Origin of the sequence: Arthrobacter psychrochitiniphilus, assembly GCF_003185915.1 — a bacterium.
Classification (GTDB): Bacteria; Actinomycetota; Actinomycetes; order Actinomycetales; family Micrococcaceae; genus Specibacter; species Specibacter psychrochitiniphilus.
The window spans coordinates 268002-323772 of sequence record NZ_QHLZ01000005.1 but is presented as its reverse complement, the minus strand read 5'-3'; the positions used below and the strand labels follow the sequence as shown (position 1 = coordinate 323772).

Sequence of the window (55771 nt, the reverse complement as noted above, 5' to 3'; positions counted from 1 at the left end):
CTTCACTCATGCGCATCAAGAGCGTGTCCTTCGTGATGCCAGCATTGGCCACGAGCACCTCAACGGGACCATGGGCGGCTTCTACTTCCGTGAATGCAGCGTCGATCGACGCCGCGTCAGTAACATCCGCCTGGACACCCAGGATGCCCTCGGGTAGTTCCGAAGCGCTACGGAAGGTCACAGCCACCTTGTCGCCATTGGCCAGAAATGCCTTCGCGATGGCCAGACCAATTCCCCTGTTGCCACCCGTGACCAAAACACTGCGAGCCTGCTTTTGCGCGCCTACCGATGCACTCATATATTCCTCCTGAAAGTAAATGATGTGGAAGTTTCACCCTAGTTAAGGAATCCTACGTGAAAGCCGCGGCGGTACCCACTCGAGCTTTTGGTTGTGCACGGCGGCAGTGAGAGAATAAAGAGGTCCCTTGGAGTGTGATGAAAGAACAATCAGCTACACCGAAATTCGGTGCACGCCGGCGCAGCAAGTCCCGCCGCGGCGAACCCAGCACCCCTGTTCAAGCCATTACGAATGCAGCCATCGCCCATAGCGAAGACATGCGTCACAGAATGATTCAGTACTCATTGACCATGGGCATCCGTATGGTCTGCCTGGTTCTTATTTTCGTTTTTGACGGCTGGTTCAAGATCGTCCCCATTGTTGGCGCCGTGGTGCTGCCCTGGGTTGCGGTTATGCTCGCCAATGGTGGAGCGGACACCGTCCACCAGGAAACTGTGGAACTGCTCGATGAGGCTCCCCTCTATGCCGTGACGGACGCAGAGTTCACCACGGACGGCACCGACTCCTCCTCTGAAGGCATCCTCCAGGGTGAGATCGTCCCCGACGACGCGGACACTGACGTAACTGAGCCGGACGCAACAGGGCCTGATGAAACAGGGTCCGATGAAATGGGAGGCCAGGGACCTTGAATATCTTTGACATGCTGGGCGGGGAAGAACAGCCTGAATCGCCTGTGGTGCAAACACCGATTTGTTCCCGCAAGGGCTGCCGAGCCTCTGCTACCACGCAGTTGCTCTGGAACAATCCCAAGATACACACAGAGGAGCGCCGTAAGATCTGGTTGGCCTGCGCCGATCACACGGCTTGGCTAGAGGATTATCTCCAGAGCCGCTTGCTGTGGAAAGAAACACTGCCCCTCTCCCCCACTGCCCTTGAGCCCTAAGGATTCCACCTAGTTCATGAAGACGTACAAGTTTCTGTTGACCAGTAGGTGGTTGGGCTACTTCGCCATGGCGGTGGTCTTTGCCATCGCCTGTGTGGCTCTTGGTAACTGGCAGATGAACCGGCGCAACGCTGTGGTTGAGAACATTCACAAGATTCAGCAAAATTATGCGGGTGCAGTGGTGGACTATGCCAATATTGCCGCTAATTTTGATCAGCTGGATCCTGCCAAGGAGTGGACTCAGGTCCGGTTGAAGGGGACTTACCAGAACTCGGACCAGCGGATAGTGCGCAACCGCCCCCTGAATGGCGCTCCGGGTTATGAAGTGTTGGTGCCGTTGACACTCGAGAATGGCGATACAGTCATCGTGGACCGTGGCTGGTTGCCCATTGGTAATAACGAGGCCGGCCATCCGGACACTGTTCCGCAACCGGAACCGGGAGTTGTTGAGGTCATTGCCCGGCTCAAACCGGCAGAGCCCAAACTGGACCGTGGCGCCCCGGAAGGGCAGTTGGCATCGATTGACCTCAAGGAGTATGCCGGGCAGGTGGGGTATCCCATCAAGACTGGTTCCTACGGCCAGCTTGCGAGTGAATCCCCCGCAGCCGCGATTAACCCCGTCGCCTTCCCTGCCCCGTCCATCGACGAAGGCTCACACTTAAGCTACGCCTTGCAGTGGATAGCTTTCGGCATCCTGGCCTTTATCGGCTTCGGCTACGCGGCGCGCATGCAACGCCGTAACGATGACTTCGATGCGTTGGAAGCCGCAGAATCCGGTGTGCCCGTTGAGGAGCTTTACGGCCGCGGTTCAGCGTTCCACCCGCGCCGCCACGTTAAGGTGCGCAAACCCGGTGCCAAGCCCAGCGCTGAGGAAGCCGAAGACGCACTCCTGGATGCCCAGGGCTTCTAGCACCTTGACGAACCCCGGTTCCGGCCTAGGCTAAGAAGCGTGAATGTGTTTCTGCAAAGCGATGCCGCTGCCGAACTGTCCGATCCTGTGGTGGAAAATGTCCGCCGCGCTCTGACAGAGGCTGGGCTCCCCGACACTGTCTTGCTCGTGCCGGATTCCGTCGCCACTGCAGCCACCGCTGCCGCAGTCCTAGGTTGCGAGGTGGGCGCCATCGCCAATAGCCTCATCTTTGAATGTGGCGGGGCACCCCTGCTGATCATGGCCAGCGGTGCTGCCAAGGTTGACACGAAAAAGTTGGCCCGTGAAAACGGGCTCTCCAAGATCAACCGTGCGGGCCCGGACTTTGTGCTCGAGCACGCAGGCCAGCCGGTGGGCGGTGTTGCGCCTCTCGGGCACCCGCAGCAACTGCGCTGCCTCCTCGACACCGAACTACGGCAGTACCCCGTGCTTTGGGCTGGGGCCGGCAGCCATCAGGCCATGCTCTCGCTCAGCTATGACCAGCTTCTGAGAATCACAGGGGCAAAAGAAACTGCCGTGCGCTAAACCAAGCACACGGCAGTTTCTGCACAGCCGGAACGCTGCGCGGTGGGAACTAGTACGGCGGAAGTTATGCCAGCGTGATGAGGTCCAGGTAGTCCTGGTTCCAGAGGTCTTCATCACCATCGGGCAGGAGCACCACACGCTCGGGATCAAGAGCTGCGACAGCGCCTTCATCGTGACTGACAAGTACCACTGCACCCGTGTAGTTCTTCAGTGCGCCAAGAATTTCGGCGCGGCTGGCCGGGTCCAAGTTGTTCGTGGGCTCATCGAGCAGCAGCACGTTGGCGCTGGATGCCACGATGGTAGCCAACGCTAGGCGGGTCTTCTCGCCACCGGAGAGCACACCTGCAGGCTTGTTGACGTCATCACCGGAGAACAGGAATGAGCCAAGGATGCCACGCACCTCGGCATCGTTCATGTCACCGGCGGCAGAGCGCATGTTTTCCAGAACAGTCCGTGTCACGTCCAGGGTGTCGTGCTCCTGCGCGTAGTAGCCAACTTTCAAGCCATGACCGGCAATAATTTCACCCGTATCCGGCTTGGCCACACCTGCCAGCATGCGCAGCAGTGTTGTCTTTCCGGCACCGTTGAGACCCAGAATGACCACTTTGGATCCTCTGTCGATGGCGAGGCTGACATCCGTGAAAATTTCCAGTGAGCCGTATGACTTGCTCAGACCCTCAGCCATCAGCGGGGTCTTGCCACAGGGTGAAGGATCGGGGAAGCGCAGCGCCGCCACCTTGTCCTGAGCTCGCACGTCTTCTAGCCCCGCTAGCAGCCGCTCGGCCCGCTTAGCCATATTCTGTGCGGCCACAGCCTTGGTAGCCTTGGCGCGCATCTTGTTGGCCTGCTCCATGAGGACGCCAGCCTTCTTTTCAGCGTTAGCGCGCTCCCGGCGTCGGGCCCGCTCATCCGTTTCACGCTGGGCAAGGTACTTCTTCCAGCCAAGGTTGTACTGGTCGATCGTGGCACGGTTGGCGTCAAGATGATAGACCTTGTTGACGGTGGCTTCTAGCAGTTCGGTGTCGTGACTGATCACAATCAGCCCGCCCTGGTGGCTCTTGAGGAAGTCACGCAACCAGGCGATCGAGTCGGCATCCAAGTGGTTGGTGGGCTCATCCAGGAGCATGGTCTGGGCGCCGGAGAACAGGATCCTAGCCAATTCCACACGACGGCGCTGACCACCGGAGAGTGTCTTCAACGGCTGGTTCAAGATACGTTCGGGCAGGGCCAGGTTTGAGGAGATCGCAGCAGCCTCGGCTTCGGCAGCGTAACCGCCACCGGCGAGGAACTCCACCTCCAGACGGTCATAGCGGCGCATGGCCTTGTCACGAATGCTGGTGTCATCGCTGGCCATGTCAGCTTCAGCTTTACGCAGCTTCGTAATGACCTTGTCCAAGTCACGGGCGGAGAGAATTCTATCCCGTGCCAGCTGCTCCATGTCTGGGGTACGCGGATCCTGCGGCAGGTAACCAATTTCACCGGAACGGGTGACCTTGCCACCGGCCGGAAGACCTTCCCCGGCCAGGACACGGGTCAACGTGGTTTTGCCGGCGCCATTGCGCCCCACCAGCCCAACCTTGTCACCTTTGTCGATGCGGAATGACACTTCGTCCATGAGCAACCGCGCTCCTGCGCGTAACTCAAGGTCTTGGACCGTAATCAACGTAGTAACCTTTCAAAGAATGGGTAGGTGCCGAACACGCCACCCGCGAGCATAATTTGCTTGCCATGGCGTTGGACAACCTCCTTAGTCTAACGACGTTCAGGCACTACGAGAATCCCTCCACGAAGAAAGCACGCAGAATGCATCAAACATCACGCAAAGTCACACCAGCAAAAGCACCAGCAAAGGACGAAGATATCCTCCCCATTGCTCTCCCACGGCGGCGCTGGGGTGCCATGGATCTCTCGCTCATCGCAGTCTTTGCCGCCCTGATGGCAGCCTCCATCGCCGTCCCCGGCATCAATGTGGGCCCTTTGGGCGTGGCCATTACCTTGCAAACCCTGGTGGTGGCCCTGTGCGGATTGGTGCTTGGCTTAGGCCGCGGCACAGCAGCCGTAGGCCTGTACGTGCTGCTGGGCTTGATAGGTCTGCCCATCTTCAGCGGTTTCCGTGCCGGCCCGGCCGTCTTGGCCAGCCCCTCAGCCGGCTACATTGTGGGATTCATCTTCGGGGCTGCCGTGATTGGCCTGCTCGCCACCTGGGCTGTGCGTAGCCGGTGGCGCCCCGCCGCACTGTTTATGGCGGCCATGGCCGGCACCGTAGTTATTCACATCAGTGGCATTGCGGGCTTTGTTTTCAAGGGCATGAGCGTCCCGGCCGCCATTGCAGCGGATCTGATTTATCTTCCCGGAGATGTCCTAAAAAATGTTCTCGCCGTGGTGATTGCGCTGAGCCTGCACAGAGCCTTCCCCGACCTCCTGGTCCGCCGCCAACGGTGAGCGCCTCCTCAAACTCTGGCAGTGTTTCAAGCAGAGGCGGCGCCCCAAGCCAAGGCATAGTCTTAGCTGACGCTGGGCTGACCCTTGCCCCGGATGATCCTCGCACCCAAGTGGCAAAACAGATACTGGCGCCGCTGACCTTGGAGCTCACCGAAAAACGCATTGCCATTATTGGCGCCAACGGCTCTGGGAAATCAACCCTGCTCCGCTTGCTCAACGGCCTTGTTCTGCCATCCTCGGGAACAGTTCATGTCCAGGGGCGCAATACACGCAGCGAAGCGTCTGCTGTTCGGCGCAGTGTTGGCTTCGTCTTCACTGACCCCTTGTCACAGCTGGTCATGCCTACACCACAGGAGGACCTTGAGCTCTCCTTGCGCCGGCAAAAACTGAGCAAAAAACAGCGGCAGGAGAAGGCCCTGGGCATCCTGGCCAGCTACGGTCTTGACCATCTTGCACAGAGCAGTATTTACGAACTCTCTGGTGGCGAACGCCAACTGACGGCGCTGGCCACGGTGCTGGCCGTTGACCCCAGCATCCTAGTCCTGGACGAGCCCTCCACTCTGCTGGATCTGCGTAATACCCAGCTCCTTATGCAACGCCTGAGCACCCTGGACCAACAGATCATCATGTCAACGCATGATCTTGTCCTGGCCGCCACCTTTGAACGAGTCCTGGTCATCGAGGCAGGCCAGGTGGCGTTCGACGGCGCACCCCAGGAAGCCATTGCGGCGTACCGCAAGATGGCAAGCTAGTGCGCGGGCACGCCTTCATGGTGGCCGGGTACGTCCGTGGCTCCTCCGTGATCCACCGCATGCCCCTCGCCGCCAAAGCTGTTCTGCTCTTGGCGGTGGCGGTACTGTGCTTGGCCTCGCCGATGATCTCAACCCTGGTGGGTGCGTGGATTACCACGGCAACGCTGGTGGCTGTGACAGCCGCGCACTTTGTGGCGGGTTTGTCCTGGCAACGACTGTGGCGTGCCATCCGGATGATGCTGGTGTTCTTGGTACTCATTGGCGGATATCAGTGGTGGCAACACGGGCCTGTGGTGGCGTGGCAGGTTGTTGCGGCCATTGTGGCCACCGTCCTGGCCTCCAACATTCTCACCGCCACCACGCCCGTGGACGAACTTCTTGACGGGCTCTCGGCACTGGTCCAGCCCTTGCAGCGTTTTGGCGCCGATCCCGAACGCTTTTCCCTCACGGTGGCCCTGATGCTGCGCAGCATACCGTTTGTCATTGGTGCCTTTGCCGACGTGCGCGACGCCGCCCGGGCCCGTGGCCTGGAGCGCAATTTACTGGCCCGTTCACTGCCCGTGGTGATTGCCACCGTGGCCTACGCACGGGCCACCGGAGAAGCCCTGGCGGCCCGCGGCCTCGGCGATCCCGAACCCTTTGACGTTGCACCCCACTCCCCTGGGCTCCCCGCCAGCGAGCACAACTCCCTCAAGCCCAACACACTCAAGCACGACGGCGAATCCCTCCCCTAGCGCTACTGGCGCAAGCGGGCGTGATGAGCGCAAACCCAGTGTTGCAGCCGTAGCCCTAGCGTTGTGGACGCAAATCCACAGTTTGGAAGTGGGCAGCCAGCCCCATCCCCCCTGCCATGCTGAGCATCGCGAAGGCGTCCTGACCGGCGGCCGCCCTAGCCTGGGACCCGGTCTCCAGCGCAGGCTGGGACTTGGCCTCCGGGGTTTGTTGGGACGTTGCCTGCACTTGAGCGAGCAGCCGCGTTACAAGGACAGCCCCGGAGGCGCCGTACGGATGCCCCAAAGCCAACGCACCGCCGTCGTGGTTGAACAGCACCGGGTCCAGATCCAGCAGGTCCGCCACGGCAAGTACTTGGGCGGCAAAGGCCTCGTTGAACTCCACGCGGGAATGGCGCACCTGTTCGATCCCCAGACCAGTACTGGCAAGAAGAAGCTCCATGGCGCGGGCCGCACCCACTCCCAATAGATTCGGATCATTGCCGGCAACGGCACTTGCCCGAAACGCCAACCCCACACTGGCACCAGTATCTGTATCTCCCGCTGCCACGAGTGTCCTGGCATGCTCCAGCGAGGTGACAACAGCCACTGCAGCCCCATCACTGAACGGGCACGAGTTACCGGCTGTGACGCTTCCGCCCGCAACAAAAGCCGGTGGGAAGCGTGCCATGAGCCTCGCGTTGAGGTTGCCACGGATGCCTTGATCCGCAGCAAGGTCCGCGAAGGGCACAAGTTCGCTGGCGAAGGCGGCGTTGCGCTGGGCAGCGAGTGCTCGTGTGTGACTTTCCATGGCGTAGGCGTCTTGCCGTGCACGGGTGATGCCATAGTGGCGGGCCACATTTTCCGCAGCCACACCGGCATCCGGATCCCCTGTTGCCAGCGGGGCGAATTGGGCGCGGTCATAGAACTCCAAGGCGCCCTCTGCGTTCCTATGCGCCCTGGCGGGAGCGGTACTGATACTTTCCACGCCGCCGGCAAGATACAGCTCACCCGCTCCGGCTTGGATCAGACGGCAGGCCAAAATGATCGCTTCCAAACCGGATCCGCACTGCCGGTCAACGCTCAACCCCGGCACACTCTCGGCCAGCCCGGCAGTCAGGGCTGCCAGCCGCGCAACGTTTCCTCCACCACCGGTGGCATTGCCCAAGATGACATCGTTGATGGCCAGCGGGTTGATCCCGGATTCCATCACGAGGTGGCTGATCACCGCTGCGGCGAGATCATGTGCCCTGTGATTCTTATAGGCTCCCCCGGCCTTGGCGTTAGGCAACCGCCTAGCCAGCAGCACCACAGGAGTTCTCCGTGGATCATTGTGTATTCCATCATGTCCGGCGTCTGGCACGGGGGTCTCCTTCTACAATCCATTGGGCCAAGCGCACCCTACTGATCTTGGCGCTGCCTGTCAGCGGTAACTCACCCAGCTCATAGAAATGCAAGGGGCGGTGGCTTGCCGGTAATGAAGCGGCAGCCGCACGCAGAGACGGGAGAATCCCAGCGCTGGCATGGCCCTGTGCTTGCCTCGCTGGATAAAAAGCGGCCACCACCCTTTGCCCCCGGACGGTGTCCGGAATGCCCACCACGAGAATTTGCGCCCCTGAATCAACCCCGCTGCGCAAGGCCTGTTCCACCGCATGCGGATAAACGTTGTTGCCGGCGGTGATGATCATATCGCTGGCCCGCCCGGCTAGGTGGAGGAAACCCTCCGGGTCGATGCTGCCACGGTCGTGCACCGTGTGCCAGCCGTTGTCTCCCAATGCACGGAAGGCGAGCCCGTCATCACCCCAGGCGTAGCCTTGGGCGATATAGGGGCTCTTGACACTGACCAGTCCCTCCTCCCCGGCCGGAACTTCCCCACCGTCCTCGCCGCGGATGCTCAGCTGAACCCCAGGAAAGGGCAGGCCCACCCCACCGCTAGTTACGGCACCGCCGTCAGTGCTTGAAGTGCCGGGAGGCTGTGTGGCTTCGAGAGCTTGCACTGGCGAAGCGGTGACAAAACCGAGCTCGGCGGCGCCGTAGTACTGCTGGACTCTAGCGTTGGGAGCCCACGTCCGTGCCAGCTCTATGACTTCTTGAGAGAGTGCCGAACCGGCACAGAGAATGTGTTGGAGCATTCCCCCGTCCGCACCGGTTGCTAGTGCGCGCCGCACTATGATGTCCAGCACTGCTGGCACCAGCACGAGCCGGTTGACCGCGTGGTCCGTGATGGCTTCTATGGCAGCATCGGCGCTGAACTGTGGGAGGACAACAAGGGTTCCGCCGGTGAACAGAGACTCGCCCAGCGCATAGAGGTTCATGCTTGCAGACAGCGGCCCCGGAGCCAAGGTGCGCGTTGAATCTGAGAGACAAAAGTACCGGGAGCTTTCTTCAAATGATTCCCGCCAGGATGCCGCGTTGCGGAGGAAACCCTTGGGGATGTTACTCGTCCCCGAGGATAGGCCTAGCAGGAAAGGTCGCTCACCGGAGCCGATGTGCCCGGCCCAGGTCAGGGCCAGCTCACGGAGCTGGTGCTGGTGCGTTTGCGGCCATCCGGCGTCGAGCACCATAGCGGTGCGCCCCTGAAAGACAGCGGCGCAAAACTGCACCACCAGCTCTGCACCGGTGGGCTCATTGATGACGGAAATCCCCTGCCGTCCTGGCTGTGGTTGGCTCTGGAGGCTGGCCAGCAACTGGGAATAGCTCATGGATTGCGCCCCGGCAATCACTGCCGGGTGGTCTGGCCGTTGCGTGGCCCACTGCTTGAGCTGGTCTTTGAAAGGCATTTCCTATTATCCTAGGGCGAAAATTCACTCAGCTCTCCTTTATGCCGCTGGACTGTGCCTATCATGGGCACAGAGTTGATGGGCCCTGCTCTTTCGATATGTAGGCGGTGGCGTGATGGTTGTTAGTGGCGAAGTTCCTCGCTCCTCAGCCTTGGGTCATCATGCGCACAGCATCCTTTTCACTGGACGGGTGCCGCTGGGTGTGGATCAGGGTACGCAGCCCGGGTATTTCTCCGATCTGAACCTGGATCAGGTGGTGGCAGCTGTGACCGGCAAGGACCGGTACAGGCTGGGACCTTTCTTCTACCGTCCGTTGCGGGACGTTGATGCGGTGCGCTACCGGCAGGGTGTGTTTGAGGATTTGGAGCGCCGCGAGGTACGCGAGCTGGTGTCAGCGTTCGAGTCCCAGACACTGGTGGCGGACTTCACATACCGCACCCAAGAGATGGCGACGGAGCATCAGGATTACTCTCACTACCACCGGGCGCTGTGGTTCCTCAACGCCGTTGAAAAGTACTGCCAGAGTGTAATGACCTTCTCGGAGGGCCTGCAAACGGTAGGCGTGGGCTCTTTGGGCCTGCTCGGGCTGTCCGACCACCTCCAAAAGTATCTGGCCTCGGCGGCTTTTACCTTGATGCTCTCGGAATCACGGAAACTAAAGGAAGCACTGGATTCCGTGGAGTACGCAATCTTAGTGAAGGGTGACAAGGTCACAGTGGGCCGCTTCGAAGACCAGGCAAATTACAGCGATCAGGTCACTGGAACATTCGAGCGTTTCCAGCAGGGAGCACAGAGCGATTACCGCGACACACGCCCGGACTGGAAGGAAGAAGACTTCGCCAACCTGAATATCTTGGGCATGGTTGCCAAGCTGTATCCAGAATTGTTCGCCGCACTTGATACCTTCTGCCAGCAGCACCATGACTACATGGATGAGACTGTGGCCCTTGCCGACCGCGAATTCCAGTTCTACCTAAGCTACCTGAAATACATTCGCCCGCTGCGCAAGGCCGGGCTCAACTTCAGCTACCCCCGTGTTTCACTCATAAACAAGGCCGAGCAGGTTCTGGATACCTTCGATCTTGCGTTAGCCGCCCAAATGATCGGCCAGGTTAACACAGTGGTCGCCAACGACATCACGCTTAGTGGGCCTGAACGCATTCTGGTCATCTCCGGTCCCAATAACGGTGGCAAAACCACCTTGGCCCGAACCATTGGCCAGTTGCATCATTTAGCGCGGCTTGGCTGCCCTGTTCCGGGGAGGGAGGTGCGTCTGTTCTTGTGTGATCAGATCTTCACCCATTTCGAAAAGGAAGAGGATCTCGCCACCCTGGCAGGCAAGCTACAGGATGAACTGAACCGGCTGCACGCCGATCTGGCCTTGGCTACGCCGGCAAGCCTGATGGTACTGAATGAGGTGTTCAACTCCACCACGGTGGCCGATGCCGTCTATCTGAGTAGCAAAATCCTGCAGCGGGTTACTGAGCTGGACGCGCTGGGAGTGTGCGTCACTTTCCTTGACGAACTCTCCACCCTGAACCACAAGACTGTCAGCATGGTCAGCCAAGTAGATCCCCATGACCCGGCCATCCGCACACACAAAGTTATCCGCATCAAAGCAAACGGGCGAGCCTACGCCCATGCCATTGCGGATAAATACGGGTTGACCTACGAGAGAATAGCAGCCCACCGTGGCACCGAGGAGGCAGGGTCATCATGAAGGCCCTGCTGATGTTCAAGGACCAAGACTTTCAGATAGACGCTGACCTTTTGGAATCCTTGGAAAGGCCTTATGCCCGCCGCCAAGGCCGCGTGAATGAGCCACTCATCGGTCAACAAGACCTGATTTCCGATCTCGAACTGGAGACCCTCTGGCATGCGATGGCACTTGATGACCCAGTGATCTATGTTGCGGCCCGTTCGGCCATGCTCACCGGCCTGAGCAATGTGGAGGCGATCCGCTACCGCCAAGCGGTACTTACTGATGTGTTGGCGCAGCCTGAGCTAGTCCGCGAGTTTTACAAACTGGCGGTGCAGGCCATCGTGGAGGAGCGGAAAATATTCCACAACAATTTCTTCATGACGCACAACAGCTCCTCCCTGCTGCATACCTCGATCACCAGAGCCGAAACATTCCTTCCCTTGCTCAGCCGGTTGCGGACACTCACCGAAGAGAATGCCAACCTGTTTAACTCTGAAGGGTTTACCCGATTCTTCGAAACTGTCCGCCGTGAGTTGGACGAGGACTACTTCGATGAGATGCACCAGCACCTGCGCTACCTTCGATTCAACGACGGTGTTCTGATGAGTGCCAGCCTTGGCAGAGGCGGTCAAGGCATAGAGTACGTTCTGCGATCCCCGCAGCCAGACAACCGCCGCTTCCGGTTGCGGCACTCTATGCTTGGCAAGCCCACCTACAGCTACACCGTGGCACCGCGTGATGAAGCCGGAGGAGAAGCACTGGGCCGGCTTCGGGACCGCGGAGTGAATCTTGCTGCGAACGCACTAGGACAATCCACAGACCATATCCTCAACTTCTTCACCTCCCTACGCAACGAACTCGGCTTCTACCTGGGATCCCTAAACCTCCACGAGCAACTCTCGGCCAAAGGCGAACCGGAATGCCTACCCGATCCCCACCCGCTGGGACGTAACGTTTGGAGCGCGCAAGCCTTATTCGATCCGTGCCTCTCGCTGCGTGTGCGCGGGCGGGTGCAAGGCAACGAGCTCAGAGCAGAAAACAAACCGCTGCTGATCATTACAGGCGCCAACCAGGGCGGGAAATCAACGTTTCTGCGCAGCCTTGGTCTGGCACAAATCATGATGCAAGCGGGCATGGCTGCCCCCGCTGAATCATTTTCTGCCACAGTCACCACTGGTGTGTTCACGCACTACAAGCGTGAGGAGGACGCCACCATGACAAGTGGGAAATTCGACGAAGAGTTGGCACGGATGAGCTCCCTCGTCCCGGCGATGGCTCCTGGCGCCATGCTTCTGTGCAACGAGTCATTCGCCGCCACTAACGAGAGGGAAGCTTCCGAGATTGCGGACGGTTTTATTCACGCCATGAGGGACATCGATATCAAGATGGTGTTTGTCACCCACCTCTACACCCTTGCCCACCGCTACCACCAGGAGCATACGGACACCACCGTATTCCTCCGTGCCGAACGCGGCACGGACGGGCAACGACCCTTCCGGCTCATCCCCGCAGCACCGCTACCCACCAGCTACGGCAAGGACCTCTACCAGCGCACCTTTGCCGATACAGAGGGCGAAACTGCTGATGGAGATGGTGCTGGAAGGCGAACGGACCAACCCAACGACTGACTCCTTGGTGGGATGCTGAAAGTCTCGGCAGAACCGCTTTATTCCTCAGGCCGCTTCCGGATCCCTCCAGCGAAGATGAGCACGGCCCAGCCACCGAACTTGGGGTCGAAGCCGGCGCGGGCGGCGGTGCCTTCTTGCCACAACCGCTCGGCCTCGCTGAAGGCGGCCCGGCGAGCTGCCTTTTATTCGTTGACGGCATGGCTCGCCAGTCCACCGGAGTTGCCCCATTCCCTATTTGCCAGGAGCCGAGAATTTTTGAGAGGAAGTGTGTCAGCGCTCCCACTTCTGGTAGCGGTGTTCCCCTCGTTGCACGCGTTCCCAGAGCATGCCAACAACGGCAAAGACTCCATTTCCAGAATCGAAGGGTTCGAACTCTGTTTTCACTGACCAGAGATGCCCATCTGTTCCCTGAAACTCTGTTGCGAGATATTGGGCCTTGCCCTCGCCAGGCCTGACGTGTTCTGCCACCCGTCCTTGCGCAGCAGCAAGAAGGAACTCTCCCACAGAATCGGCATCAGCGGCCGTGGCCGGTAGCAGCCAGGTTCCATCGCCAACGGTAACCAGTATCCCGTCGTCGTTCGCGCTGCTGCGCGCCCAGCGAATGGCCGTGGCCTCCGTGTTGTGAGGCTCCGCGGTAACCGCTGACCTATTGGCTTCGCGAGTTATGCGGGCAACTGTGCCGTAGCTGTTCTGGGCATGATCGGCGAGAGCTTCCAGCACCACACCAACTCCGTCATGCATGCGTGCGTGGTTGAGTTCCTCAGCTATGGCCTCGAACTCAATCTGCCGCAGTGTTTCCTCCGGGGCATAGGGAGGCAGTTCGGCATCCTCAGCCACCTCAAAGACCACGCTGTACTGCTCAAAATCAGGCTCAGCAGGCTCGCCTACAGAAGAAATGGCACAGTCTTGTGGATGCTCGGTGTCCGGGGTGAAAGACCGTGGCTCCCCCGTGATGGGCAGGCTTGGATAGTTGATGCCCGTGATGGCAACAACCACACCTGTTACATCCCACTGAGGTACGTCTTCTGGGGTCTGTTCATGATGCTCCTCCTGGAACCGAGGAAGAGCATCCGCGTGCTTCTGCGCTGGATCCTCGGCCTGGAGCTTCCATGTCATGGGAGAACCTACCTGAAAAGGGGCCCCACAACAGCCTTGCTCCCACCCGGTGATGATCACTTCAATCTGCATAAACCCACCCTAGCGGGCACCAGTGCTGCGCCACAGAGCAACACCTCACCGCAGAAAAACTTCGAGCTCATGCAGACCAAAGCTTCATAGTGTTAGGGGTGCAGCATGACTTTGCCGGTGCGGCCAGGTGTGAAGTTTGCCTTGGCTGCAGTTTTGGCCTCGTCGAAGGAGTAGCTCGCTTCCACGGGAAGTGTCAGCACGCCACTGCTGATGTACCCGACCAGTTCACCTAACAGCGCACCGCGCTGTGGGGCAGGCATGGACGTGCTGACCTTGCTTCCCCAGAATCCGCGAACAGTTGCCTGTTTGAAAATGACATCTCCGGAGCCGATCTCCATGATGGGAGAGGCCATGGCGCCGAACACAACCAACGTGGCGTTCTCTGCCAGGAGCGAGAGGACTTCCCCGCTGGCACGTCCACCAACGGAATCAATACCAACTCCAAGGTGTGCATCGCCTGCGATGGCCCGCACTTGCCCGGGCCATTGGTCAGTGTCTGTGGCAACGATGTTGTTGATTCCCTGTGCGGCAAGCTCGGCAATGCCAGCACTGCGCCGGACAAGACCAATAACGTTGATCCCGCGGGCCTGGGCGAGTTGCGCTAGGAGGCGCCCCACGGTCCCATTGGCGGCGTTCTGCACAAACCAGTCGCCCGTGTTCAGCTTTAGGGAGTCTAGAAGGCTGATAGCGCTGAAGGGCATTGACACTAGTTGTGCAGCCACCTCGTCGGAAATACTGTCATCCACAGGAATGAGTGCCGCAGCCTGTGCGATGAATTGCTCGGCCCACACCCCAAAGGTGCCACCGGTGGCAACGCGTTGGCCAACCTTCAGCTCCGTGACCCCAGCCCCGATGGAGTCAATGACACCTACGGCTTCGGACCCGGCGCGCGCGGGAAGTTCAGGCTTAAAGCCGTAGGTGCCGCGAATCGTCCATAGATCGTGGTTATGGATGGGGGATAGGAGCAGCCGGACCCGGACTTCGCCGTCGCCGGGTTCTGGGACGGGGACGTTCTCAACGGTGAGGACTTCCGAGGGATCGCCGAACGTAGTGTGCATTAGGGCGCGCATGATTCTCTCAATCGTGATTCTGTGTTGCTCCCGAGGAAGCGGTGATTTTTGATGGGTTGCTCTCCACGGTGATGTGAAGTGCAGCGTTGAAGTGTTGAAGGACTAGTCGTCAACGACGGTAACGGTGACCTCGATGTTGCCCCGGGTCGCATTGGAGTAGGGGCATACTTGGTGGGCGGCATCCACCAACGCTTGGGCGCTGTCCCGGTCAATCTCGGGGATTACAACCTCCAGCTCGACGGCGAGAACAAAGCCGCCCTCGCCATTGGGAAGAAGCTTCACGCGGCTCCCTACGGAGGTGTCTGAGATAGCAACTTTCTGGGTGCGTGCCACCATCTGCAAGGCCGAGTGGAAACATGCCGCATATCCGGCAGCGAACAGCTCTTCAGGGTTTGCGCCCTTTCCAGATCCGCCCATTTCCTTAGGGAGAGCCAAGTCCAGTTCCACCGTTCCGGAAGTTGTCCTGACGCGACCATTTCGGCCTGCGCCGGTGGAGAGGGCTTCAGCTGTGTAGAGGGGGTTCATTGCGTGGACCTTTCAGTGGGGTTCTCTCCAAGGGCGAGTGCGCTGGAGAGGCGTTGAGTCAGATCATGAAGTAGTGAAAGTGCAGCTTGTCCGTCAGCCTGAGTCAGGTGAATGGACTGGGCAATACAGCCTGGAATATGGGCCAGCTCTTCCCTCAGGCCGAGTCCAGAGTCAGTCAAGGACACAATGACAGCGCGTTCATCCGCAGCTGACCGCTCGCGCCTGAGAAGGCCGCGGGCTTCGAGTCTTTTAATCAGTGGAGATGCGGTGCCGGAGTCAAGCATGAGATGCTCGGCAACTTCCTTGACGGACAATGAACGGCGCGTCCACAGCAGGACTAAGACCAAGTACTGCGGGTAGGTCAGGCCCCAAGGCGCTAAAAGGGCAATGTAGCGGCGGTTGGTGGCTCGCGCTGCTGCGTACAGTGCGAAGCACACCATGCGGTCCAGAGGTTCAGAACTTGGCTCCATTGATTCTTCACTCTCACTCATATCTACAGTCTTGCACGCTAAAAGCTTGTGCACAAGTTACTTGTGCACAAGCTAAAATCGGGGCGGGTCATTTAGCAGAAGGTCCGCCCTTGCCTAAAGTCCAGTTCAACTCGTTCCAGTCATTGCGTTCCTAGCCTTATCAATCACCGCCAGGACGAGACTGCTGCAGCGGGGCTCATCAATAGACCACGGCAATCTTCTCTGGCTCCCGGAGTGCACTGACACAGTAGAAATCGCCGCTTCGGAGTCCTGAAGCGGCCGGTGAAGCACGGGTGCGTCCTGATCCTGGATCGTCCGCAGTTTGACCTGGGGGCGCTCGACTCTCGACTTATGCGTGAAGATCGTGGTCATGCGGCTTGTTTGTCCGAGCTGCCAGCGCTTTGACCGTTTGCGGGTCCCCGGAGGGCCAGCAGTAACTAACCCGTCCGAGGACACCACCCAGCCAGCATGCTCCGGTAGGTGCTAAATGGGGTCTAGCCGGCGCTAGGTCTGGGTACCGAGCTCCCCGATAAGATACGACCTTTGATTGACGGTCTGGACAACGGTGTCGAAGTCCACTTGTATTCAGAGCAGTTGGCTCCGCTGACGGCCCGGGCTGAATAAATCGGTAACCGACTGGTTGCCGGCTTGGACGTTCCGCCGCACATCGGGCAGCCGCTTGTTCCGCTCAGGACTTTGGCCTAGAACAAAGCGCAGCCCGCATACCGATGTCCAGGGAGGACCATAAACCTTTCCACTCCACGTTTCCGCAGTGCAATTTGAGCATCGCCACCGCTGCGGGTCTTTAGACTCTAGTGCCACCGGCGCCGTCCGTTTAGGCTCGATTCCATGATGAACAAACCAGCTGCCGCCCACACGGAGGAACTACCCGTTCATGAGTGCTGGGCCCTACTTCGCGGAGTATCCGTGGGGCGTCTGGCCGTCTGGGTCACTGACCACCCAGATATTTTTCCCATCAACTTCACCGTTGACCATGGCACCATTGTCTTTCGCACCGGCGAAGGAACAAAGCTTGCCGCAGCCCAGCGTGATACGCCTGTAGCCCTTGAGGCCGACGGCGTCGACCCCGCCAGCGGCGTTGCGTGGAGTGTTGTTGTGAAAGGCAATGCCGCGCTCATCAGTTCGACCCAGGATGTGTTGGATAGCTACTCTCTTATGCTCTTTCCCTGGCACTCCGGGCACAAGAATGCCTTTGTCCGCATTGTTCCAACTTTAGTCACAGGCCGTAAATTCAAGGTGATCGATCCAGCGCAGTGGTGGACCCCCCAAGCGAATGCCACCCACGCCTCAGCCGAATGAGAACCACCACATCAAGATTCACCTACACACGCATCTCCTTCTGAAAGACAGCAAAGCCATGGAACAAATAACCATCATTGGTAGCGGCAATATGGCCAGGTCCATCGCTGTACGGATGATCAGTGCCAGGCACTCCGTGCAGATTCTGGGACGCAACGGGGAAAAGACCCGCGAGCTCGTCGAGTTTCTCGGAGCCGGGGCTCAGGGTGGCGGGGAAGGCGCCGTCGTCGAAGGCGGCATCGTTTTCCTCGCTGTACCGTTTGCTGAGGCCAAGAAATCGGTGATCTTCTACGGTGATGCCCTGGCAGGACGTGTAGTGGTGGATATTTGCAACCCCGTTGACTTGGCCACCTTCGACAGCCTAGTGACCCCCGTGGGAACCTCAGCCGCCGAAGAAATCGCTCTTCACACCACTGCCGATGCGTTCGTGGTCAAGGCATTCAACACCTGTTTCGCGAAGCCGCTGGAGTTGGGATCGGTGGCCAGAGTGCCACTGGATGTCTTCATTGCTGGTGACTCGGAACAGGCCAAGCTCAAGGTCAGCTCCGTTGTTGCCGCGTCGGGGTTGCGGCCCATCGATGTTGGGCCGCTTCGCCGGGCGCGCGACCTGGAGGCCATGATGCTGTTGGTCATGGCCCTGCAAGTCAGCCCCGCCCATGAGAACTTCAACTGGGACACGTCCTTGAACCTCCTCCCCTAAAAGTTCCTAACTGCCTAGGCATCACATATCGCAGCCCTAGCAGGGATCGCTGAGGTAAGGGCAGGTTGCTGGCCTGCCAGGAAGGTCAGCAACTGGCGGATCTGGACACACAGAACTCGGGCTGATCCCCTATGACTTTGTGCCCTTGTTGGACCTTGGTGGGTAAGAAAGACTGGCAATACTGATACAAACGAAGGAAGACTACTTCAACGCCTCAACAGAACCCTCAGTGGGAACCATCATCACGAACGGAGAATGAGGACCATGGATCGGCCAATTGATCCTGATCGACTGACCTCGCGCGAGCCTGTAGCTCCCATAACGGTCTTCATTCTCGACGACCATGAACTCGTCCGGCGGGGATTGAAGGAACTCCTGGAGGGCGAGGGTTTCAGGGTCATTGGTTCTACCGGTTCGGCTCAGGAGGCCACCCGTCACATTCCGGCATTGCATCCGGACGTTTCCGTGTTGGATGCCCGCCTGCCCGATGGTACGGGCATAGAAGTCTGCCGTGACGTACGGTCCGTTGATCCAACGCTGCGATGCCTTATTCTCACCAGTTACGACGACGAACAGGCGCTGCGTGGTGCTGTTCTTGCCGGCGCAGCTGGCTACGTGTTGAAGGAAATTGACGGCACAGACTTACTCACCTCCCTTCACCGGACCGCCAAAGGCGAATCACTCTTTAGCCCCGAGGTGATGGCGAAAGTGATCCAGGGACTGGCCGAACCAGAACGCATGGATCCACGAATCTCGGCCTTGACCCCGCAGGAAGCCCGCGTCCTGCAGTTCATTGGGCATGGCTTAACCAACCGGGATATTGGCCGCGAAATGTTTCTCGCCGAAAAGACGATCAAGAACTACGTCTCATCGCTGCTGGCCAAGCTGGGATTTGAACGACGCACCCAGGCGGCGGTATTCATTACCGACACGCGGTGGAAGAGCACTCCAGAACATCATTGAGGACCTGCCACAGGTACGCACCACCTGAGGCGGGTTCCCCTTCCGTTTGTACTACCAATCTCAAATGTCCCGTTGAGTATTTTGGCCCGTTGTTCCATGTTGGAAAGCCCGCTTCGTTGACCCGGGACTCCCAACCCCACGCCGTCGTCGTCAATAGTGATGGTCACCGTCTCCCCCACAACATCAACGGAAACTTCGATGGCGCCGGCATCGGAATGGCGCACCGCGTTGCTCAATCCTTCGGACAAGACTGCCAAAAGGTGTTTGGCCGTCTCCTCGGAAATCGCAGAGTCGATGGGGCCAGCCAGATTCAACCGCGGCGCGAAGGCCAGCGGCCTGGCAGCATTGCGAACGGCCCGCAGGATCAAATCGCTGAGCAGCTCCGTTTCACCGGCACTGACCCTCAGTGAATAAATAGTGTTGCGCAGGTCACGAATGGTCTCATCAAGCTCGGTTGTGACGGCCCTGATCCTCTTCGAGGCCGTCTTGTCCGTGATGAACCGCTGCAGACTCTGGACGCTGAGCCCAGCGGCAAAAAGCCTCTGAATGACGACGTCGTGCAAGTCTCTGGCGATTCGGTCCCGGTCGGTGAAAACCATGAGCTGTTCACGCAACCTGTGCGTCCGGGCCAGTTCCAAGGCCAACGCAACATGGGATCCAAACACGGCGCTCATTTCCATTTCGATCCGGGAATAGCTGGCTGAACCCTGGCTCCGCGCGAAGATCAAAAGACCCTGATTTGTTCCCTGCGGGCCCAACGCTATGACCATTATTGGCCCAAAGCCAGTCCCGTCCGCTTCGCCTAGCAGATCAGTGGCATCTTCAAACTCCGTCGGGATACCTGACTGCAACACTTCTGCGATTGCCGGGGAGTCCAACGCCAACGTGCGCCCGACCAGCAGCGGTGCACGTTCCCCGACGGCCGCTGCGACATAAAGCTCAGGTCCGTTCTCCGCAGATACCACAATCATGGTCAGGGCGGAGTCCGATTCCGCCATAGCGGACTCCGCGATCATGTCCAGACTACTCTCGGTGATGTTCCGTTCGTCATCCATCATTCGGCCCGTGACGTACATACACGCTTCCAGCCAACGAGAACGGCGCCTGGCATCCTCAAACAAACGGGCATTTTCAATGGCAACCCCGGCCGCGGCCGCCAAGGCTACAGCCAATTCCTCATCCTCGACCGTAAAGTCTTCGGCGCCTGCCTTCTCAGTCAAGTACAGGTTGCCAAAGACCTTCCCCCGGACACGTACGGGGACACCCAAAAAAGTCACCATGGGCGGATGGTTGTCAGGGAAGCCAACGGAGGCCGGGTGAGCATTCAAATCATGCAGGCGTAACGGGCGCGGGTCACTGGTTAACAGGCCCAGGACTCCGTGCCCAGTGGGCAAGGAACCAATCTTGCAAATCAGATCCTCATCAATACCAACGGTAATGAAGTGGCTCAATGACTGGTCTTCACCGATGACTCCCAGCGCGGCATAGCGGGCGTTCAAGAGCGTGCAGGCCGATTTCACCACCCTCTCTAAAACTGCATCAAGGCTGAGGTCTTCGGCCACTGAAACGACAGCCGCTAACAAGCCCCTCATTCGTTCCTGCGTTGAGAGCAGTTCGCCCGCTCGATCAACAAATTCCCTGAGCAGATCCTCAATCCTTGTGCCTGTTGCAGTCGGCAGCAATGGCTCAGCCGAATCCACGTTAAATTCTTCCATAGACCCACCTTCGATCGGCCATCGGTATTCGGGCACTGGCCCACCTCATTTGGGCCACTATCGACAGACTACGCTGGTTGGCCGAAGTTCGGCTCTCAAGTATGGCCACCCAGCCCACGCCGTTGGGGGCTTTGTGCCCTACAGCCCCCGGCACTAGACCCTTAGAGTCGGTTCTATGACGATGAAATCAAATCCGGCAGTGACTACCCCCGATTCCCCGGCCGTTGTCATTGAAGCTCACGCGGAAATCTTTCCGGTCAACTACGCGGTGAACAACGGCTCGGTCATTTTTCGCACCGCCGAAGGAGCCAAATTCCTTGCCGTAACTTCCAACTCCCAGGTGGCCTTTGAAATTGATGGCTACGAGGCGACAACAGAGCAAGCCTGGAGCGTGGTCCTGTGCGGCATCGGCCAAGAGCTCCACTACGACTCCGGGCTCGCCGAACCCACAGTCCCGCCCCTTCAACCGTGGCAGGGCGGCAACAAGGAACACGTGGTGCGCATCAACACAGTGACGCTCAATGGGCGGCGGTTTCCCGTCCCCAGGGCCGACATTTGGACTACACCACTGGCCGATACACGACGCTCAACCTTTGAGTAGTCACGTGTCCGAATACCACCCCCAACGCAAGGACAAACAATGAAAGCGCTCGTCTACGACGGTCCAGGACAGATCAGTTGGACCGATGTCCCTAATCCGGCAATACTTCATCCGTCCGACGCCATTGTGCGCGTCGATACAACCACCATTTGCGGCACTGACCTGCATATCCTCAAGGGGGACGTTCCTGCCGTGCACAATGGGCGCATTCTTGGCCATGAGGGGGTCGGGACGGTTATCGAACTGGGCCAGACGGTCAGCAACTTTACCGTCGGCGACCGCGTCATCATCTCGTGCATCAAGTCATGTGGGCATTGCACCAACTGCAGAATCGGCCTGTACTCCCACTGCCTTGGAGATGAAGGTGAGTCCGGCATTGGCTGGATCTTCGGCCACCTCATTGACGGGACCCAGGCAGAGTATGTCAGGGTCCCGTATGCGGACAACTCGCTGTACAAATTGCCAGAGAATGTCAGCGACGATCAAGGTGTCATGCTTTCGGACATACTCCCGACGGGCTTTGAAATTGGTGTCAAGGCCGGGCACGTCGCCCCGGGGGACGTCGTCGCCGTCATCGGGGCCGGCCCCGTAGGCCTGGCCGCGATTGCCACGGCCGGACTCTACGGAGCAGCGACGATCATAGCCATCGACCTGGATGAAAACCGCCTTGATCAGGCGCTCGTTTTCGGGGCCACTAACACAGTAGTTTCCGGCTCCCCGGGCTGGAAAGCCCAGGTACTCGCCCTAACCGACGGTGCCGGCGTCGACGTCTCCATTGAAGCCGTTGGCACCCCGCAAACCCTCACCATGGCCCTGGATCTGGTCCGGCCCGGCGGCCACGTGGCCAACGTCGGCGTCCACGGGCAGGCGGTCACCCTGAACATGGCGGAGCTGTGGATCAGAAATATCACCATCAGCATGGGCCTGGTCAACGCCAGCACCACCCCGATGCTGCTCAAACTCGTGGCCCAGGACAAGATCCCGGCCAGCAAACTGGCAACTCACCACTTCACCTTTGACCAGTTCCTTGAAGCGTACGACACGTTCTCCCGGGCGGCGGAAACCAAGGCCCTCAAAGTCATCCTCACCCGGCTGGTCGGGTCAGGATAGGGGGGCAGGGAACGTGCAAAGGCAGAACCTGTGTCACTGAGCCCATGATCGCGTGCTGCACCGCTCCCAGGCCGCGGCTTCCCACCACGAGTATCGCAGCCCCCTGCGATGCACCAGCCAGGGCCCTGGCTGGTGCATCCGCAGAGTCGAAGCGTTCGGAAACGCTCAGATGTATCTGGCGGGCTCGCAGGCAGGAGACGGTTGACTCCAGGATCATACGCCCCTCCATATCGTCCCGCGTGGCCATCCGGTCCGTTCCGACCACCACCATGGTGGCACTGGCTGACAACTCGACCAGCACAGGAACCGTCTCACCACTGACCAGCCTGGTCTGCACATGCACGGCTTGCGCAAGTTCCCGAGCCCTGCCTGCCTCACTCTCCAGGAGGCCGACAATGGCGTCGTGAACACTTCGGTACTCGGGATTCCCATGTGACACCAGATCCTCAGGGATCACATGAACCAGAAGCAGGCCAAGGTGGAGCCGCTCCGCCCGCCGCGCATAAATCAAAGAGTCCTAAAGTCCGTAGGAGTCTGCCTGGCCTGGTTCTCGAGGACGGCAGCAAGCGGGTCAACGAGGCCGCGGGGCATTCCCGTCGCGGCAACGCCAGGTGTCTTTACAGCTTTCGCCAATGCGGTCTCGCGGGCCATGAAAGCACCCAGTTCGCTGATGGCGCTCATCAGCGGGGCGGGGAATACAACAGTGGTGTTCTTGTCCACGCCCAACTCCACCAGCGTCTGGAGGTTCCTGAGCTGGAGCGCCAGCGGGTCTGCCATCATGGTGTCCGAGGCGTCAACGAGCGCGCCGCCGGCCAATGATTCGCCTTTGGCGGCAATGATTTCTGCCCGCCTTTCCGTCTCTACTTCCGTTTGGCGGGCCATGGCACGTTTCATGCTGTCAGGGAGCTGAATGTCCTTAAGCGCAGCCAGCGTCTCATCTAGGGTGTGTTGCCCAACGACTTTCCGCAAGGTGGTCTGGGCAATTTGGTCGATCACGGAGTACACGTTTTCAATGACAATCAGTAATTTCACGGCATCCTTTCGATCACGGGGATAGTCAGGGCTAGGCCGGGCTTTTTGACGTTTGTGACGCGGCCCAGGCGAAAAATAGGCCGATTTCATACTGATTGACTACATGGAGGGCAAGCGCTGCCACGAACAAGAGCAGTATGACGATGGCCAGAATGCTACCAACGAGGATGGTCATGGCGTTTCCTTAGAGAGCCGTCCACTCGTGGAATGACACGGGCGGACCGTGATCGACAAACCGGAGGGGTTGTCGCCGCGTAAGCGCTGATGCGAACTCACGGACAGCGAAACTTACGTTAGCTCAACCCTCCACTCAAGCCACTTTCCGCGGACTGTAGTTCACGAAGATCTTGCTCACCGCTCAGTCGGGCTGTGCGAGTACTTGCAATCTGTGTGAGGTCTGCCGGCTCAGCTGATACGGCCAGGCTCATCGACGTCCTCATGGATTTCGCCCACAGTCACCACCTCCGCAGCATCTTCCGCTCCATGAACCACCAACACCGGGCAACTTGCGTGTTCAGCACACGCCGAACTGACAGAGCCCAGCAACAAGCTGGCGAATCCCCCACGCCCACGGGAGCCGACAATGAGCATCTTGGCGGACTTTGCCTCATCGATGAGAACTTGTGCCGGACGGCCCCGGATTGCCTGTGCCTTCAATCCTGGAGGGAACTGATCCCCAAACGCTTGTGCCAGGGCGTCCGCCAGAACCTGCTGGGCGTCTGACTCGGGATTCCATTCAGACGGCGTATAGGGGCCAAAAGAGGTATCAAAGTGCCAGGCTGTGACGGCGGTGATGGTTGCCCCAAGTGTGCCCGCCAGCGTTTGTGCCCATCGCAGGGCCAGCCCAGACTCGGGTGAGCCATCGACACCAACCACAATGTGTGATCCCCCACGGGTTGTCTGGTCTTCCATGACTCGAACCATCTTTCGTTAGTTTTCGTGTGCGCTTCGAGCAGTTCAGCCTAGCTGCGCCTTCCCTCCATCTTTCACGGCCACTGACGTGCCCTGACAGAGTCTAAGGGCCCTAACGGTATGAATCCGTGCGTGCCAAGCTGAGAGTAACGGACATTGTTTGCCTGCGTCGGAACGACGGTCGACCCGGCACAAAATCAGCGAAATGAACACGGAGCCTGCCTTGAACAGCAACCTTGATGGAATCAACCACCAAACCCAACGAGGGTCCAGTCAAGCCGGATTGCCCGCAGAATTCTCCCTCTTGCACCGGTACTGGAATGCCGCCAGCTACCTGACTGCGGCGCAAATCTCTCTTCAGGACAATGCCGTGCTGCGCCTACCATTGGCGGCAGAGGACATCAAACATCGCTTGCTCGGGCACTGGGATACGAGCCCGGGGATTTTATTGATTTGCGTCCACCTCAACCGGCTAATTCGCAATACCGGGCCAGGATGCCCTTCGTAATGGGTCCCGGCCATGGCGGTCCCGCCGTCGTGGCCTGTGTTGTGGGGGACGGCGAAGCGGAGGCGGCTCCCTTGGAGGGCGCCTGGCAGGCCCCGGCGGTTGTCTCCGGCAACGATCCTGTCCTGGTCCACCCCGGGCTTCTTGCCACCTACGAGACGTCTGCCAGGGTGAGTGCTTCCATGACCATCCAACAAGAAAGTTGGCTGGAGCACGCCCGTGAACTTCCTTGGCGGAACCCCGTTCCCAGCCTGAACCAGGTGGTCGTGGACGAGCAAGAGCATCCGCGCGGTATCCCTGACGCCGACTTTGAATGGCTATTCACGCCAGACGGTGAGGTGATAGCGGCATTGCACGGCTACGGCCGCGCCTTCCATCAACTCCTGCACGGCCACCTGAACCTGATGAGTCCAGACCACCTTGCGTTGGAGGCCGTGGACCGGGTGGGCCTGCACTTTGACGAGGCACAGGAACAGGCGGGCCATTGCCAATCGATGTTCAAGAAGCACGGAAGTTGTATTCGGGAGCATCGGAAGGATCTACCGGAGATTCACGACTGGGTCTGGACGCCTCCAAAGAGCAAAGGGAATGAATCATGAACGGCAAACTGGTCCCGACAGCCATCGTGGTGGGGGTCGATGGATCCCAACCCTCCATTGCGGCACTGCAGGAAGCTGTCAGACTGTCCACCAGACTGGGCACACCCGTCCGCGCTCTGGTGTGCTGGACAATTCCCACTTCTTACCAACTTCCCTACTCTGTGGGCACCTTCGACTTCAAGGGGGCGGCACAGGGGATTCTGGACACTGCGATCGAGGCCGCATTTGGCATGGACTGGCCCGAAAACCTGACTACCGGACTGAAAATGGGGCCTCCCCGACAGAGCCTGATCGAGGCCAGTAAGGAGGCTTCACTGCTGGTTCTGGGCCGGCGTGGATTTGGCGGATTCACCGGCCTGCTGATGGGTTCGGTCAGTTCCGCCTGCGTTTCCCACGCCCACTGTCCCGTGCTCATTGTCCACGCCCCAAAGCCAGGACAGGACCATGCATGAACTGGGGGACATATCTGCAACACAATGATGCTGGCAAGGAAATACCGGCCTCAGCGAGGGCACTGCCCCCCATCTCCCATTCACCAGCGGAGCTACGCGGACAGCACCAGGCGGAAACAAGAATGACCCCCTGTCTCCAGGAGGTCATTCTTTGTATGAAATGTGCCCGAGGTGGGACTTGAACCCACACATCTTTCGATACTGCATTTTGAGTGCAGCGCGTCTGCCATTCCGCCACTCGGGCCTTCATTAACGTGCTGCAAGCAACACCGTTACGAACATCACGCCCCCGTTTGTGGAATCACTTCCGAACGAGTGCGCGCATCTACTCTACATGCATATAGGCTGTTTTGTGGAACTGAAGCCCCTTCGGGGGTAATTATTTGCAAAATGTGGTGTACCTCACCCTTTACAAGGAGTCTTTGTGTCTGAACAAGCGGAATCAACCCCCACCTCCCCCGCACGCCGCGTCATTGTTGCTGAGGATGAAACACTAATCCGCCTGGACATCATGGAAATTCTTCGAGGAGAGGGCTACGACGTTGTTGGCGAAGCGGACAACGGCGAGAAGGCCGTGGAGCTCGCCAAGGAACTCAAGCCGGACCTGGTCCTGATGGATGTCAAGATGCCCGTCATGGATGGCATCACGGCAGCTGAGATCATCGTCAAGGCTCGCATTGCCCCCGTGGTCTTGCTCACAGCCTTCAGCCAGAAGGAACTCGTGGAGCGTGCCCGCGACGCCGGCGCCATGGCCTACGTGGTCAAGCCCTTCACCCCCGCTGACCTCATCCCGGCACTGGAGATCGCGCTATCCCGCCACGAAGAGATCAAGGCGCTCGAGGAAGAAGTTTCCGATCTCCAGGAGCAGTTCGCCACCCGCAAGCTCGTAGAGCGCGCCAAGTCCCTACTGACCACCAAGATGGGCTTGAGCGAGCCCGAGGCTTTCCGCTGGATCCAGAAGACCTCCATGGACCGCCGCTTGAGCATGCGCGAAGTAGCCGAGACCATTATCAACCAGGTCAACTAGTCCCCACCGGCCCCCTCGCTTCGTTCCTCAGCCAGGGAACGTGCCGGCGTGGGGCCAGAATAGCTCACCGGCCCACAAAGCACTGAGGCGGCACCCACCAATCGGTGAGTGCCGCCGTCTCGTGCTTTGGTCAAGAAAGCTTAGCCAACGGGCCAGGGACCAATCTTTTCCTTGACTGCGCGAACGCCGCCGGTCTTTCCGATATCAGCTTGATCGCCAACCACGTGTGCCTTAACCAAGTTGGTGGAGCCAGCCTGTCCGGGAGGGGAACCGGCTGCAATAACAACCATGTCGCCTTCCTCAACCAAGCCCTTGGCCAACAGCGTGGTATCAACCTGCTCGGTCATGGCGTCAGTGTGAGCAACAGAGGGAACCAGCACGGGCTCAATACCCCAAGCAAGGGCCAGCTGGTTCCGAACACGCTCATCCGGAGTGAACGCGAAGACCTGCTTGGACGGGCGCAGGCGGGAGAGGCGGTGAGCGGAGTCACCCGACTGTGTGAACGTGGCAATGAACTTCGCGTCCAGCTGATCGGCGATCTGCACAGCTGCTGCGGTGATGACGCCGCCGCGGGTTCTGGGCTGAGAGCCGAGCTTGGGGATCAGCTTCATGCCGGCTTCTTCTTCAGCAGCTTCGATGATCCGGGCCATGACCTTGACGGTCTCGATCGGGAACTTACCAACGCTTGTCTCGCCGGAGAGCATGACTGCATCTGCACCGTCGAGCACAGCGTTTGCGCAGTCAGAAGCTTCTGCGCGGGTGGGGCGAGGGCTTTCGATCATGGATTCAAGCACCTGCGTGGCTACGATGACGGGCTTGGCCCAGCGGCGTGCCATTTCAACACACTTCTTCTGAACCAGCGGGACATCTTCCAAGGGAAGCTCCACACCCAAGTCCCCACGAGCAACCATGATGGCGTCAAACGCGTCAACAATTGCTTCCAAGTTCGCCACGGCCTGCGGCTTTTCGATCTTGGCAATCACCGGCACGCGGCGGCCTTCTTCGTCCATGATCTCGTGGACACGGCTGATATCAGCGGCGTCACGCACGAACGACAAAGCGACCAAGTCCACGCCGCACTCAAGTGCCCAGCGCAGATCGTCTTCATCTTTTTCGCTCAAGGCGGGGACGTTCACAGCAACACCGGGTAGGTTGATGCCCTTGTTGTTGGAGACCTTGCCCGGAACGGTAACAACGGTAACAACCTTGATGGAGTCAACCGCAGTTGCCTGAACGGAGACCTTGCCATCGTCGATCAGCATGATGTCGCCAACCTTGACGTCTTCAGTCAAAGACTTAAGCGTGGTGGAGCAGATATCTTTGGTGCCCGGAACGTCCTCGGTGGTGATGGTGAAAACATCGCCCACGGCCAGATCATAGCCCTCGCCATTGGCGAAACGGCCCAAACGGATTTTGGGGCCCTGCAAGTCAGCCATCACAGCTACGGGCTTGCCCAGTGCCTCAGCGGCCTTACGGACGTTGTTGTACGTATTTTGGTGCACGGTGTAATCGCCGTGGCTCATGTTCATGCGGGCTACGTTGACGCCCGCCTCCAGTACCGCAAGTGTGTTTTCATAGCTGGCGATTGCCGGCCCGAAAGTCGCAACAATTTTTGCGCGTCTCAATGTACCTACCTTGTGTGTGTTTTTCAGCAGAAATTTTTAGTGACTTGCCTCTAGCCTATCGTCTCGGCACTACACACTGATAGCCGAGTCACTGGGTGAGACAGGCGCAGGCAAAAAAGTCTCGCCCATCAAGTATTTATCCACTGCAGCCCCACAGGCCCGGCCCTCGGCAATGGCCCACACAATCAGTGATTGTCCGCGCCCGGCATCTCCGGCAGCAAACACGCCCTCGCACTGTGTCATGTAGTAGCCGTCCCTATCAATATTTGAGCGGGAGTCCAAACTGACCGTGATTTGCTGAACCAACTGCTCAGATTCAGGACCTGTGAATCCTAGGGAAAGGAGCACCAGATCTGCCGGGATAATCCGCTCCGTACCAGCCTTGGGCACACGGGCGCCATCACGGTACTCTGTCTCGGCAATTTTTAGCCCGCTCAGAACTCCGTTGTCGCCTAAAAATTCCACCGTGGACGCCAAGTATGTCCGCTCCCCACCTTCCTCGTGCGCACTGGCCACTTCAAAAAGGTTGGGAAACATGGGCCACGGATGGTGTGCAGAACGTTCCCGCGGAGGCTGCTGGCCAATAGCCAGCGTTGTCACTGAAGCGGCCACCTGGCGATGCGCCGTGCCCAAACAGTCGGCACCGGTGTCTCCACCGCCCAAGATGACCACATGCTTACCGCGGGCATCAATGAGCCCTGCCTCGCCGGTGCCGAACGTTTCAGCCGCAACTTTCTTGTTGGCCTGCACCAGATAGTCCATGGCGAAATGTACACCCGCCAGCTCACGGCCCGGAATAGGCAGATCACGCGGCACCGTGGCACCCGTGCAAACAATGACGGCGTCAACTCGGCGCCGCAGGTCCTGCCACCCAATGTCACGCCCAACCTCCACGCCCGTGCGGAAACGGGTTCCTTCCGCCTCCATCTGCACCACCCGGCGATCCACGCTCTCCTTCTCCAGCTTGAAATCAGGAATTCCGTAGCGCAGCAGCCCACCAATACGTTCCGCGCGCTCGTACACAACCACGGTGTGCCCGGTTCGGGTCAGCTGCTGGGCCGCAGCCAGCCCGGCAGGCCCGGAACCTACGACGGCGACTGTCTTGCCTGTGAGCCTGGTGGGCGGCAGCGGGTGGACCCAGTCCTGGTTGAAGGCCTCATCGATGATCGAGACCTCAACTTGTTTGATGGTCACGGCAGGCTGATTGATCCCCAGCACACAGGCACTTTCACAGGGAGCCGGGCACAGCCGGCCAGTGAACTCAGGAAAGTTGTTGGTGGAGTGCAGGCGCTCAATAGCATCCTGGCCTTTGTCCCGCCACGTGAGGTCATTCCATTCCGGAATCAGGTTTCCCAGGGGACAGCCCTGATGGCAGAACGGCACCCCACAGTCCATGCAACGTCCGGCCTGGGCCTTGAGTACGCCTTTTTCCTGAGCCTCATAGACTTCTTTGAAGTCCATGAGACGCACGGGGACGGGGCGCCGCTTCTGGGTGATACGTTCGCGATTGTTCAAGAATCCATGTGGATCAGCCACGGGTAACCTCCAAAATTTTCGCCCAGACGGTTGCCCCATCCGGATCCTCACCCAGATCAGCTGCTGCCAACCGGGTTTGTAAAACTGCTGCATAGTCGCGGGGCAGGACCTTTGTCAGCCGCGCCAGGGTGGCCGGGAAATCGGCGAGGAGGGCTGAGGCAACTTCTGAACCGGTCTCTTCGGCGTGCCGGCGCAACAGTGAGCCGATCACGTCTGCATCAACGCTGTCCGGGCTCAAGAGCACCAGTTCCCCCGCTTCCAGCGCCGCCTTGTTCACTAACATCCTGTCCAAGTCCAAAACGTAAGCCGTGCCGCCGGACATGCCTGCACCAAAATTGCGTCCTGTGGCTCCCAAAATTAAGGCGGTGCCACCTGTCATGTATTCACACCCATGGTCCCCTATACCCTCAACCACAGCGGTTGCCCCGGAATTGCGGACTAGGAAGCGCTCCCCCACTAGTCCGCGGAGGAACATCTCCCCGCTGGTGGCACCGTAGCCAATGACGTTCCCGGCAATCACATTTTCCTCCGCGACGAACTTGCTTTCACGCTCAGGAGTCACCGTGATCCGGCCCCCTGAAAGTCCTTTGCCCACGTAATCGTTGGCATCGCCGAGCAAACGCAGCGTGATCCCTGCGGGCAGGAACGCGCCCAGTGACTGACCAGCTTGTCCCTTCAGCGTCACGTCAATCGTGTCCGGACCCAGGAGGTCAATACCAAACGTGCGGGTGACGTGATGGCCCAGCATGGTGCCAACCGAACGGTCCGTGTTGACAATAGGCAGACTGATTTTCACCGGGACACGCGCTGTGAGTGCATCCTGTGCCATGGTGATGAGCTGCTGGTCAAAGTGCTTCTCCAGCTCATGGTTTTGTTGGACCAGATTCCGCACGGGGGCATCCGGGCGAACTCCTGCATCGGAGAGGATGGGGCTCAGATCCAGCCCCGCTGTTTTCCAATGGCCCACGGCTGCACGCAAGTCCAGCACCTCGCTGTGACCAATGGCCTCCTCCAAAGTGCGGAAGCCTAGCGCGGCCAATGTCTCACGCACCTCCTGCGCCAGGAACTCGAAGAAGTTGACCACGAATTCTGGCTTTCCCGTGAACCTGCTGCGCAACTCGGGGTTCTGGGTGGCCACACCCACGGGGCAGGTATCCAGATGGCACACACGCATCATGACGCAGCCGGAAACTACCAGCGGTGCCGTGGCGAAGCCGTACTCCTCGGCCCCTAGCAGCGCGGCAATCACCACATCGCGGCCCGTCTTCAGCTGTCCATCCACCTGTACCACAACCCGTTCACGCAAACCGTTCAGACGCAGGGTTTGCTGAGTTTCGGCCAACCCCAGCTCCCATGGCATCCCCGCGTGTTTAAGCGAGTTCAGCGGGGAGGCGCCGGTTCCGCCGTCGTGCCCGGAAACCAGGACCACGTCGGCCTTGGCCTTGGTCACGCCGGCCGCTACGGTGCCAATTCCCATCTCAGAGACGAGCTTGACGTGGACCCTGGCGCTGGGGTTGGCTCGTTTGCAGTCATAGATCAGCTGGGCCAAGTCTTCGATCGAATAAATATCGTGATGCGGCGGCGGAGAGATGAGTCCCACCCCGGGTGTTGAGTGCCTGGTCTCGGCAATCCACGGGTATACTTTTTGGGCCATGAGCTGCCCGCCCTCACCAGGCTTGGCGCCTTGAGCCATTTTGATTTGGATGTCCGTGGCATTGCTCAGGTACAGGCTTGTCACACCAAAACGGCCCGAGGCAACTTGTTTGATGGCGCTGCGGCGTTCCGGATCGAGGAGCCGGTCAACATCTTCCCCGCCCTCCCCCGTATTTGATTTTGCACCCAACCGGTTCATGGCAATGGCCAGCGTCTGGTGCGCCTCTTGGGAGATGGAACCGTAGCTCATGGCTCCGGTGGAGAACCGCTTAACAATGCTGTGTACTGCTTCGACTTCCTCCAGCGGGATGGGTTGGCGGTCCTTGAAGGTGAGCAGGCCGCGGAAGGTGTTAAGTTCGCGGGCCTGATCGTTGATGCCGTCGCTGTACTTTTTGAAGATGTCATAGCGGCGTTCCCTGGTGGCATGCTGGAGCCGGAACACGGTGTCAGGGTTGAACAGGTGGGGTTCACCATCGCGGCGCCACTGATACTCGCCACCGCCCAGAAGCGGGCGGTGCGGCACGTCTACCCCATCAACAGGGTAGGCAAGGATGTGCCGGGCGCTGACCTCTGCGGCGATCACATCAAGGCCCACACCTCCCAGCTGGGATACAGTGCCGGTGAAGTAGTCACTGACGAGTTCATGCGATAGCCCTAAAGCTTCAAAAGTTTGTGCTCCGCAATAGGAAGACACGGTAGAGATGCCCATTTTTGACATGATCTTCAGGACGCCTTTACCCAATCCCTTGATCAGGTTGTACACAGCCTGCTCCGCCGTCACTACCGTCACATCACCGGTGCGTACCAATTCCTCCACCGATTCCATGGCCAGGTATGGATTGACTGCTGCCGCCCCGTAACCCACCAGAACAGCAACGTGGTGGACCTCGCGGACATCTCCCGCCTCAACCACCAGGGAGACTTTAGTGCGGTTGGCACTGCGCAACAAGTGGTGATGAACGGCGCTGAGCAATAGCAGTGACGGGATGGGTGCCCACGCGGCGGAAGAGTCCCTATCGGAGAGCACCACATACTGCACACCACGGTTGATGGCCCCGGAAACCTGCTCACAGATCTCGGTCAGCCGGGCACGCAAGGCACGCTCGCCGCCGTCGTGCTTGTACAAGCCACGCACCTTCATGGCAATCCGCGCCCCACCGGAACCATCCGCCCCAAGAGGGGTTTCCATATTGGCAATCTTGGCAAGTTCATCATTGTTGATCACAGGGAAGGTCAGGGAAAGCTGGGGCGCCGCCACTTTGTTGCGGGAGAGCAGATTCCCTTGCGGACCAATGGTGGTGTTCAAAGATGTGACGAGTTCTTCACGAATCGCGTCCAAGGGCGGGTTGGTCACCTGAGCGAACTGTTGAACAAAGTAGTCAAAGAGGAGCCTTGGCCGTTTGGAGAGCACCGCCACCGGAGTATCGGTCCCCATGGCACCGAGAGGTTCGGCACCCGTAGCGGCCATGGGCCCCAGCAGGATCTTCAGCTCTTCAGTGGTGTAGCCAAACGTGCGCTGGCGGTGCAGCACTGAGGCGGTGGTGTGAATGACATGCTCGCGATCCGGCAAGTCAGCCAGGCGCAAGGTGTTCTCCTTTGCCCATTGCTCATAGGGCTGGGCGGCTGCGGCCTGGGCCTTGATGCTGGCGTCACTGATGATCACACCCTTGTCAGTGTCCACCAGGAACATGGTGCCCGGCGCTACCCGGCCTTTGCTGGAGATAGTTTCCGGGGCAAGCTCGAGAACGCCAACCTCGGAGGCCAGCACAACCAGCCCGTCAGTGGTGGTCCAATAGCGGGCGGGGCGCAAACCATTGCGATCCAACGTGGCACCGACCAGGGTGCCGTCAGTGAAGGACACCGCGGCCGGCCCGTCCCACGGCTCCATCATGAGTGAGTGGTATTCGTAGAACGCCCTCCGGGCAGGGTCCATGGTGGCATGGTTTTCCCACGCTTCCGGAATCATCATCATGATGGCTTCGGTGATGGGCCGCCCAGCGAGCCACAGCAGTTCTGCCACTTCATCGAAGGAGGCAGAGTCCGAGGCGCCGGGGGTACAGATGGGAAATAACTCCTCCGGGGTGTCCCCCAGCAAGGGGTGTGCCAGGGTGGACTGCCGGGCGCGCATCCAGTTCCGGTTTCCCTTGACGGTATTGATTTCGCCATTGTGGGCGATGGTACGGAAAGGCTGCGCCAACGGCCACGACGGGAAGGTGTTGGTGGAGAACCGTGAATGAACTACCGCAAGCTTGCTGGCGAAACGCTCGTCGGAGAGGTCCGGGTAGAAAGGCTCCAACTGGGCCGTGGTGACCATGCCTTTGTAGACCATGGTTTTGGATGATAGCGAAGGGAAGTACACGCCAAATTTCTGTTGCGCTCGCTTGCGCAGGCGGTAGGCCAAACCATCCAGTTCATTGGCTTCGGTGATTGCCAGCGGCTGCTGCGGTTCGGTGGCCAGTGTCAGGAAGAGTTGACTGAAATAAGGCATGCAGGCCAGGGCGCTAGCGCCCACCAAACTTGCCACCACGGGCACATCCCGCCAACCCAGAACTCTCAGGCCTTCACGAGCGGCAAGGGACTCTAAGCCCTCCCGTGCGGCGGCTAGCTCCTGGGGGTCTGTTGGGAGAAAGGCGGTTCCCACCGCGTAGTTACCCTGCGCGGGAAGCTGGAAATCCGTCACATCCCGGAAGAACGCATCCGGGATCTGGGTCAAAATGCCGGCGCCGTCGCCCGTGCCTTCATCAGCCCCGACCGCGCCACGGTGTTCTAAGTTCCGCAGTGCGATCAGTGCTTTTTGCACAATATGGTGTCCGGGAGTGCCTCGCAGGGTAGCAACAACGGCCAGCCCACACGCGTCCTTCTCATGCTCGGGGTTGTACAGCCCCGCCTTTTCCGGCATGGTGGCAAATCGAGTAAACGGCGAGAGCGCTGCAGGCTGCTGTATCTGGTCAGGCAGGGTCTGGTGATGCTGGCTCACTTGCTGCTGCGCCGCGCGCCGCTGAACCGCTTGCCGAGGGGAACTGCCTTTTTGTTGCTTGGTCACCATGTGGAGGTCCTTCCCCAGGTATGAGCGTTGATGTGGGACAACACTTGATGCGGGACGACGCTGGCCCATGCGCCGGAAGACTAATCCCTCTGGCGGTCCTGCCGTAGCGATCCCTGCGTGGCTTAAGCCCCGGCGATACACCCCCGAGGGGTACCGGAGCGCTAAGCACCGATCTGTTTACGCATGAATTCGTGATTCCTTAGTGCATTTGCACTGAGGAAGGCAGATCCATTGTTCAGGCGTTCCATGCAGCGGCTTTCACTATATAGCCGTGCAGAAGGTGAGAATATGCAATTCTCAAATAACAAGACATTCAGCACGATCAGTAATATTTCTGCGGGTGTGTACTGCTTAGTGGCATCGACTCACTGCACCCAGAGGCCTCTGGTGCGCAGTGGGCTGGCGGGTTAGTGGGTTGGTGGGTCGGCCGGTTGGTGGGTGGCAGCGGCAGATCACGGGCTCAGAGAGCGGATGCCAGAAGAAGCCACTGGGATACCCGGATCTTCACGCTTTGGGGCCACTCATTGGTTGGGGTGCACGAAAAAGGCGGCTCCGGTATTCCGGAACCGCCTTTATCTCCCCACCTGTGCAGGGAATGGGATGTTCTTAGTTTTCGCTTGCTTTCTTAGCCTCCGCAGGAGTGCCGGCATCAGTGGGAGCGCTAGGGCCAACGCCAGGGGCGTCAGTGGCAGCGTTAGCTGTGGGCGCATCAGAGCCGGACGTTCCCACTAGGGCGTCCTCCTCAGCGGGTCCGTGGCCGGGGAGGTAGACGGAATCACTGGACTTGCCTCGCCGGTACCGCCCAATCACCAGGAACAACACCAAGGCCAGAATAAACACCAGAATGCTGGTCCACACGTTCAGCCGTGCTGTCATCCCCAAGATGGTGATCTGCTCGGCGGTGTCAATACGCAGCATCTCAATCCAGACCCGGCCAGCGGTGTAGATCATGGCATAGAGAAGAAAGAGCCGGCCATTGCGCAACTTGAGCTTGCGGTCCAAGAGCAACAGGGTAGCAACACCTGCTAGGTTCCAGAGGCATTCGTAGAGGAAAGTGGGGTGGAACAGAGTGTCAGGGCTGAAGCCTACCGGCACAAATTCCGGTGAAACACTCAGTCCCCACGGCAGCGTGGTTGGCCCACCAAAGAGTTCTTGATTGAAGTAATTCCCCCAACGGCCAATGGCCTGGGCCAGCAGAATGCCGGGAGCGGCGGCGTCAATGAATGCCGAAATCTTTACATTGGCGCGGCGGCAGCCAATCCAGGCACCCACCACACCGAGAACTACGGCACCCCAAATGCCGAGCCCGCCGAGCCAAATCTGCGGGATGAGCGCCAGGTTGCCCGTGCCGTCAAAGCCCGGCCCGAAGTACGCATCCGGTGAGGAAAACACATGATAGAGCCGGCCACCAATGATGCCAAAGGGAATAGCCCAGATGGCTATATCCCAGATGGATCCTTCGGGTCCGCCGCGTTTGCGCCAGCGGCGGTCTGTCAGCCAAATGGCTGCAACAATGCCCAGCAGAATGCATAGGGCGTACGCGTGAACACGCAATGGTCCAATATCAAAACCAGACCAAGCTGGTGCCGGAATGGCCGCAACCACGTTGCCGGTCAAGGCAAGTGGGGCGAGGGAAGCAATCACTGAGGTACTCCTGTGGTGGCTTCGGGTGTGGAGGGGGTCTTAGAAGGTGTATCAAGCGGAGCATCAAAAGCGGAGCTGAGCTCCTTTGCCAAGGCGCCCACAGCAGCAACACCGCCATCACGCAGAGCAACAACCAAGGCCGTACCCACAATCACCCCATCCGCGTAGCCAGCAATTTCACGCACATGCTCTGGCCGCGAAACACCCAGCCCTACGCAGGCACGCTCGGCACCTGCATTGTGAGCTGCCGCCACTACGGCCTCAGCTGCGCTTGAGACAGTAGTCCTGGCACCGGTGACACCCATGATGGAGACGGCATAGACAAAACCGCGGGTGGCCTCAACAGTCATGGCTACGCGTTCGGCAGTGGAAGAGGGAGCTACCAGGAACACCCGGTCCAAACCGTATTTATCGGAGGCAGCCAACCATTCGCCGGCTTCATCCGGGATCAAATCTGGTGTGATCAGGCCAGCGCCACCGGCCTCAGCCAGACGGCGGGCAAACTCGTCCACACCGAGCCGCATCACGGGGTTCCAGTAGGTCATGACCAGCACTGCCGCATCGGTTTGCGCCGTGACAGCCGCCACAATATCAAACACATCTGATACGTGGAAGCCATTTTCCAGCGCCTGCGTGGTGGCAGCCTGAATGACCGGGCCATCCATGACGGGATCAGAATAAGGGATTCCAATTTCAATGATGTCGGCACCATTGCGGGCCACCGCGATGGCTGCATCAATGGATCCCTGCTTGTCCGGGAACCCGGCGGGCAGGTAAGCGATCAAGGCCTTTCTTCCGGCCGCCTTGGCTTTGTCGATGGCCGCCCCGGACTTACTGAAAATGGCAGGGGTTGCGTTACTGTTGCTGATGATTTCACTCATTGCTGGCATCCTCTGCGTTGCTATCCATGACGCCGGCTCCCGGCGCCGCACCCTTGGCGGTGCGAGTAGAGAGCATAGTGCCCTTGACATTGCCGTTCTCATCGAGGAGACCGAACCATTCAGCAGCCGTCTCCACGTCCTTGTCGCCGCGCCCGGAAAGGTTCACGATGATGACAACGTCCTCGGCTTTCTGGGCATCGGCAGTGAGGCGCTGACCAACTTTCAAAGCACCTGCCAATGCGTGTGCGGACTCGATCGCTGGGATGATGCCTTCAGTGCGGCACAGCAACTTGAAGGCGTCCATGGCCTCAGCATCGGTAATGCCTTCATAGCCAACCCGGCCTAGATCCGCCAAGTAGGCGTGCTCAGGACCAACACCCGGGTAGTCCAGACCGGCAGAAATGGAGTGCGATTCGATGGTCTGGCCGTCTTCATCCTGCATGAGGTAGGAGCGGGCGCCGTGAAGCACACCAGGACGGCCCAGCGTGATGGTGGCTGCGTGGCGGCCCGTCTCAACGCCGTCGCCAGCAGCTTCAAAGCCGTACATCTTTACAGCGGAGTCATCCAAGAACCCATGGAACAAGCCAATGGCGTTGGAGCCACCACCAATGCAAGCGCATACGGCGTCGGGCAGGCGGCCAATCTGATCAATGATCTGGCCACGGGCCTCTTCACCAATCACTTCATGGAAGAAACGGACCATGGCCGGGAAAGGATGTGCGCCGGAAACGGTGCCCAGCACGTAGTGGGTGTTTTCAACGTTCGCTACCCAGTCACGCAAGGCATCATTGATGGCATCTTTGAGGGTCTGGGAACCGTTAGTTACCGGCACCACTGTGGCCCCCAGTAACTGCATCCGGGCCACATTCAGCGCCTGACGGCGGCAATCTTCGGCACCCATGTAGACAACGCAGTCAAGACCCAACAGGGCAGCGGCGGTTGCGCTGGCAACACCGTGCTGGCCGGCACCGGTCTCGGCAATGATGCGCGTCTTGCCCATACGCTTAGCCAGCAAAGCCTGACCCAAAACGTTGTTGATTTTGTGTGAACCGGTGTGGTTGAGGTCTTCGCGTTTGAGGAAGATACGGGCCCCACCAGCATGCTCGCTGAATCGCTTGGCCTCGGTGAGCAAGGACGGCCGGCCGGAATAGTTCTTGTTCAGATCCGCAATCTCGGCCAGAAACTCCGGATCAATTTTAGCTTTTTCGAACGTCGTTTCAATTTCATCCAGGGCGGCGATGAGCGATTCCGGCATCCAACGGCCGCCGTAGCTGCCGAAGTAGGGCCCGGGCGCGTGCCGCAGCGAATGCTCGGGGGCTACATGCTGAGCATCGGCGCCCTGTAAGAATGCTGTTGCCGGATCCACCATGTCTGCGGGATCCTGTGACGAAGCTGCTGGCAGTTGAGCCATCAGTTCCACCGTCCTGTTCCTAAATAATTGTGCACTGATAGTCGAAGGTGCTGGTGGCCCCTGCGGCAGATGCGAAGGCCCCCAGACAGGCTAGCAACCGGGCCCTCCCTGTGCGGACGGGCCCGGCTGCTAGCGGGTGCTAATGGCTTGCGCCCCAGTTGCCTTGAATTCGGTGATCCGCTCCCTGGGGGTGGCATCTTTGACAAGTGCCTCACCCACAAGAATGGCGTGGGCCCCGTGCGCCGTGTAATGCTCGACGTCGGCCACGTCACGTACGCCCGACTCGGCCACCACGATGGGTCCGTTCTCGATGTTGCCGGAAGGAATGCCACCAGCCAAGGCCGCAAAGACTCCCCTGTCCACGTCGAGGGTTTTCAGGTTGCGTACGTTGATGCCAATAATTTTTGCATCAACGGCAACAGCCCGCGCAATTTCCTCGGCCGTATGCGTCTCCACCACAGCGTTCATACCCAATTCGTGGGTCAGAGCCAGGTAGCTGCGCAGTTCCTCATCACTCAAGGCAGCCACGATGAGCAGAACAAGGTCCGCTCCATGGGCCCGGGCTTCCCAGATCATGTACGGATCGCAGGTGAAATCCTTGCGTAGAACAGGGATGCTCACTGCTGCACGTACGGCGTCCAGATCGGCCAAGGAACCGCTGAAGCGGCGTTCCTCAGTCAACACGCTGATGATGCTGGCGCCGCCTTCTTGGTACAAAGTAGCCAAGGCCGCCGGGTCTGCAATACCCGCCAGCTGACCCTTGGACGGGCTGCGGCGCTTAACTTCTGCAATGACCTTGAGGTCATCACGCGCAGCATGGTCACCACCCAGAGCCGCCCAAGCATCTAGCGCCGGGGCTACCGTCTTGACCCGCTCCTGCAACTCTTCCAGGCTGAGAAGTTGCTGGCGGGCATGGAGGTCTTCCCGGACACCGTCAATGATGTCCAGCAGAACGCTCACTGCTAGTGGCCGTTGTTCTTCAGCTTGCTTCCGCCAACGCCGTAGCCAGCAGCCTTCAGGACTGGGCCCAGGATGACGCCCACGGCAATGACGCCCACGCCGATCCAGAACATTATGGTGGCACTTTCGCCGATGACGAACGCGATGCAGCCAATCAACGAACCAACCAGCATGACAGCGACACTGGTCCAAGCTGCCGGGCTGTTTCCGTGGCCCAGCTCAATGCTGTGGTCAATGGGCTCTTGCACGGTTACTGATGCAGCCGACTTGTTGCTCATGGTAAATCTCCCTATTTAACGCGGATACTAATATTACATTCTGCCATTACTTGGCCGCGGAAGCCCAAAGCTGGACACCCTGCGGACTCGTGCCGTGGCTAGGCGGTGGGGTCTTCCCCGCGACTAAGCCTGTCCCAGCTATCAATCTCATCCACCGGAGCCTCCGAGACGCCTGCACCAGTGTCCTTCGCAGCGTCATATTTGGTACGCACAGTCCAGGAACGCCCGAACCACAGCACCAACAGTGCCCCTATAGCTAACACAAGAGCGGCGGCGGCAGCTAGAGCCGGAAAAATTGTTGCCGTGGCCTGTGAGCCCTGGCCTTCAATACCTGTTGCAACTCCAACTTCAGCTGCGGCTGCAGCCACGGGATCGGCTAGGATGCCCAGTGCCAGGCCCACAACACCAATAGCTCCCAAGAAGACCACCGCTGCCGTGATGAAACGGGCAACCCGTCCGGCAATGGTGATAGCCAGGGCGCCTGCCAGTGCCACCAGCGCCAAGGCAGAAACCGCTACTGCAGCCTTATTGCCGGGGATGTTCAGATCGCTCTGAACCACCTCACCAGGTGCTATGTTCACATGGATCCAGGTTTGGGTAGTGGTGCCGAAGATAGCCAATGACGCCACCACCATCAACAGCACCAAGCTTGATTTGCGTTTGAAGAAGGGCGTGCGCGTGGCGGTGGTGTGACCGGCGCCCGGAAGGGGAAGCTCGGGGTTGTTCTGATCTTGGCTCATTACTTACGCACCTGATCCGTCCGCTGTGCCGGAGCTGGCATCGCTCAGGCTTTCAGCCATATTTTCTTCAAGGGTTTCACCCAGGGTGCGCAGCGATGCTGCGGCATAGACTGCCCGGAGCGGGGCTGCGGCCTTATTGACAGTTTCCAGGGCCTCGGTTTCGTTAACTGAGTCCGCCACAATGCCACCGCCTGCCTGGACATAAGCCTTGCCCCCACGCAGAAGTGCCGAGCGGATGGCAATGGCCATGTCCATGTCCCCGGCAAAGTCCATATAGCCAACCACGCCACCGTAGATACCGCGACGGTGGGGTTCCAACTCATCCAGCAGGCTCAGAGCCCGTGGTTTCGGTGCTCCTGAGAGGGTTCCGGCAGGAAAGGTTGCCGCCAGGACGTCATAAGCGTTCTTGTCGGGACTCAGCGTGCCCACCACAGTGGAGACCAGATGCATGATGTGGCTGAAACGCTCAACTTCCATGAACTGGGTGACATCCACGGTGCCCGGGACACAAACCTTGGAAAGATCGTTGCGTGAAAGGTCTACCAGCATGAGGTGCTCGGAGCGTTCCTTTTCATCCGCCAACAGATCCTTGGCCAACCACTTGTCATCTTCCGTGGAGGTTCCGCGCGGGCGGGAACCTGCGATGGGGTGCGTGATGACTTCATTGCCCAGCACACTCACCAAAGCTTCCGGGGACGAGCCAACAATGGAATAGGGCTGACCCTCCGCATCTACAAAGCTGTAGAGGTACATGTAGGGGCTGGGGTTGGTATTGCGCAATACCCGGTACACATCCAGTGCCGTGCTCTGGCACACCATTTCAAAGCGCCGGGACACAACTACCTGGAACACTTCGCCGTCCACAATGGCTTCTTTAGCGATGTCCAAGGCTTTCAGGTAGTCATTGCGGTCCCAGCGCTCCTGAACACTCTGGGCAAAAGTGGCTGCCGGAACCTGCAGAACAGACATGGGCTGAACCACTGGCTGACGCAACTGGTTCACCATGGCGTGGACCCGCGCCACCGCATCATGCCAGGCGCCGTCCACATTCTCATTGGTACCGTTGACGTTGATGGCGTTGGCGATCAACAAGACAGTGCCCTCGTTATTGTCATGGACGGCCATATCGGCAACCAGGTTCAGTGAGAGTTCGGGCAGTTTCAGATCATCCGGCGGCGGCGTGGGGAGCTTTTCCCAGTGCCGCACTGATTCCCAGCCCACAAAGCCCACCAGGCCAGAGGTGAAGGGAGGCAGCCCCTGAAACCGTTCCGTGGCCAAAAGTTTGAGGGTGGCTTCCATGGCGTCCACAGGATTCCCGCTCAAGGGCACGCCTACTGGAGGGGCCCCCTGCCAGAGCGCCTCGCCGTCGTGCGTGGTCAAGGTGGCGCTGGAACGCACGCCGATGAAAGAGTAGCGGGACCAGACCCCACCCACGGCAGCCGATTCCATCAAGAACGTGCCGGGGGCCTCCGCCGCCAAGGCCCGGTAAAGGCCAATGGGCGTTTGCGCGTCGGCCAGCACCTTCAAATGCACGGGGATGACCCTGCGGGAGCGGGCCAACTCACGGAACTCCGTCAGGGAGGGACTGATAACACCTAGATCTTGCATGGGATGTTTAGCTTTCTTGACTCAAGCGGACGGGTGAAGCAAATTCCTGTACTGCGTGAAGACCGGCAATGTGAAGACTGCCAATGCGGAGGACCTGCGGCGCCACCACACCGCACGCGCGGGCCCTTGCCGATGATGCACTCGCTCACAGCACTGGCTAAGGGCTGCTTGGGGAGTGCGGGAGGGCGTTAGCTACGTGCGTTGGCCGGTCACAGCTTCCAGCGCACGGCCCTCAAAGCAGGTGTGGCTGCCGGTGTGGCAGGCCGCTCCCACCTGGTCCACGGTGATCAGCAGCGCGTCACCATCGCAGTCCAAGGCTGCGGACTTCACGTACTGGAAGTGGCCGGAAGTATCACCCTTGCGCCAATATTCCTGACGTGAGCGGGAGTAAAAAGTTACCCGGCCTGAAGACAGTGTGCGGCGCAACGCCTCATTGTCCATCCACCCCAGCATCAGCACTTCTTTGCTGTCGAACTGCTGGATGATGGCGGCAACCAGGCCCGCGTCATCATGTTTGAGCCTGGCAGCGACTTCTGAAGCCAATTCAATGCCCTGTTCTGACAGAGGCGCGGCGGACGTGGACTGGGGATCTGGACTTTGCGGCATCATGGACAATTCTAGTGCCACACACCCCCCGAACCGGCAATCTGAAACCCGGCAGCCAGCTTGCGGCGATTCAGCATGCCATCGGGAGCCAATACATGCTAATTTCACAAGTGATGCAATTTGTAGAACCATCCCGTGAAGTACTCGCCGAGACCCTGCTGGCCGCCGGGCCGGGAGCACCCACGCTCTGTGAAGGATGGCAGACCCAGGACCTGGCCGCTCACCTTTACCTGCGCGAGCATAATCCGCGTGCAGGTTTGGGTATGGTACTTAAACCTTGGCGAAAGGCCACGGAGAAGGCCATTGCGGAACTGGCCCTCGCCTCCAGCACACCCGCGGCCTTTGCCGAACTCGTGGAGAAGTTCCGGGCCGGGCCACCGAAGTTGTCCCTGTTTGCGCTGAAGTCCGTGGACCATACCGCCAACCTCACCGAGTTTTTCATCCATACCGAGGATGTCCGGCGGGCCTCCGACCGGTGGGCGCCACGCACCTTGGACGCCGCCTATTCCGGGGCTTTGTGGACAGAGTTAGTCAAGCGTGCCGCGATCTTGTACCGCGGGGTGGATTTGGGCATTGTTTTGGTTAACCCGGCCGGACCTCGCCACGTTGCCAAGCGGGCACCCGTCTCTGTGGCCATCATCGGCACCCCAGGTGAACTCCTCATGCACGCCAATGGACGCACCGGGGAGGCCCTGGTCAGTTTCGAAGGCCAGCCTGACGCCGTGGCCCTGCTGCGCACCGCCGAATTAGGCTTCTAATCCCCCTCGCGCAATCCCGCCTTCGCGCAGTTCCATTTTCCCGCTTGAGCCTTGTTCTGGCTATCGGCCAGTAATAGTCCCTAGCACTGGCGTCCCCTACACAAAAAGCTCTCACACCCGGCAGCGTAAGAGCGTTGGGTGTGAGAGCATCAGGTGTTTTTAGCGGACTTCGTATCCTGCGTCTCGGATGGCTTGCTTGACGTCAGCAATGGCACTATCTGGGCCAAAGTGGAAGATGGATGCGGCCAACACAGCATTGGCTCCGGCAGCCACGGCTGGCGGAAAATGCTCCGGTTTGCCAGCTCCGCCGGAGGCGATGATGGGAATATTCACTGCTGCTCGGACCAGGCGGATGAGTTCCAGATCGAACCCCTCCTTGGTGCCATCAGCATCGATCGAGTTCAGCAGGATTTCCCCCACACCCCGATCTGCGGCTTCCTTAGCCCACTCAATTGCATCCATACCGGTGCCCTTGCGCCCGCCGTGCGTTGTCACTTCAAAGCCCGAAGGCGTGATCCCACCCTGGGTGCGGCGTGCGTCAACACTGAGCACCAAGACCTGAGAACCAAACCGCTGGGTGATCTCGTCAATGACGGCTGGGCGGGCAATTGCCGCAGTGTTAATGGAGGCCTTGTCCGCGCCATAGCGCAGCAGCTTGTCCACATCGGAGACCTCACGGACTCCCCCGCCTACGGTCAGCGGGATGAAGATTTGCTCGGCGGCACGGGATACCACTTCAAAGGTGGTCTCCCGGTTGCCCGAGGATGCGGTGACATCAAGGAACGTCAACTCGTCGGCACCGGCGCGATCGTAACGCTGTGCGAGCTCAACGGGATCACCGGCGTCGCGCAGGTTTTGGAACTTCACTCCCTTGACCACGCGGCCGGCGTCCACGTCCAGGCAGGGGATGACTCGAATGGCAACACTCATGGCATGTACCTTCTTTGCATTAAGTTATGGAGGGCTCTGGCAGCTTAGATGCGGCAGGCGTGGATGTTGCTGACCAGGATGGCGCGGGCGCCCAGGTCGTAGAGCTCATCCATGATCCGGTTGGTGTCCTTAGCCTTGACCATGGAGCGCACGGCAACCCAGTCGGTATCACGCAGCGGGGACACCGTGGGAGATTCCAGTCCCGGTGTCAGGGCGGTGGCCTGATCCATGAGTGTCTTGGGTACGTCGTAGTCCAGCAGGACATACTGGCGTGCCACCAAAACGCTGTGGAGGCGGCGGATGAGCACTTCGAGACCGGGGGGCGGGGTTACACCGCGGCGGCCAATAAGTAGCGCTTCGGAATTCAGGATGGGTTCGCCAAAGATTTCCATGCCGGCGGCCTTGAGTGTGCTGCCGGTCTCCACCACGTCAGCAATGGCGTCAGCAACACCGAGACGGACCGAGGATTCCACAGCGCCGTCAAGGCGGACCACCTGGGCGTTGATTCCCAGCTCGGCCAGGTATTCGCGCAGCAGGCCGTCGTAACTGGTGGCCAGGCGTTTGCCTTCAAGTTCGGCTGCACTGCTGAAGTCACCCACGGGTCCGGCAAAGCGGAAGGTGGAAATGGCGAACCCCAAGGGCAGCAGTTCTTCGGCGTCAACCTGGGCGTCCATGAGCAAATCGCGTCCGGTGATGCCAACATCCAAGGTACCCGCACCTACATAGACGGCAATATCGCGGGGGCGCAGGAAGAAAAATTCAACGTTGTTTTCAGGGTCAACCATGACTAGTTCGCGGGAGTCGCGGCGCTGGCGGTAGCCGGCCTCCGCCAACATTGCAGAAGCAGCTTCGGACAGGGCACCCTTGTTCGGGACGGCAACACGCAGCATGATAAAAGTCTTTCAGGTAGGAACAGGCAAAAAGTTTCGGCTCCCTGTGGGACGCCATTTCAGAAATTTTCAAGCAGCCACGGCAGGTGGCTAGAGATGCTTGTAAACATCCTGAATGGTCAACCCTTTTGCGATCATCATGACCTGCAGGTGGTAGAACAGCTGGGAAATCTCCTCGGCGCAGGCTTCTTCCGATTCATACTCGGCAGCCATCCACACCTCGGCGGCTTCCTCAACCACTTTCTTGCCGATACCGTGTACGCCGGAATCAAGTTCGGCGACGGTACGGGAGCCAGCGGGCCGGGCTGCGGCTTTAGCACTGAGCTCATCAAAAAGGGATTCGAAGGTCTTCACGCAGTCCACCTTACTGGGTTTGGCTCGTTTTCGCGGATTTGCAGACTCCGCGCGTCCAACATACGGACAGTCAAGATACGGACAGTGGGAGGGTGGCGGCGTCCACCGCACCGAAGCGGCTCGCCGTTTGCACAGAACGGTGTGCCACTCCAAGACTGGCACACCGTTACCCAGATAACCGAGCGCAGCTTCGAAGCGCCCGGCAGTTTTCAGCTAGACGTTCAGCGCTGCCAGCGTCAGTGCCGTGGCAAGTGCAGCCGTGACGGCCTCGTGCCCTTTGTCCTCCACGGATCCCGGCAACCCGGCGCGGGCTAGGCCTTGCTCTTCGGTATCGCAAGTTAGGACCCCAAAGCCCACAGGGACTCCTGTGCGGACACTGACATCAGTCAAGCCCAGGGTGGCTGCCTGGCAGACGTAGTCAAAGTGCGGGGTGCCGCCGCGGATCACAACACCCAAGGCAACAACTGCATCATAGGAGGACGCCAAACGAGCCACTGCCACCGGCAATTCAAAGCTGCCCGGAACCCGCACTACTAAAGGTTCGGCAATTCCCGCGTCAACAGCACCACGCAGCGCACCTGCTAGCAGCCCGTCCATGATTTCGGTGTGCCAGCTGGCGGCGACTATGGCCAGCCGCAATCCTGCTGCCTGGGCTTTCTCTGCCCCGTCGAATCCAATGACGGGTGCTCCGTGACCGCTCATGCTGTGTGTCCTTCCGTAGTGATATCCAAAGTTCTAGGGAGTGTGGTGCTGGCACCAGTGTCCGGTGCCGGTGGTGCAGGTTGTGCTTCGTCCAGGGCAAGGGCATGGTGCATCCGGTCCCGCTTGGTTACCAGATAGCGGAGGTTTTCCGTGCGGGCCGGGATGTGTGCCGGGACCATTGCCACCACGTCAATGCCATGACGGGCCAGATCAGCTTCCTTGAGCGGATTGTTACTCAGCAGAGCAATACGAGTGTGCCCCAGGGCGCTGAGTATCCCAGCCGCGGCCGAGTAGTCCCGCGCGTCAACGGGCAGTCCCAACTGTTCATTGGCCTCCACTGTGTCCGCGCCGGATTCCTGGAGACTGTAGGCACGGATTTTATTGGCGAGTCCAATCCCGCGCCCCTCATGTCCACGCAAATACACCAACGTGCCGCCCTGCTGATGGATTTGTTCCAAGGCATGGTCCAGCTGTTCCCCGCAATCGCAGCGGTAGGAGCCAAACACATCTCCCGTCAGACACTCCGAATGCAGCCGCACCAAAGGCACGACGGCGCCTGCCGAACTTCCCTGACCAGACTCACCCTGCCCAGACTCACCGGGGGCACTCAGGCTCAGGTGTTCGGCACCCGTTGCGGAGTCCACCCAGGCTTGAACTGCGAAGACACCAAATTGGGTGGGTAGAGATACCACCGGACCGCCTACAACAACAGTGCCGTTGGCGCTCTCTTGCTCAGACATGGTGGGACTCCGCATCATCCATCGCCGCCAAGTGGGCGGCTAAGTCCTCGATGGAGATCAGCACCAGGGAATGGCGGTCAGCAAATTCCCGCAGCCCGTGCAAGCGCAGCATCTCTCCGGCATCATCCACCACCTCGGCAATCACGGCTACCGCTTCGCATCCGGCAAGTTTGCACAAGTCAACACCAGCTTCAGTATGCCCTGCACGTGCCCGCACTCCCCCAGCCACAGCTCGTAGTGGGAATATATGCCCTGGCCGAGTCACGGTGCCGGGCGTGGAGTCCGGGTTGGCAAGCACCGTTGCTGTCAGGGACCTGTCCGTGGCGCTGATACCCGTGGTGACGCCGTGGGCCGCATCGCAGGAAACCGTATAGGCGGTACCTTTGGCATCCTGGTTAACCGCCACCATGGGCGGCAGCGCGAGGCGATCTCCATGGGCCTCATCCAGGGGAACGCAGATCACACCTGAGCTGTGGCGGATGGTCCAGCCCATGAGCGCGGGGGTGCTGTGCTGGGCGGCGAAGATGATGTCGCCTTCGTTTTCGCGGTTCTCATCATCAACCACCAACACCGCTTCCCCGCGCGCTATGGCGGCAATGGCCAGGGGAACAGGATCTAGAACGTTCCTCATGCCACATCCCCCTTCAAGGTGCTGAACTCCAGAAGCCGTGCAGTGTATTTGGCCAGCACATCCACTTCCAAATTCACCGCGCCGCCTTGAGCTTTCTCTCCCAGACCTGTGGCTGAAAGTGTGATGGGAATCAGCCCTACTTCAAACCACTGCTGGGCGTTTTGAGCCGGGCTTACGGCCGTCACTGTTAGGGACACCCCATCAATGGCGATGGAGCCTTTCTCGGCAATATAGCGGGAAAGTTCTCGGGGAACCTGGAAGCGCAGCCGCTCCCAGCTGCCCAAGTTCTCCCGCTCCAGCAACGTTCCGGTGCCATCCACATGGCCCTGGACAACGTGACCGTCAAGCCGTCCTCCTGCGGGCACACACCGTTCCAGGTTCACGTGATCGCCGTGACGCAAGCTGCCGATGGTGGTGCGGGTGAGGGTTTCGCCCATGACGTCCACCTCAATGGTGTCCCCCTCGAGGCGTGTGGCGCTGAGGCAAACACCATTGATGGCCAGGGAGCCGCCCAATTCCAGGCCCTCAAGCAGCGGCCCGGCTTCTAGCACCAGGACGGCGCTGCCGGATTCGGGTGTTTGATTCAAGGCCAGGACGGTGCCGCGGCCTGCAACAATTCCAGTAAACATCTCTAACTTCCTTGCTCGCCGGCGCCGTGAGCGTCCGGGCGTTGTTCGCGGGCGTGAGCCTTGGCGGGCATCAGCGTCAATTTCAAGTCCGGGCCCAGTATTTCCACGGGTCCGGTGGTGGTGGCATCCCATTCCCAGCGCTGGGCTTGTTCCAGCGTGCCGATGCCTAGATCGGTGAGGGCGGGAATGCCAGATCCCAGAAGAGTCGGAGCCAGATAAACCACCAGCTCATCCACGAGCCCCTGGGCCAGGAATGCGGCGTTGATCATGGCACCACCTTCAATCATGAGGTGTCCTACCCCGCGCCCATGAAGTTCACGCACCACGGCGGCTGGATCGTGAGTGCGCAGGGCCAAGAAATCCTCGTCCCCCAAACGGTCGGGGCTGCTTGGGGTACCCGAAACACCCTTCACAGCGGCGTCGGCGGGGATCTCCCTTTTCCCCATGACCACGCGCAGTGGCTGATGTTCGGCGTCAGAGCCATCTGCCGCACGCGCTGTCAGCCGCGGGTTATCGGCCATGACGGTTCCGGTGCCCACCACAATGGCGTCCACACGGGCCCGTAGCTCATGGGAGTCCTGGCGAGATTCCTGCGAGGTGATCCACTGGCTGGTGCCGTCCACGGCGGCAATCCTGCCGTCCACCGTCTGAGCCAGCCGCGCTGTAATGAAAGGGCGGTTTTCACGCACAGCAACAAACCAACGCCGGTTCAGATCTTCAGCCTCGGCGGCCATGAGCCCCATCCGGACGTTGATGCCTTCGTTGTGCAGGATTTGCGCCCCGCCAGCAGCCGGGATGTGAGGGTCCGGGAGTGCGTAGACCACGTTGCCAATTCCGGCGTCGATGATGGCCTGAGTACAGGGCCCGGTACGGCCCACATGGCTGCACGGTTCAAGGGTGACAATGAGCGTGGCCGCGGACAGATCCCGTTTAACCCCTGTGCCGAGGAGCCTGTTGATGACATCAGCTTCCGCGTGGGGTGTTCCCGCACCCTTGTGGTAACCGATAGCAAGGAAGGTGCCGTCCGCGTCAATGATGACAGCTCCCACAAGCGGGTTTGAACTGCGCACCCCTTGCCGGGCTGCTGAGAGAGCCGTCTCCATGCCTAAAATTTCGGCAGCGGTAAAGTGCTCGGGAGCAGGGGTGCGGAAACTGTTGTCCATGGCGGAGAAGATCATAGTCTGGCCTTTCTGTTGCTCACAGTAATGTCAGGGAATGTAGCGTCAACAGATACCTGCCGGGCTAGGGCATCTGTGGTGCGACGCACCCTCCACCATACGAAGAAACCAACCAAAGTAAATGCACCATAGAAGACATACATGAAAGCGGAGGCGTAGTATCCGGCGCTGAACAACAACGGCACACCTACCAAGTCCACCGCTACCCAGATCAGCCAGAACTCAACCCAGCCTTTGGCCATGCCATAGGTTGCCAGAAGTGAGCCCATGAAAATCCATGCGTCCGCCCAGACAGGCTCGTAGGAACCCATGGCCGTAAAGATTGGGGTGAGGATGGCTGTTCCGCCCACCATGGCGGCTACCAGCAGCCAGCGTACGCGGGCTCCAGCCCAGCGAGGCTGGACGGCGTCACCCACATGAGCGCCGTCGTCGTTCTTTTGGTGACGAGTCTGGTTCCAACGCTGCCAGCCGTAGATCGAGACGGCGATGAACATGATTTGCCGGCCGGCCTGACCCAAGAGGTTCACATGCTCGGTGGAGCCGAAGACTGAGCCCATGAAGACTGTGAAGAGCAGGAGGTTGCCGATGATGCCCACCGGCCAGGCCCAGATTTTACGGCGCATACCGCCGAGGGCGCTGGCGAGCCCAAATAAGTTTCCAATTACTTCGCGCCAGAGCAGGAATCCGCCACCGGCGAATTCGAGTTTGGCATCAAAGAGCCATCGCAGAAAATCCACTGTTACCTTACCCTTTCGAGACCGCGATGGCTCCGGGGGTAACGTACAGCTAAGCCGAGCAGGGTACAAGAATGGGACGGCTAAAAAGCCGCCGCTACACCCTTGACCTGACGGCCAAAACTGTTCGTGCTTCTCCCATCCAGACTTTAACTGTCGGTTCCGGAATTTCACCAGATCAACCGTGCACGCCCGGTTGTTTCCAACTGGCTGCGCACGGGTCGCGGACTATAACCGCCGGTTCGGAATTACACCGACCCCGGAGCACGTGATATTTCTTTTAGCACCCGCTGTTACGGGTGCCTGTTAATAGTATGACATCAATTACATCTGGCAGTTGCTACGGGAAGTTCCTCCCGGCCGTGGCTCGTGCCACAAGCGTGCGGCTTAGCCGAAAGCCAGTTGGCCCTTGGCACGCAGCGACTCGATGGCTTCCTGCGGTGACGGCTTACCGTAGACGGCCGAGCCGGCCACGAAGATATTGGCACCGGCCTCGGCAGCACGGGTGATGGTCTCTTCCGTGATCCCCCCATCAACCTGAAGAGCCACATTGACACCGCTACCCTCTATGGCCGCCCGGGCGCGCCGAATCTTAGGCAGCGTGATATCCAGGAACGCCTGCCCGCCAAAACCCGGCTCCACCGTCATGATCAAGAGCATGTCCAGCTCAGGCAGCATATCCAAGTAAGGTTCGACGGCGGTTGCCGGGCGCAGCGCCATCCCCGCCTTCGCACCCCTGGCCCGCAGCTCGCGAGCCAATTTGATGGGAGCGTTGGAGGCTTCCACATGGAAGGTCACCGAGTCCAGCCCCGCATCCGCATACAGTGGCGCCCAACGGTCCACCTCGGCAATCATCAAGTGCGCGTCCAAAGGCACCGGGCTCACCTGCGCAATCCGCTCAACCACGGGCAACCCAATGGTTAGATTGGGCACAAAATGGTTATCCATGACATCGACGTGGACCGCATCGGCATTGGAAATACGGGCCAACTCGGCCTGCAAATTCACAAAGTCGGCGGACAGGATACTGGGGTTGATGCAGCATTTAATGCCGGTGCGGCTCACAAAGATACCTCTATCTACTGGTTGTATCGCTACTGGTTCTATCGCTAGTGGGCGGATGTCTAGTGGGTGGAGTAGCGGGGCAGCGCGTTCTTAGCCGTTCTTGCGGATGAGCGCAATGAACATGGCGTCGCTCTGGTGGATGTGCGGCCACAACTGGGCCATCATCCGGTGCCCGGGAACAGCCGCGGTGGTGTTGCCGGCATGAACTGCGCCGCTGAGGCTTGCCGTATCCAGGGCGGCTCCGGCGTCCACCAGTTCAACATCTGTACGCTTGCGCATGGCATCCTCCACCACGGCAATGGTTTCTGCCACATGCGGGGAGCAGGTGACATAAGCCACTACTCCACCGGGCTTGACCGCGTCCAGGGCGGAAGCGAGGAGTTCACGCTGCAGCGGACCCAATTCCGCCACATCTGAAAGTTTGCGTCGCCACCGTGATTCGGGCCGGCGGCGCAAGGCACCAAGGCCTGTGCACGGAGCGTCCACCAGGACCCTATCGAATGCGCCGGGGTGTTCGCGGCCAATATCACGGCCATCTCCGGTACGCACGGTCCAGCTATCGTGCGGGATAGCGGCCAGTGCCTGCTCTACGAGTTTGGCACGGTGAGGTGCCGGTTCATTGGCCAGTAGCCAAGCATTCTTTTGAGCCGCCAGAGCCGCCAAGAGTGCTGCCTTACCGCCGGGTCCGGCGCACAGATCAAGCCAGCGCTCCTCGCTGCCGTCCTTGCCGGAAGTAACCTCTACTCCGGCCAAGGCACGGGCCACCAGCTGGGAGCCGGCGTCCTGGACCCGCACAGTGCCTTCACGGACACTTTCCAGACGGCCCAAGTCCCCTCCCGAGGAGAGGGCAGAATCGGCCACAAGCTCACCGGGGGTGAAGCTGGCCTCGAAGGCTTCAGCAAGGTCGCCCAGCCCGGGCAGGGCCACAAGGTTCACCACGGGGGCAGCGTTATCCGCCTCCAGCAGGGCGGTAATTTCGCTCACGTCCCGGCCATGGGCAACGAGCGCTTGGCGCATCGAGCGCACAATCCATTCCGGATGTGCGTGCTCAATGGAGGCCTTCTTGACCTCATCAGTAATTCCGGCGCTAAGTTCAATCAGCCACTCGGATAAGTCCTTTGCCGCAACTTTGCGCAGTACGGCGTTGACAAGGCCTGAGGGGCCAGCACCAATCACGGCACGCGCCAGGCCTACGGTCTGGTCCAAGGCCGCGTGGGTGGGAACACGCATGGCCAGGAGCTGGTGGACGCCTAGGCGCAGGGCATCCAGGATGGCGGGATCCAGCTCACTGAGCGGGCGGTCCACGCACGTAGCCAAAATGGCGTCGTAGGTGCCCTGGGCGCGTAACGCCCCGTAGGTCAGCTCGGTGGCGAACCCTGCGTCACGGCGGTCCAGCCCATGTTTGCGGATGCGTGCCGGCAACACCAGGTTGGCGTACGCGTCATCGGCGGAGACAGCCCGGAGTACCTCAAAGGCCACCAGCCGTGCGGGGTCCGCCACCCGGGTGCGCTGGCCCGGTGCCGTTTCGGTCTTGTTCCGGGTGGTGCTGCGGTTACGTTCGCGTCCGGCATCGTCCCGACGTCGGACACCGCCACCCTGAGCGCGGCCGTGGCCGCCACGTTGCGCGCTGGAATGCCCGCTTTGCTCGCTGGTCATTCAAACACCACATCTTCCTTGTTGGCCAGGCCGCGGGCCCAGTCTGTTGCCTTCATAAGTTTTTTGCCCGAAGGCTGCACGTCCACCAATTCCACGGCGTGCGATCCGGTACCGACAAGAACATCTTTCCCGGACACCATCACGTGCCCGGGAGCCAATGCTGTGATGTCCGGACGCGGGAGCACAGCTCCCAGCTTGAACCTTTGTCCGGAGAGCATGGTCCAGGCACCGGGCTCGGTGGTTACCCCACGGATGCGGCGGTTGATAGCCAGAGCTGGTGCGCCCCAATTCACGTGCCCGTCCTCGAGGGACAGTTTGGGGGCGAGCGTGATCTCGCCTTGTTGAGGGATGCCGGAAAGCATCCCCGCACCGATCCCATCAATGGTCTGTGCCAGTAATACTGCACCGCTGTGAGAGAGCCGCTCCAGTAGTAGGGCGCTGGTGTCAGTGGTTTGGATTCTCTCAGTCATGGTGCCAAAGACCGGCCCGGTGTCAAGTCCTTTTTCCAGGAGGAACGTGGAGGCGCCAGTAATTTCATCTCCGTTGATGACAGCGTGCTGCACAGGCGCCGCACCTCGCCAGGCAGGGAGCAGCGAAAAGTGCAGGTTGATCCATCCGTGAGCCGGGATACCCAGTGCGGATGGTGGAATAAGTGCCCCGTAAGCCACAATGGCGGCCACTTCGGGTGCGGCGGCAAAGATGGCGGCGGCAGCGTCGGAGTCGATCTTGTCCGTCTTAATGACGGGCAACCCCAACTCTTGGGCCCGGGCAGCAACGGGAGATGGCGTCAGCACCCTTTTACGTCCCAGCGGGGCGTCCGGGCGTGTCAGGACAGCCACGATCTCATGACCGGCAGCGCGCAAGGCCTCCAGGGAAGGCAGCGCCACGGCAGGAGTTCCAGCGAAAAGCACCCTCATTGGGCGGCCCCGGCAACAACACCAGCAGAAGCACCGAAAGCGGAACCCACAGTTTTTGCGCGCTTGGCAACTGTTTCTGCCGTGATGTTGTGATAGTTAGCTGTTCTAATGGCACGCAGCGCGTCCTTGCGGTCCTCACCTTCGAGCCGGTCCACATAGAGTTTCCCGTTGAGGTGGTCTGTTTCGTGCTGGAAACACTTAGCCAGGGTACCTGTGGCTTCCATATCGATGGGGTGGCCATGCAGGTCCACCCCGGTGATCCGAACCCAGCGGTGACGGGAAACTGTGTAGCCTAGGCCGGGCACGGACAGGCAACCTTCCGGATCGCCGGGGGCAAAGTCATCGCTGGCCACCAGGATCGGGTTGATGATGTGCCCTTCTACACCGTCAACAGAGTATGTGAAGATGCGTTTGTTGACGCCCACTTGCGGTGCTGCCAGCCCGGCGCCGCGAACGTCCACCATGGTTTCATTCATGTCGGAAATCAATTTGGCCAGCTCAGGGCCAAATACGCTCACTTCCTCGGCGACCGTTCTCAGGACCGGATCGCCAATGATGCGAATGCTCAGGATGGCCATGTGTGGGCACCTCACTTTGGTATTTATGCAGGCCGAAGTTGACCCGTGGAACTGAAGTTGTGACAAGTCTAGTTGGCGCCTACTGCGCAGGAGGCGAAATATCGAGCAAAGGGCTCCCCGCTTCGGCTGCGTCCAATGAGGTTTGCCACACACGCCGCAAGGAGGCGAACTTAAACCAGTGGGCCTTCAGTACCTGTGGATTGGCCTGCAGCGTACGAACTTCGGTTTCGCCAATCGCCACGCCGAGAAGAATGGGATCCTGGCCGTACCTCCACGGCTCCCAGCTACCGGCGGCTGGATCTATCACTGACTCTTCGGCTTTCATGCCGGCCACAAGCTGCATGACCACCTTCGCGTCCAGGCTCTTTACCTGACCGTTACGGTCAGTGCCCTTGGTTTTGTAGTCGATGATGCACAGCCGCCCACCAATGGTTGCCACCAGATCCAGCGTGCCCGCATAGCCTAGGGTTTCATTCCACACAGTGACTTCCGGCGCCAGCGGCGCAACCTTGTACTCGCTCCACCAATGATCGAAGCGCAGCGCAAAGTTTTCTTCGCCGTTTTCGGCGAGGGCTTCTTGGGCTTCCGCCAGCTGGTGCGGGCGGTCAAGCGCGCGCAAGGCCACTTGTTCGCAGTAGTTGTGGACCCTATCTCCGCGAGCAGCTGCGGCATCCCTGAACTGTTCTGCGGCGTTGGAGCTATCGCGCACCACAGTGCGCAACTGTCCGGGATTTCCTACGGCAGCAGCCAGGTCAGGATGTTTGGATACGGCAGTTGCCGCCATGTACCCAATCCAACCGTCAAGAGAAGTGGACTGTTGCCCGATGACGGTGGTGATGGAGGGGACTTTAGGCGGATCCTGCAGGGAACGGGCGTACATGCGCCCTAGCTCTGTGCTGTGGGCCAATGCTGGTGCTGTCATACCTCTACTATTCCATTACACACTGACACTTCCCAGCGGAGGTCCCGCAGTTTGTGGATAACAGGGCTCCGCCGCCGGGGCGCCCCATGCGGGCAGCGCCGGGCTAACCCCAAGTCTGCGTTTCTAGCACTCCCGAGAGCACAAAAAATGCCGAACCCTCAGGGTCCGGCACTTTCGCTCTGGAGCGGTTGACGAGATTCGAACTCGCGACATCCACCTTGGCAAGGTGGTGCTCTACCAGCTGAGCTACAACCGCAATAGG

The 55771-nt window shown here is 59.7% G+C and carries 57 protein-coding genes, 2 tRNA genes and 1 riboswitch (1 of these 60 running past the window's edge); of the genes, 19 read left to right on the top strand and 40 right to left on the bottom strand.

The genetic code is table 11. From position 1 onward, the window contains the following. On the bottom strand, positions 1–298 hold the beginning of the coding sequence (locus tag CVS29_RS10260; RefSeq protein WP_110106200.1) for a beta-ketoacyl-ACP reductase. 437 nt of this gene lie to the left of the window's left edge; 298 of the gene's 735 nt are visible here — the first part of the coding sequence; its start codon is at positions 296–298; its stop codon lies off the left edge, out of view. Positions 299–435: 137 nt separating this feature from the next. Between CVS29_RS10260 and CVS29_RS10255 the strand changes: the two genes are divergently transcribed. From CVS29_RS10255 to CVS29_RS10240, 4 genes are read left to right on the top strand one after another with little or no spacing between them, the layout of a single operon-like run. Next, entirely contained in the window at positions 436–927 is a 492-nt protein-coding gene (locus CVS29_RS10255) for a DUF3099 domain-containing protein (RefSeq protein ID WP_110106199.1), read from the top strand. Next, on the top strand, positions 924–1181 hold the full coding sequence (locus CVS29_RS10250; RefSeq protein ID WP_373366682.1) for a hypothetical protein: 258 nt from the start codon (positions 924–926) through the stop codon (positions 1179–1181). The genes CVS29_RS10255 and CVS29_RS10250 overlap by 4 nt, the downstream gene beginning before the upstream one ends. A gap of 16 nt (positions 1182–1197) precedes the next feature. Then, the gene (locus tag CVS29_RS10245) at positions 1198–2091 is read left to right on the top strand and encodes an SURF1 family cytochrome oxidase biogenesis protein (protein WP_110106197.1); all 894 of its coding nucleotides are present in this window, start codon (positions 1198–1200) and stop codon (positions 2089–2091) included. Positions 2092–2130: 39 nt separating this feature from the next. Further along, positions 2131–2634 carry a YbaK/EbsC family protein gene (locus CVS29_RS10240; protein WP_245932168.1) on the top strand — a complete coding sequence of 168 codons (504 nt, stop codon included), beginning with the start codon at positions 2131–2133 and terminating at the stop codon, positions 2632–2634. 64 nt (positions 2635–2698) lie between these two features. On the opposite strand, the gene CVS29_RS10235 is transcribed toward CVS29_RS10240, so the two are convergent. Further along, on the bottom strand, positions 2699–4297 hold the full coding sequence (locus CVS29_RS10235) for an ABC-F family ATP-binding cassette domain-containing protein (RefSeq protein WP_110106196.1): 1599 nt from the start codon (positions 4295–4297) through the stop codon (positions 2699–2701). A 140-nt stretch (positions 4298–4437) separates the two neighbouring features. Between CVS29_RS10235 and CVS29_RS10230 the strand changes: the two genes are divergently transcribed. Genes CVS29_RS10230 through CVS29_RS10220 form a run of 3 tightly spaced genes read left to right on the top strand, consistent with a single transcriptional unit; the run spans position 4438 to position 6562 of the window. After that, positions 4438–5076 carry a biotin transporter BioY gene (locus tag CVS29_RS10230; RefSeq protein WP_110106195.1) on the top strand — a complete coding sequence of 213 codons (639 nt, stop codon included), beginning with the start codon at positions 4438–4440 and terminating at the stop codon, positions 5074–5076. A 56-nt stretch (positions 5077–5132) separates the two neighbouring features. Continuing rightward, on the top strand, positions 5133–5828 hold the full coding sequence (locus tag CVS29_RS10225) for an energy-coupling factor ABC transporter ATP-binding protein (protein WP_110106256.1): 696 nt from the start codon (positions 5133–5135) through the stop codon (positions 5826–5828). Beyond that, entirely contained in the window at positions 5828–6562 is a 735-nt protein-coding gene (locus tag CVS29_RS10220) for an energy-coupling factor transporter transmembrane component T family protein (RefSeq protein ID WP_110106194.1), read from the top strand. The genes CVS29_RS10225 and CVS29_RS10220 overlap by 1 nt, the downstream gene beginning before the upstream one ends. 55 nt (positions 6563–6617) lie before the next feature. Here the strand turns inward: CVS29_RS10220 and CVS29_RS10215 are convergent, their stop codons facing one another. Together CVS29_RS10215 and CVS29_RS10210 are read right to left on the bottom strand one after the other, a co-directional pair. Continuing rightward, positions 6618–7901, bottom strand: a complete 1284-nt coding sequence (locus CVS29_RS10215) for a thiolase family protein (RefSeq protein WP_245932167.1) — start codon at positions 7899–7901, stop codon at positions 6618–6620. Next, on the bottom strand, positions 7882–9318 hold the full coding sequence (locus CVS29_RS10210; protein WP_110106192.1) for a class I adenylate-forming enzyme family protein: 1437 nt from the start codon (positions 9316–9318) through the stop codon (positions 7882–7884). The genes CVS29_RS10215 and CVS29_RS10210 overlap by 20 nt, the downstream gene beginning before the upstream one ends. Before the next feature lie 115 nt (positions 9319–9433). Here CVS29_RS10210 and CVS29_RS10205 point away from each other — a divergent pair, with 115 nt between their 5' ends. Together CVS29_RS10205 and CVS29_RS10200 are read left to right on the top strand one after the other, a co-directional pair. Next, the gene (locus tag CVS29_RS10205) at positions 9434–11038 is read left to right on the top strand and encodes a MutS-related protein (RefSeq protein ID WP_110106191.1); all 1605 of its coding nucleotides are present in this window, start codon (positions 9434–9436) and stop codon (positions 11036–11038) included. Continuing rightward, positions 11035–12648: a MutS-related protein gene (locus CVS29_RS10200; RefSeq protein WP_110106190.1), complete on the top strand. Its 1614-nt coding sequence runs from the start codon at positions 11035–11037 to the stop codon at positions 12646–12648. The genes CVS29_RS10205 and CVS29_RS10200 overlap by 4 nt, the downstream gene beginning before the upstream one ends. 270 nt (positions 12649–12918) lie before the next feature. Here the strand turns inward: CVS29_RS10200 and CVS29_RS10195 are convergent, their stop codons facing one another. The 4 genes from CVS29_RS10195 to CVS29_RS10180 form a co-directional block, all read right to left on the bottom strand. After that, on the bottom strand, positions 12919–13836 hold the full coding sequence (locus CVS29_RS10195; RefSeq protein ID WP_110106189.1) for a DUF6578 domain-containing protein: 918 nt from the start codon (positions 13834–13836) through the stop codon (positions 12919–12921). A gap of 92 nt (positions 13837–13928) precedes the next feature. Next, positions 13929–14906 (bottom strand): zinc-binding dehydrogenase, encoded by a 978-nt coding sequence (locus CVS29_RS10190; protein WP_110106188.1) that lies wholly within the window; start codon positions 14904–14906, stop codon positions 13929–13931. 102 nt (positions 14907–15008) lie between these two features. Continuing rightward, positions 15009–15431: an organic hydroperoxide resistance protein gene (locus tag CVS29_RS10185; protein ID WP_110106187.1), complete on the bottom strand. Its 423-nt coding sequence runs from the start codon at positions 15429–15431 to the stop codon at positions 15009–15011. Continuing rightward, complete coding sequence (locus tag CVS29_RS10180) at positions 15428–15922, bottom strand: MarR family winged helix-turn-helix transcriptional regulator (protein ID WP_245932166.1); 495 nt, start codon at positions 15920–15922, stop codon at positions 15428–15430. Before CVS29_RS10180 ends, CVS29_RS10185 begins: the two co-directional genes overlap by 4 nt. A gap of 828 nt (positions 15923–16750) precedes the next feature. Between CVS29_RS10180 and CVS29_RS10170 the strand changes: the two genes are divergently transcribed. From CVS29_RS10170 to CVS29_RS10160, 3 genes are all read left to right on the top strand, one after another. Continuing rightward, the gene (locus CVS29_RS10170; RefSeq protein WP_110106185.1) at positions 16751–17221 is read left to right on the top strand and encodes a pyridoxamine 5'-phosphate oxidase family protein; all 471 of its coding nucleotides are present in this window, start codon (positions 16751–16753) and stop codon (positions 17219–17221) included. Positions 17222–17279: 58 nt separating this feature from the next. Continuing rightward, positions 17280–17921, top strand: a complete 642-nt coding sequence (locus tag CVS29_RS10165) for an NADPH-dependent F420 reductase (RefSeq protein WP_110106254.1) — start codon at positions 17280–17282, stop codon at positions 17919–17921. Positions 17922–18185: 264 nt separating this feature from the next. Continuing rightward, positions 18186–18884, top strand: coding sequence for a response regulator (locus CVS29_RS10160; RefSeq protein WP_110106184.1), 699 nt, complete (start codon positions 18186–18188; stop codon positions 18882–18884). Here the strand turns inward: CVS29_RS10160 and CVS29_RS10155 are convergent. Then, positions 18878–20599, bottom strand: a complete 1722-nt coding sequence (locus tag CVS29_RS10155) for a GAF domain-containing sensor histidine kinase (protein ID WP_110106183.1) — start codon at positions 20597–20599, stop codon at positions 18878–18880. The genes CVS29_RS10160 and CVS29_RS10155 overlap by 7 nt on opposite strands. Positions 20600–20774: 175 nt before the next feature. On the opposite strand from CVS29_RS10155, the gene CVS29_RS10150 reads away from it, so the two are divergent. After that, positions 20775–21200, top strand: a complete 426-nt coding sequence (locus CVS29_RS10150) for a pyridoxamine 5'-phosphate oxidase family protein (RefSeq protein WP_110106182.1) — start codon at positions 20775–20777, stop codon at positions 21198–21200. 39 nt (positions 21201–21239) lie between these two features. Continuing rightward, positions 21240–22310 (top strand): zinc-dependent alcohol dehydrogenase family protein, encoded by a 1071-nt coding sequence (locus CVS29_RS10145; protein WP_110106181.1) that lies wholly within the window; start codon positions 21240–21242, stop codon positions 22308–22310. On the opposite strand, the gene CVS29_RS10140 is transcribed toward CVS29_RS10145, so the two are convergent. The 4 genes from CVS29_RS10140 to CVS29_RS10130 form a co-directional block, all read right to left on the bottom strand. Then, the gene (locus CVS29_RS10140; protein WP_146213033.1) at positions 22285–22749 is read right to left on the bottom strand and encodes a universal stress protein; all 465 of its coding nucleotides are present in this window, start codon (positions 22747–22749) and stop codon (positions 22285–22287) included. The genes CVS29_RS10145 and CVS29_RS10140 overlap by 26 nt on opposite strands. Positions 22750–22817: 68 nt before the next feature. After that, positions 22818–23342 (bottom strand): SPFH domain-containing protein, encoded by a 525-nt coding sequence (locus CVS29_RS18880; protein ID WP_245932165.1) that lies wholly within the window; start codon positions 23340–23342, stop codon positions 22818–22820. A gap of 31 nt (positions 23343–23373) precedes the next feature. Next, a complete protein-coding gene (locus tag CVS29_RS18875; RefSeq protein WP_245932164.1) occupies positions 23374–23517 on the bottom strand; it encodes a hypothetical protein in 144 nt (47 codons plus the stop codon). Between the two features lie 230 nt (positions 23518–23747). After that, positions 23748–24254 carry a universal stress protein gene (locus CVS29_RS10130; protein WP_110106179.1) on the bottom strand — a complete coding sequence of 169 codons (507 nt, stop codon included), beginning with the start codon at positions 24252–24254 and terminating at the stop codon, positions 23748–23750. A 205-nt stretch (positions 24255–24459) separates the two neighbouring features. Between CVS29_RS10130 and CVS29_RS18870 the strand changes: the two genes are divergently transcribed. From CVS29_RS18870 to CVS29_RS10120, 3 genes are read left to right on the top strand one after another with little or no spacing between them, the layout of a single operon-like run. Next, on the top strand, positions 24460–24762 hold the full coding sequence (locus tag CVS29_RS18870; RefSeq protein WP_245932163.1) for a phosphoketolase family protein: 303 nt from the start codon (positions 24460–24462) through the stop codon (positions 24760–24762). Further along, a complete protein-coding gene (locus tag CVS29_RS10125) occupies positions 24762–25358 on the top strand; it encodes a phosphoketolase family protein (protein WP_245932162.1) in 597 nt (198 codons plus the stop codon). The genes CVS29_RS18870 and CVS29_RS10125 overlap by 1 nt, the downstream gene beginning before the upstream one ends. Further along, positions 25355–25810, top strand: coding sequence for a universal stress protein (locus tag CVS29_RS10120; protein ID WP_110106178.1), 456 nt, complete (start codon positions 25355–25357; stop codon positions 25808–25810). Before CVS29_RS10125 ends, CVS29_RS10120 begins: the two co-directional genes overlap by 4 nt. Positions 25811–25973: 163 nt before the next feature. Here CVS29_RS10120 and CVS29_RS10115 read toward each other — a convergent pair. Further along, positions 25974–26054 (bottom strand) — tRNA-Leu (locus CVS29_RS10115). A gap of 180 nt (positions 26055–26234) precedes the next feature. Here CVS29_RS10115 and CVS29_RS10110 point away from each other — a divergent pair. Continuing rightward, on the top strand, positions 26235–26837 hold the full coding sequence (locus tag CVS29_RS10110; protein WP_110106177.1) for an ANTAR domain-containing response regulator: 603 nt from the start codon (positions 26235–26237) through the stop codon (positions 26835–26837). 140 nt (positions 26838–26977) lie between these two features. Here the strand turns inward: CVS29_RS10110 and pyk are convergent, their stop codons facing one another. The 11 genes from pyk to hisI all read right to left on the bottom strand — a co-directional run bounded on the left by pyk (position 26978) and on the right by hisI (position 42825). After that, positions 26978–28462 carry a pyruvate kinase gene (gene pyk, locus CVS29_RS10105; protein WP_110106176.1) on the bottom strand — a complete coding sequence of 495 codons (1485 nt, stop codon included), beginning with the start codon at positions 28460–28462 and terminating at the stop codon, positions 26978–26980. A gap of 69 nt (positions 28463–28531) precedes the next feature. After that, on the bottom strand, positions 28532–29998 hold the full coding sequence (locus CVS29_RS10100; protein WP_110106175.1) for a glutamate synthase subunit beta: 1467 nt from the start codon (positions 29996–29998) through the stop codon (positions 28532–28534). Beyond that, positions 29991–34550 carry a glutamate synthase large subunit gene (gene gltB / locus CVS29_RS10095; protein ID WP_245932177.1) on the bottom strand — a complete coding sequence of 1520 codons (4560 nt, stop codon included), beginning with the start codon at positions 34548–34550 and terminating at the stop codon, positions 29991–29993. Before gltB ends, CVS29_RS10100 begins: the two co-directional genes overlap by 8 nt. 753 nt (positions 34551–35303) lie before the next feature. Further along, a complete protein-coding gene (lgt, locus tag CVS29_RS10090; protein WP_179442529.1) occupies positions 35304–36338 on the bottom strand; it encodes a prolipoprotein diacylglyceryl transferase in 1035 nt (344 codons plus the stop codon). Beyond that, entirely contained in the window at positions 36338–37222 is an 885-nt protein-coding gene (trpA, locus tag CVS29_RS10085) for a tryptophan synthase subunit alpha (RefSeq protein ID WP_110106173.1), read from the bottom strand. Before trpA ends, lgt begins: the two co-directional genes overlap by 1 nt. Beyond that, a complete protein-coding gene (gene trpB / locus CVS29_RS10080) occupies positions 37215–38633 on the bottom strand; it encodes a tryptophan synthase subunit beta (RefSeq protein WP_110106252.1) in 1419 nt (472 codons plus the stop codon). Before trpB ends, trpA begins: the two co-directional genes overlap by 8 nt. A 129-nt stretch (positions 38634–38762) precedes the next feature. Further along, the gene (trpC, locus tag CVS29_RS10075) at positions 38763–39593 is read right to left on the bottom strand and encodes an indole-3-glycerol phosphate synthase TrpC (RefSeq protein WP_110106172.1); all 831 of its coding nucleotides are present in this window, start codon (positions 39591–39593) and stop codon (positions 38763–38765) included. Positions 39594–39595: 2 nt separating this feature from the next. Beyond that, positions 39596–39871, bottom strand: coding sequence for an HGxxPAAW family protein (locus CVS29_RS10070; RefSeq protein ID WP_110106171.1), 276 nt, complete (start codon positions 39869–39871; stop codon positions 39596–39598). 98 nt (positions 39872–39969) lie between these two features. Next, positions 39970–40611, bottom strand: coding sequence for a Trp biosynthesis-associated membrane protein (locus tag CVS29_RS10065; RefSeq protein ID WP_110106170.1), 642 nt, complete (start codon positions 40609–40611; stop codon positions 39970–39972). Between the two features lie 3 nt (positions 40612–40614). Next, a complete protein-coding gene (locus tag CVS29_RS10060; RefSeq protein WP_110106169.1) occupies positions 40615–42219 on the bottom strand; it encodes an anthranilate synthase component I in 1605 nt (534 codons plus the stop codon). A 192-nt stretch (positions 42220–42411) separates the two neighbouring features. Continuing rightward, positions 42412–42825, bottom strand: coding sequence for a phosphoribosyl-AMP cyclohydrolase (gene hisI / locus CVS29_RS10055; protein WP_110106251.1), 414 nt, complete (start codon positions 42823–42825; stop codon positions 42412–42414). 113 nt (positions 42826–42938) lie between these two features. On the opposite strand from hisI, the gene CVS29_RS10050 reads away from it, so the two are divergent. Next, positions 42939–43583 (top strand): TIGR03085 family metal-binding protein, encoded by a 645-nt coding sequence (locus CVS29_RS10050; protein ID WP_110106250.1) that lies wholly within the window; start codon positions 42939–42941, stop codon positions 43581–43583. Between the two features lie 159 nt (positions 43584–43742). Here CVS29_RS10050 and hisF read toward each other — a convergent pair whose 3' ends face one another. From hisF to CVS29_RS09975, 15 genes are all read right to left on the bottom strand, one after another. Next, on the bottom strand, positions 43743–44513 hold the full coding sequence (gene hisF / locus CVS29_RS10045; RefSeq protein WP_110106168.1) for an imidazole glycerol phosphate synthase subunit HisF: 771 nt from the start codon (positions 44511–44513) through the stop codon (positions 43743–43745). A gap of 44 nt (positions 44514–44557) precedes the next feature. Beyond that, the gene (hisG, locus tag CVS29_RS10040; RefSeq protein WP_110106167.1) at positions 44558–45403 is read right to left on the bottom strand and encodes an ATP phosphoribosyltransferase; all 846 of its coding nucleotides are present in this window, start codon (positions 45401–45403) and stop codon (positions 44558–44560) included. Positions 45404–45493: 90 nt separating this feature from the next. Then, positions 45494–45757 carry a phosphoribosyl-ATP diphosphatase gene (locus tag CVS29_RS10035; protein ID WP_110106166.1) on the bottom strand — a complete coding sequence of 88 codons (264 nt, stop codon included), beginning with the start codon at positions 45755–45757 and terminating at the stop codon, positions 45494–45496. A gap of 213 nt (positions 45758–45970) precedes the next feature. Continuing rightward, positions 45971–46459, bottom strand: a complete 489-nt coding sequence (gene ribH, locus CVS29_RS10030; RefSeq protein WP_110106165.1) for a 6,7-dimethyl-8-ribityllumazine synthase — start codon at positions 46457–46459, stop codon at positions 45971–45973. Further along, the gene (locus CVS29_RS10025) at positions 46456–47199 is read right to left on the bottom strand and encodes a GTP cyclohydrolase II (RefSeq protein WP_245932161.1); all 744 of its coding nucleotides are present in this window, start codon (positions 47197–47199) and stop codon (positions 46456–46458) included. The genes ribH and CVS29_RS10025 overlap by 4 nt, the downstream gene beginning before the upstream one ends. Further along, positions 47192–47830, bottom strand: coding sequence for a 3,4-dihydroxy-2-butanone-4-phosphate synthase (gene ribB / locus CVS29_RS10020; RefSeq protein WP_110106163.1), 639 nt, complete (start codon positions 47828–47830; stop codon positions 47192–47194). The genes CVS29_RS10025 and ribB overlap by 8 nt, the downstream gene beginning before the upstream one ends. After that, positions 47827–48459: a riboflavin synthase gene (locus tag CVS29_RS10015; RefSeq protein ID WP_110106162.1), complete on the bottom strand. Its 633-nt coding sequence runs from the start codon at positions 48457–48459 to the stop codon at positions 47827–47829. Before CVS29_RS10015 ends, ribB begins: the two co-directional genes overlap by 4 nt. Positions 48460–48461: 2 nt before the next feature. Continuing rightward, a complete protein-coding gene (gene ribD / locus CVS29_RS10010; protein WP_245932160.1) occupies positions 48462–49637 on the bottom strand; it encodes a bifunctional diaminohydroxyphosphoribosylaminopyrimidine deaminase/5-amino-6-(5-phosphoribosylamino)uracil reductase RibD in 1176 nt (391 codons plus the stop codon). Next, positions 49634–50374, bottom strand: a complete 741-nt coding sequence (gene pnuC / locus CVS29_RS10005; protein WP_110106161.1) for a nicotinamide riboside transporter PnuC — start codon at positions 50372–50374, stop codon at positions 49634–49636. The genes ribD and pnuC overlap by 4 nt, the downstream gene beginning before the upstream one ends. A gap of 123 nt (positions 50375–50497) precedes the next feature. After that, a riboswitch (FMN riboswitch) is annotated at positions 50498–50642 on the bottom strand. 116 nt (positions 50643–50758) lie between these two features. Beyond that, positions 50759–51436, bottom strand: a complete 678-nt coding sequence (gene rpe, locus CVS29_RS10000) for a ribulose-phosphate 3-epimerase (protein ID WP_110106160.1) — start codon at positions 51434–51436, stop codon at positions 50759–50761. Between the two features lie 90 nt (positions 51437–51526). Beyond that, positions 51527–53092, bottom strand: coding sequence for an RsmB/NOP family class I SAM-dependent RNA methyltransferase (locus CVS29_RS09995; protein WP_110106159.1), 1566 nt, complete (start codon positions 53090–53092; stop codon positions 51527–51529). Further along, the gene (locus CVS29_RS09990) at positions 53089–54009 is read right to left on the bottom strand and encodes a methionyl-tRNA formyltransferase (RefSeq protein WP_110106158.1); all 921 of its coding nucleotides are present in this window, start codon (positions 54007–54009) and stop codon (positions 53089–53091) included. Before CVS29_RS09990 ends, CVS29_RS09995 begins: the two co-directional genes overlap by 4 nt. Beyond that, entirely contained in the window at positions 54006–54587 is a 582-nt protein-coding gene (gene def / locus CVS29_RS09985) for a peptide deformylase (RefSeq protein WP_110106157.1), read from the bottom strand. The genes CVS29_RS09990 and def overlap by 4 nt, the downstream gene beginning before the upstream one ends. A 79-nt stretch (positions 54588–54666) precedes the next feature. Further along, positions 54667–55509 carry a PD-(D/E)XK nuclease family protein gene (locus CVS29_RS09980; RefSeq protein ID WP_110106156.1) on the bottom strand — a complete coding sequence of 281 codons (843 nt, stop codon included), beginning with the start codon at positions 55507–55509 and terminating at the stop codon, positions 54667–54669. 180 nt (positions 55510–55689) lie between these two features. Next, a tRNA-Gly gene (locus CVS29_RS09975) sits at positions 55690–55765 on the bottom strand. Positions 55766–55771 lie beyond the last annotated feature (6 nt).

What these genes read in the sequence shown, in the direction of transcription:
- CVS29_RS10255 (WP_110106199.1), top strand. Translation starts at nt 436, where the DNA reads ATGAAAGAACAATCAGCTACACCGAAATTCGGTGCACGCCGGCGCAGC.
- CVS29_RS10245 (WP_110106197.1), top strand. Translation starts at nt 1,198, where the DNA reads ATGAAGACGTACAAGTTTCTGTTGACCAGTAGGTGGTTGGGCTACTTC.
- CVS29_RS10230 (WP_110106195.1), top strand. Translation starts at nt 4,438, where the DNA reads ATGCATCAAACATCACGCAAAGTCACACCAGCAAAAGCACCAGCAAAG.
- CVS29_RS10210 (WP_110106192.1), bottom strand. Translation starts at nt 9,318, where the DNA reads ATGCCTTTCAAAGACCAGCTCAAGCAGTGGGCCACGCAACGGCCAGAC.
- CVS29_RS10205 (WP_110106191.1), top strand. Translation starts at nt 9,434, where the DNA reads ATGGTTGTTAGTGGCGAAGTTCCTCGCTCCTCAGCCTTGGGTCATCAT.
- CVS29_RS10200 (WP_110106190.1), top strand. Translation starts at nt 11,035, where the DNA reads ATGAAGGCCCTGCTGATGTTCAAGGACCAAGACTTTCAGATAGACGCT.
- CVS29_RS10195 (WP_110106189.1), bottom strand. Translation starts at nt 13,836, where the DNA reads ATGCAGATTGAAGTGATCATCACCGGGTGGGAGCAAGGCTGTTGTGGG.
- CVS29_RS10190 (WP_110106188.1), bottom strand. Translation starts at nt 14,906, where the DNA reads ATGCGCGCCCTAATGCACACTACGTTCGGCGATCCCTCGGAAGTCCTC.
- CVS29_RS10185 (WP_110106187.1), bottom strand. Translation starts at nt 15,431, where the DNA reads ATGAACCCCCTCTACACAGCTGAAGCCCTCTCCACCGGCGCAGGCCGA.
- CVS29_RS10180 (WP_245932166.1), bottom strand. Translation starts at nt 15,922, where the DNA reads ATGAGTGAGAGTGAAGAATCAATGGAGCCAAGTTCTGAACCTCTGGAC.
- CVS29_RS10170 (WP_110106185.1), top strand. Translation starts at nt 16,751, where the DNA reads ATGATGAACAAACCAGCTGCCGCCCACACGGAGGAACTACCCGTTCAT.
- CVS29_RS10165 (WP_110106254.1), top strand. Translation starts at nt 17,280, where the DNA reads ATGGAACAAATAACCATCATTGGTAGCGGCAATATGGCCAGGTCCATC.
- CVS29_RS10160 (WP_110106184.1), top strand. Translation starts at nt 18,186, where the DNA reads ATGGATCGGCCAATTGATCCTGATCGACTGACCTCGCGCGAGCCTGTA.
- CVS29_RS10155 (WP_110106183.1), bottom strand. Translation starts at nt 20,599, where the DNA reads ATGGAAGAATTTAACGTGGATTCGGCTGAGCCATTGCTGCCGACTGCA.
- CVS29_RS10150 (WP_110106182.1), top strand. Translation starts at nt 20,775, where the DNA reads ATGACGATGAAATCAAATCCGGCAGTGACTACCCCCGATTCCCCGGCC.
- CVS29_RS10145 (WP_110106181.1), top strand. Translation starts at nt 21,240, where the DNA reads ATGAAAGCGCTCGTCTACGACGGTCCAGGACAGATCAGTTGGACCGAT.
- CVS29_RS18875 (WP_245932164.1), bottom strand. Translation starts at nt 23,517, where the DNA reads ATGACCATCCTCGTTGGTAGCATTCTGGCCATCGTCATACTGCTCTTG.
- CVS29_RS10130 (WP_110106179.1), bottom strand. Translation starts at nt 24,254, where the DNA reads ATGGAAGACCAGACAACCCGTGGGGGATCACACATTGTGGTTGGTGTC.
- CVS29_RS18870 (WP_245932163.1), top strand. Translation starts at nt 24,460, where the DNA reads ATGAACACGGAGCCTGCCTTGAACAGCAACCTTGATGGAATCAACCAC.
- CVS29_RS10125 (WP_245932162.1), top strand. Translation starts at nt 24,762, where the DNA reads ATGGGTCCCGGCCATGGCGGTCCCGCCGTCGTGGCCTGTGTTGTGGGG.
- CVS29_RS10120 (WP_110106178.1), top strand. Translation starts at nt 25,355, where the DNA reads ATGAACGGCAAACTGGTCCCGACAGCCATCGTGGTGGGGGTCGATGGA.
- gltB (WP_245932177.1), bottom strand. Translation starts at nt 34,550, where the DNA reads ATGCCGGAAAAGGCGGGGCTGTACAACCCCGAGCATGAGAAGGACGCG.
- trpA (WP_110106173.1), bottom strand. Translation starts at nt 37,222, where the DNA reads ATGAGTGAAATCATCAGCAACAGTAACGCAACCCCTGCCATTTTCAGT.
- trpB (WP_110106252.1), bottom strand. Translation starts at nt 38,633, where the DNA reads ATGGCTCAACTGCCAGCAGCTTCGTCACAGGATCCCGCAGACATGGTG.
- CVS29_RS10070 (WP_110106171.1), bottom strand. Translation starts at nt 39,871, where the DNA reads ATGAGCAACAAGTCGGCTGCATCAGTAACCGTGCAAGAGCCCATTGAC.
- CVS29_RS10065 (WP_110106170.1), bottom strand. Translation starts at nt 40,611, where the DNA reads ATGAGCCAAGATCAGAACAACCCCGAGCTTCCCCTTCCGGGCGCCGGT.
- CVS29_RS10060 (WP_110106169.1), bottom strand. Translation starts at nt 42,219, where the DNA reads ATGCAAGATCTAGGTGTTATCAGTCCCTCCCTGACGGAGTTCCGTGAG.
- hisI (WP_110106251.1), bottom strand. Translation starts at nt 42,825, where the DNA reads ATGCCGCAAAGTCCAGATCCCCAGTCCACGTCCGCCGCGCCTCTGTCA.
- CVS29_RS10050 (WP_110106250.1), top strand. Translation starts at nt 42,939, where the DNA reads ATGCAATTTGTAGAACCATCCCGTGAAGTACTCGCCGAGACCCTGCTG.
- hisF (WP_110106168.1), bottom strand. Translation starts at nt 44,513, where the DNA reads ATGAGTGTTGCCATTCGAGTCATCCCCTGCCTGGACGTGGACGCCGGC.
- hisG (WP_110106167.1), bottom strand. Translation starts at nt 45,403, where the DNA reads ATGCTGCGTGTTGCCGTCCCGAACAAGGGTGCCCTGTCCGAAGCTGCT.
- ribH (WP_110106165.1), bottom strand. Translation starts at nt 46,459, where the DNA reads ATGAGCGGTCACGGAGCACCCGTCATTGGATTCGACGGGGCAGAGAAA.
- CVS29_RS10025 (WP_245932161.1), bottom strand. Translation starts at nt 47,199, where the DNA reads ATGTCTGAGCAAGAGAGCGCCAACGGCACTGTTGTTGTAGGCGGTCCG.
- ribB (WP_110106163.1), bottom strand. Translation starts at nt 47,830, where the DNA reads ATGAGGAACGTTCTAGATCCTGTTCCCCTGGCCATTGCCGCCATAGCG.
- CVS29_RS10015 (WP_110106162.1), bottom strand. Translation starts at nt 48,459, where the DNA reads ATGTTTACTGGAATTGTTGCAGGCCGCGGCACCGTCCTGGCCTTGAAT.
- ribD (WP_245932160.1), bottom strand. Translation starts at nt 49,637, where the DNA reads ATGATCTTCTCCGCCATGGACAACAGTTTCCGCACCCCTGCTCCCGAG.
- CVS29_RS09995 (WP_110106159.1), bottom strand. Translation starts at nt 53,092, where the DNA reads ATGACCAGCGAGCAAAGCGGGCATTCCAGCGCGCAACGTGGCGGCCAC.
- CVS29_RS09990 (WP_110106158.1), bottom strand. Translation starts at nt 54,009, where the DNA reads ATGAGGGTGCTTTTCGCTGGAACTCCTGCCGTGGCGCTGCCTTCCCTG.
- def (WP_110106157.1), bottom strand. Translation starts at nt 54,587, where the DNA reads ATGGCCATCCTGAGCATTCGCATCATTGGCGATCCGGTCCTGAGAACG.
- CVS29_RS09980 (WP_110106156.1), bottom strand. Translation starts at nt 55,509, where the DNA reads ATGACAGCACCAGCATTGGCCCACAGCACAGAGCTAGGGCGCATGTAC.